Source organism: Pueribacillus sp. YX66, assembly GCF_041725775.1.
In the GTDB taxonomy this organism is placed as follows: Bacteria; Bacillota; Bacilli; order Bacillales; family UBA6769; genus Pueribacillus.
This window is the reverse complement of sequence record NZ_JBEUEL010000015.1, coordinates 1-56963: the sequence shown is the minus strand read 5'-3', so window position 1 is coordinate 56963 and position 56963 is coordinate 1. Positions and strand designations below refer to the sequence as shown.

The 56963-nt window shown below is 40.8% G+C and carries 72 protein-coding genes, 1 pseudogene and 2 other annotated features (1 of these 75 running past the window's edge); of the genes and pseudogenes, 67 read left to right on the top strand and 6 right to left on the bottom strand.

What is annotated here, in order from left to right; all coding sequences use genetic code 11:
- From disA to ABU914_RS08540, 19 genes are all read left to right on the top strand, one after another.
- Positions 1-525, top strand: partial view of a DNA integrity scanning diadenylate cyclase DisA gene (gene disA, locus ABU914_RS08630; protein ID WP_379669335.1) — the 3' portion only. The gene continues 555 nt to the left of window position 1, outside the view; only the last 525 of its 1080 coding nucleotides appear in the window; the start codon falls outside the window, past its left edge; it ends in the stop codon at positions 523-525.
- A gap of 120 nt (positions 526-645) precedes the next feature.
- On the top strand, positions 646-1752 hold the full coding sequence (locus tag ABU914_RS08625; RefSeq protein WP_379669334.1) for a PIN/TRAM domain-containing protein: 1107 nt from the start codon (positions 646-648) through the stop codon (positions 1750-1752).
- A 54-nt stretch (positions 1753-1806) separates the two neighbouring features.
- Positions 1807-2505 carry a 2-C-methyl-D-erythritol 4-phosphate cytidylyltransferase gene (gene ispD / locus ABU914_RS08620; RefSeq protein WP_379669333.1) on the top strand — a complete coding sequence of 233 codons (699 nt, stop codon included), beginning with the start codon at positions 1807-1809 and terminating at the stop codon, positions 2503-2505.
- Positions 2502-2987 (top strand): 2-C-methyl-D-erythritol 2,4-cyclodiphosphate synthase, encoded by a 486-nt coding sequence (gene ispF / locus ABU914_RS08615; protein WP_379669332.1) that lies wholly within the window; start codon positions 2502-2504, stop codon positions 2985-2987. The genes ispD and ispF overlap by 4 nt, the downstream gene beginning before the upstream one ends.
- Positions 2988-3016: 29 nt before the next feature.
- Positions 3017-4486 (top strand): glutamate--tRNA ligase, encoded by a 1470-nt coding sequence (gltX, locus tag ABU914_RS08610; RefSeq protein ID WP_379669331.1) that lies wholly within the window; start codon positions 3017-3019, stop codon positions 4484-4486.
- Positions 4487-4721, top strand: a binding site (T-box leader).
- A 95-nt stretch (positions 4722-4816) separates the two neighbouring features.
- Complete coding sequence (gene cysE, locus ABU914_RS08605) at positions 4817-5506, top strand: serine O-acetyltransferase (protein WP_379669330.1); 690 nt, start codon at positions 4817-4819, stop codon at positions 5504-5506.
- Positions 5448-6851 carry a cysteine--tRNA ligase gene (gene cysS / locus ABU914_RS08600; protein ID WP_379669329.1) on the top strand — a complete coding sequence of 468 codons (1404 nt, stop codon included), beginning with the start codon at positions 5448-5450 and terminating at the stop codon, positions 6849-6851. The genes cysE and cysS overlap by 59 nt, the downstream gene beginning before the upstream one ends.
- A gap of 1 nt (position 6852) precedes the next feature.
- Positions 6853-7266, top strand: coding sequence for a Mini-ribonuclease 3 (locus ABU914_RS08595; protein WP_379669328.1), 414 nt, complete (start codon positions 6853-6855; stop codon positions 7264-7266).
- Between the two features lie 2 nt (positions 7267-7268).
- Positions 7269-8015 (top strand): 23S rRNA (guanosine(2251)-2'-O)-methyltransferase RlmB, encoded by a 747-nt coding sequence (rlmB, locus tag ABU914_RS08590; RefSeq protein ID WP_379669327.1) that lies wholly within the window; start codon positions 7269-7271, stop codon positions 8013-8015.
- A gap of 4 nt (positions 8016-8019) precedes the next feature.
- Positions 8020-8529 carry an NYN domain-containing protein gene (locus ABU914_RS08585; protein ID WP_379669326.1) on the top strand — a complete coding sequence of 170 codons (510 nt, stop codon included), beginning with the start codon at positions 8020-8022 and terminating at the stop codon, positions 8527-8529.
- 154 nt (positions 8530-8683) lie between these two features.
- Positions 8684-9325 carry an RNA polymerase sporulation sigma factor SigH gene (gene sigH / locus ABU914_RS08580; RefSeq protein ID WP_379669344.1) on the top strand — a complete coding sequence of 214 codons (642 nt, stop codon included), beginning with the start codon at positions 8684-8686 and terminating at the stop codon, positions 9323-9325.
- A 561-nt stretch (positions 9326-9886) separates the two neighbouring features.
- Entirely contained in the window at positions 9887-10036 is a 150-nt protein-coding gene (gene rpmG / locus ABU914_RS08575; protein ID WP_379669325.1) for a 50S ribosomal protein L33, read from the top strand.
- Positions 10037-10077: 41 nt separating this feature from the next.
- Positions 10078-10263: a preprotein translocase subunit SecE gene (secE, locus tag ABU914_RS08570; RefSeq protein WP_379669324.1), complete on the top strand. Its 186-nt coding sequence runs from the start codon at positions 10078-10080 to the stop codon at positions 10261-10263.
- Between the two features lie 200 nt (positions 10264-10463).
- Positions 10464-10997, top strand: coding sequence for a transcription termination/antitermination protein NusG (gene nusG, locus ABU914_RS08565; RefSeq protein ID WP_379669343.1), 534 nt, complete (start codon positions 10464-10466; stop codon positions 10995-10997).
- A gap of 193 nt (positions 10998-11190) precedes the next feature.
- A complete protein-coding gene (gene rplK, locus ABU914_RS08560) occupies positions 11191-11616 on the top strand; it encodes a 50S ribosomal protein L11 (protein ID WP_379669323.1) in 426 nt (141 codons plus the stop codon).
- 76 nt (positions 11617-11692) lie between these two features.
- Positions 11693-12385: a 50S ribosomal protein L1 gene (gene rplA, locus ABU914_RS08555; RefSeq protein ID WP_379669322.1), complete on the top strand. Its 693-nt coding sequence runs from the start codon at positions 11693-11695 to the stop codon at positions 12383-12385.
- Between the two features lie 46 nt (positions 12386-12431).
- Positions 12432-12576 (top strand) — a sequence feature (ribosomal protein L10 leader region).
- Positions 12577-12663: 87 nt separating this feature from the next.
- Positions 12664-13167 (top strand): 50S ribosomal protein L10, encoded by a 504-nt coding sequence (gene rplJ / locus ABU914_RS08550; RefSeq protein WP_379669321.1) that lies wholly within the window; start codon positions 12664-12666, stop codon positions 13165-13167.
- A gap of 58 nt (positions 13168-13225) precedes the next feature.
- Positions 13226-13591, top strand: coding sequence for a 50S ribosomal protein L7/L12 (gene rplL, locus ABU914_RS08545; RefSeq protein ID WP_379669320.1), 366 nt, complete (start codon positions 13226-13228; stop codon positions 13589-13591).
- Between the two features lie 78 nt (positions 13592-13669).
- Positions 13670-14272 (top strand): class I SAM-dependent methyltransferase, encoded by a 603-nt coding sequence (locus ABU914_RS08540; protein ID WP_379669319.1) that lies wholly within the window; start codon positions 13670-13672, stop codon positions 14270-14272.
- Between the two features lie 2 nt (positions 14273-14274).
- On the opposite strand, the gene ABU914_RS08535 is transcribed toward ABU914_RS08540, so the two are convergent.
- Positions 14275-15729 carry an amidase gene (locus ABU914_RS08535; RefSeq protein ID WP_379669318.1) on the bottom strand — a complete coding sequence of 485 codons (1455 nt, stop codon included), beginning with the start codon at positions 15727-15729 and terminating at the stop codon, positions 14275-14277.
- Positions 15730-16323: 594 nt separating this feature from the next.
- Here ABU914_RS08535 and rpoB point away from each other — a divergent pair.
- The 44 genes from rpoB to rpsI all read left to right on the top strand — a co-directional run bounded on the left by rpoB (position 16324) and on the right by rpsI (position 48890).
- The gene (gene rpoB / locus ABU914_RS08530) at positions 16324-19866 is read left to right on the top strand and encodes a DNA-directed RNA polymerase subunit beta (protein ID WP_379669317.1); all 3543 of its coding nucleotides are present in this window, start codon (positions 16324-16326) and stop codon (positions 19864-19866) included.
- A 51-nt stretch (positions 19867-19917) separates the two neighbouring features.
- Entirely contained in the window at positions 19918-23538 is a 3621-nt protein-coding gene (gene rpoC / locus ABU914_RS08525; protein ID WP_379669316.1) for a DNA-directed RNA polymerase subunit beta', read from the top strand.
- A gap of 130 nt (positions 23539-23668) precedes the next feature.
- The gene (locus ABU914_RS08520) at positions 23669-23917 is read left to right on the top strand and encodes a 50S ribosomal protein L7ae-like protein (RefSeq protein WP_379669315.1); all 249 of its coding nucleotides are present in this window, start codon (positions 23669-23671) and stop codon (positions 23915-23917) included.
- Positions 23918-24084: 167 nt separating this feature from the next.
- Entirely contained in the window at positions 24085-24498 is a 414-nt protein-coding gene (gene rpsL, locus ABU914_RS08515; RefSeq protein ID WP_379669314.1) for a 30S ribosomal protein S12, read from the top strand.
- Between the two features lie 37 nt (positions 24499-24535).
- Positions 24536-25006, top strand: coding sequence for a 30S ribosomal protein S7 (gene rpsG / locus ABU914_RS08510; protein WP_379669313.1), 471 nt, complete (start codon positions 24536-24538; stop codon positions 25004-25006).
- 42 nt (positions 25007-25048) lie between these two features.
- The gene (fusA, locus tag ABU914_RS08505; protein ID WP_379669312.1) at positions 25049-27127 is read left to right on the top strand and encodes an elongation factor G; all 2079 of its coding nucleotides are present in this window, start codon (positions 25049-25051) and stop codon (positions 27125-27127) included.
- A gap of 111 nt (positions 27128-27238) precedes the next feature.
- A complete protein-coding gene (gene tuf, locus ABU914_RS08500; protein ID WP_379669311.1) occupies positions 27239-28429 on the top strand; it encodes an elongation factor Tu in 1191 nt (396 codons plus the stop codon).
- Between the two features lie 422 nt (positions 28430-28851).
- Positions 28852-29160 (top strand): 30S ribosomal protein S10, encoded by a 309-nt coding sequence (gene rpsJ / locus ABU914_RS08495; protein WP_379669310.1) that lies wholly within the window; start codon positions 28852-28854, stop codon positions 29158-29160.
- Between the two features lie 24 nt (positions 29161-29184).
- Positions 29185-29823: a 50S ribosomal protein L3 gene (gene rplC / locus ABU914_RS08490; protein WP_379669309.1), complete on the top strand. Its 639-nt coding sequence runs from the start codon at positions 29185-29187 to the stop codon at positions 29821-29823.
- 17 nt (positions 29824-29840) lie between these two features.
- Positions 29841-30464, top strand: a complete 624-nt coding sequence (gene rplD / locus ABU914_RS08485) for a 50S ribosomal protein L4 (protein ID WP_379669308.1) — start codon at positions 29841-29843, stop codon at positions 30462-30464.
- A complete protein-coding gene (gene rplW, locus ABU914_RS08480) occupies positions 30464-30751 on the top strand; it encodes a 50S ribosomal protein L23 (protein ID WP_379669307.1) in 288 nt (95 codons plus the stop codon). The genes rplD and rplW overlap by 1 nt, the downstream gene beginning before the upstream one ends.
- 27 nt (positions 30752-30778) lie before the next feature.
- A complete protein-coding gene (gene rplB / locus ABU914_RS08475; RefSeq protein ID WP_379669306.1) occupies positions 30779-31609 on the top strand; it encodes a 50S ribosomal protein L2 in 831 nt (276 codons plus the stop codon).
- Between the two features lie 57 nt (positions 31610-31666).
- A complete protein-coding gene (gene rpsS / locus ABU914_RS08470) occupies positions 31667-31945 on the top strand; it encodes a 30S ribosomal protein S19 (protein ID WP_379669305.1) in 279 nt (92 codons plus the stop codon).
- A gap of 21 nt (positions 31946-31966) precedes the next feature.
- The gene (gene rplV, locus ABU914_RS08465; protein ID WP_379669304.1) at positions 31967-32308 is read left to right on the top strand and encodes a 50S ribosomal protein L22; all 342 of its coding nucleotides are present in this window, start codon (positions 31967-31969) and stop codon (positions 32306-32308) included.
- Positions 32309-32311: 3 nt separating this feature from the next.
- Complete coding sequence (rpsC, locus tag ABU914_RS08460; RefSeq protein WP_379669303.1) at positions 32312-32971, top strand: 30S ribosomal protein S3; 660 nt, start codon at positions 32312-32314, stop codon at positions 32969-32971.
- A 2-nt stretch (positions 32972-32973) separates the two neighbouring features.
- Positions 32974-33402, top strand: coding sequence for a 50S ribosomal protein L16 (gene rplP, locus ABU914_RS08455; protein ID WP_379669302.1), 429 nt, complete (start codon positions 32974-32976; stop codon positions 33400-33402).
- Entirely contained in the window at positions 33399-33602 is a 204-nt protein-coding gene (gene rpmC, locus ABU914_RS08450; RefSeq protein ID WP_379669301.1) for a 50S ribosomal protein L29, read from the top strand. Before rplP ends, rpmC begins: the two co-directional genes overlap by 4 nt.
- Positions 33603-33623: 21 nt before the next feature.
- Entirely contained in the window at positions 33624-33887 is a 264-nt protein-coding gene (rpsQ, locus tag ABU914_RS08445; protein ID WP_379669300.1) for a 30S ribosomal protein S17, read from the top strand.
- 28 nt (positions 33888-33915) lie between these two features.
- On the top strand, positions 33916-34284 hold the full coding sequence (gene rplN / locus ABU914_RS08440) for a 50S ribosomal protein L14 (protein WP_379669299.1): 369 nt from the start codon (positions 33916-33918) through the stop codon (positions 34282-34284).
- Positions 34285-34356: 72 nt separating this feature from the next.
- The gene (gene rplX / locus ABU914_RS08435) at positions 34357-34665 is read left to right on the top strand and encodes a 50S ribosomal protein L24 (RefSeq protein ID WP_379669298.1); all 309 of its coding nucleotides are present in this window, start codon (positions 34357-34359) and stop codon (positions 34663-34665) included.
- A 29-nt stretch (positions 34666-34694) separates the two neighbouring features.
- Positions 34695-35234: a 50S ribosomal protein L5 gene (gene rplE / locus ABU914_RS08430; RefSeq protein ID WP_379669297.1), complete on the top strand. Its 540-nt coding sequence runs from the start codon at positions 34695-34697 to the stop codon at positions 35232-35234.
- Positions 35235-35254: 20 nt separating this feature from the next.
- A complete protein-coding gene (locus ABU914_RS08425) occupies positions 35255-35440 on the top strand; it encodes a type Z 30S ribosomal protein S14 (protein WP_379669296.1) in 186 nt (61 codons plus the stop codon).
- A gap of 29 nt (positions 35441-35469) precedes the next feature.
- Positions 35470-35868 carry a 30S ribosomal protein S8 gene (gene rpsH, locus ABU914_RS08420; RefSeq protein WP_379669295.1) on the top strand — a complete coding sequence of 133 codons (399 nt, stop codon included), beginning with the start codon at positions 35470-35472 and terminating at the stop codon, positions 35866-35868.
- A gap of 26 nt (positions 35869-35894) precedes the next feature.
- Complete coding sequence (gene rplF / locus ABU914_RS08415) at positions 35895-36431, top strand: 50S ribosomal protein L6 (protein ID WP_379669294.1); 537 nt, start codon at positions 35895-35897, stop codon at positions 36429-36431.
- A 248-nt stretch (positions 36432-36679) separates the two neighbouring features.
- Positions 36680-37042 carry a 50S ribosomal protein L18 gene (gene rplR, locus ABU914_RS08410; RefSeq protein WP_379669293.1) on the top strand — a complete coding sequence of 121 codons (363 nt, stop codon included), beginning with the start codon at positions 36680-36682 and terminating at the stop codon, positions 37040-37042.
- Between the two features lie 25 nt (positions 37043-37067).
- Complete coding sequence (gene rpsE, locus ABU914_RS08405) at positions 37068-37565, top strand: 30S ribosomal protein S5 (RefSeq protein ID WP_379669292.1); 498 nt, start codon at positions 37068-37070, stop codon at positions 37563-37565.
- Positions 37566-37578: 13 nt separating this feature from the next.
- Positions 37579-37761: a 50S ribosomal protein L30 gene (gene rpmD, locus ABU914_RS08400; protein ID WP_379669291.1), complete on the top strand. Its 183-nt coding sequence runs from the start codon at positions 37579-37581 to the stop codon at positions 37759-37761.
- A gap of 38 nt (positions 37762-37799) precedes the next feature.
- A complete protein-coding gene (gene rplO / locus ABU914_RS08395) occupies positions 37800-38240 on the top strand; it encodes a 50S ribosomal protein L15 (protein WP_379669290.1) in 441 nt (146 codons plus the stop codon).
- Positions 38240-39529: a preprotein translocase subunit SecY gene (gene secY / locus ABU914_RS08390; RefSeq protein WP_379669289.1), complete on the top strand. Its 1290-nt coding sequence runs from the start codon at positions 38240-38242 to the stop codon at positions 39527-39529. Before rplO ends, secY begins: the two co-directional genes overlap by 1 nt.
- Before the next feature lie 15 nt (positions 39530-39544).
- A complete protein-coding gene (locus ABU914_RS08385) occupies positions 39545-40198 on the top strand; it encodes an adenylate kinase (RefSeq protein WP_379669288.1) in 654 nt (217 codons plus the stop codon).
- Positions 40195-40941 (top strand): type I methionyl aminopeptidase, encoded by a 747-nt coding sequence (gene map, locus ABU914_RS08380; RefSeq protein WP_379669287.1) that lies wholly within the window; start codon positions 40195-40197, stop codon positions 40939-40941. The genes ABU914_RS08385 and map overlap by 4 nt, the downstream gene beginning before the upstream one ends.
- A 15-nt stretch (positions 40942-40956) precedes the next feature.
- A complete protein-coding gene (locus tag ABU914_RS08375) occupies positions 40957-41277 on the top strand; it encodes an RNA-binding protein (protein WP_379669286.1) in 321 nt (106 codons plus the stop codon).
- Positions 41270-41488, top strand: coding sequence for a translation initiation factor IF-1 (infA, locus tag ABU914_RS08370; RefSeq protein ID WP_379669285.1), 219 nt, complete (start codon positions 41270-41272; stop codon positions 41486-41488). The genes ABU914_RS08375 and infA overlap by 8 nt, the downstream gene beginning before the upstream one ends.
- A gap of 94 nt (positions 41489-41582) precedes the next feature.
- Positions 41583-41696 carry a 50S ribosomal protein L36 gene (rpmJ, locus tag ABU914_RS08365; protein ID WP_379669284.1) on the top strand — a complete coding sequence of 38 codons (114 nt, stop codon included), beginning with the start codon at positions 41583-41585 and terminating at the stop codon, positions 41694-41696.
- Between the two features lie 14 nt (positions 41697-41710).
- Positions 41711-42076 carry a 30S ribosomal protein S13 gene (gene rpsM, locus ABU914_RS08360; protein ID WP_379669283.1) on the top strand — a complete coding sequence of 122 codons (366 nt, stop codon included), beginning with the start codon at positions 41711-41713 and terminating at the stop codon, positions 42074-42076.
- A 15-nt stretch (positions 42077-42091) separates the two neighbouring features.
- On the top strand, positions 42092-42487 hold the full coding sequence (gene rpsK, locus ABU914_RS08355) for a 30S ribosomal protein S11 (protein ID WP_379669282.1): 396 nt from the start codon (positions 42092-42094) through the stop codon (positions 42485-42487).
- A gap of 185 nt (positions 42488-42672) precedes the next feature.
- Positions 42673-43617, top strand: coding sequence for a DNA-directed RNA polymerase subunit alpha (locus ABU914_RS08350; RefSeq protein ID WP_379669281.1), 945 nt, complete (start codon positions 42673-42675; stop codon positions 43615-43617).
- 50 nt (positions 43618-43667) lie between these two features.
- Positions 43668-44033: a 50S ribosomal protein L17 gene (gene rplQ / locus ABU914_RS08345; protein ID WP_379669280.1), complete on the top strand. Its 366-nt coding sequence runs from the start codon at positions 43668-43670 to the stop codon at positions 44031-44033.
- Positions 44034-44493: 460 nt separating this feature from the next.
- The gene (locus ABU914_RS08340; RefSeq protein ID WP_379669279.1) at positions 44494-45336 is read left to right on the top strand and encodes an energy-coupling factor ABC transporter ATP-binding protein; all 843 of its coding nucleotides are present in this window, start codon (positions 44494-44496) and stop codon (positions 45334-45336) included.
- Positions 45312-46181 (top strand): energy-coupling factor ABC transporter ATP-binding protein, encoded by an 870-nt coding sequence (locus ABU914_RS08335; protein WP_379669278.1) that lies wholly within the window; start codon positions 45312-45314, stop codon positions 46179-46181. Before ABU914_RS08340 ends, ABU914_RS08335 begins: the two co-directional genes overlap by 25 nt.
- Positions 46178-46978, top strand: coding sequence for an energy-coupling factor transporter transmembrane component T family protein (locus ABU914_RS08330; protein WP_379669342.1), 801 nt, complete (start codon positions 46178-46180; stop codon positions 46976-46978). The genes ABU914_RS08335 and ABU914_RS08330 overlap by 4 nt, the downstream gene beginning before the upstream one ends.
- Before the next feature lie 56 nt (positions 46979-47034).
- Complete coding sequence (gene truA / locus ABU914_RS08325) at positions 47035-47775, top strand: tRNA pseudouridine(38-40) synthase TruA (RefSeq protein WP_379669277.1); 741 nt, start codon at positions 47035-47037, stop codon at positions 47773-47775.
- Positions 47776-48039: 264 nt separating this feature from the next.
- Positions 48040-48477, top strand: coding sequence for a 50S ribosomal protein L13 (rplM, locus tag ABU914_RS08320; protein ID WP_379669276.1), 438 nt, complete (start codon positions 48040-48042; stop codon positions 48475-48477).
- Positions 48478-48497: 20 nt separating this feature from the next.
- Positions 48498-48890 carry a 30S ribosomal protein S9 gene (rpsI, locus tag ABU914_RS08315; RefSeq protein ID WP_379669275.1) on the top strand — a complete coding sequence of 131 codons (393 nt, stop codon included), beginning with the start codon at positions 48498-48500 and terminating at the stop codon, positions 48888-48890.
- 729 nt (positions 48891-49619) lie between these two features.
- On the opposite strand, the gene ABU914_RS08310 is transcribed toward rpsI, so the two are convergent.
- The 3 genes and pseudogenes from ABU914_RS08310 to ABU914_RS08300 form a co-directional block, all read right to left on the bottom strand.
- Positions 49620-50279 (bottom strand): DUF443 family protein, encoded by a 660-nt coding sequence (locus tag ABU914_RS08310; RefSeq protein ID WP_379669274.1) that lies wholly within the window; start codon positions 50277-50279, stop codon positions 49620-49622.
- A gap of 294 nt (positions 50280-50573) precedes the next feature.
- The gene (locus tag ABU914_RS08305) at positions 50574-50660 is read right to left on the bottom strand and encodes a hypothetical protein (RefSeq protein WP_379669341.1); all 87 of its coding nucleotides are present in this window, start codon (positions 50658-50660) and stop codon (positions 50574-50576) included.
- A gap of 230 nt (positions 50661-50890) precedes the next feature.
- Positions 50891-51073 (bottom strand): annotated as a pseudogene (locus ABU914_RS08300) (ATP-binding protein); the annotation flags it as partial.
- Positions 51074-51300: 227 nt separating this feature from the next.
- Between ABU914_RS08300 and ABU914_RS08295 the strand changes: the two are divergent.
- The 4 genes from ABU914_RS08295 to tatC all read left to right on the top strand — a co-directional run bounded on the left by ABU914_RS08295 (position 51301) and on the right by tatC (position 54894).
- Positions 51301-52050: a gluconate 2-dehydrogenase subunit 3 family protein gene (locus ABU914_RS08295; protein ID WP_379669273.1), complete on the top strand. Its 750-nt coding sequence runs from the start codon at positions 51301-51303 to the stop codon at positions 52048-52050.
- Positions 52051-52066: 16 nt separating this feature from the next.
- On the top strand, positions 52067-53776 hold the full coding sequence (locus tag ABU914_RS08290; protein WP_379669272.1) for a GMC family oxidoreductase: 1710 nt from the start codon (positions 52067-52069) through the stop codon (positions 53774-53776).
- An 83-nt stretch (positions 53777-53859) separates the two neighbouring features.
- Positions 53860-54057 (top strand): twin-arginine translocase TatA/TatE family subunit, encoded by a 198-nt coding sequence (gene tatA / locus ABU914_RS08285; protein WP_379669271.1) that lies wholly within the window; start codon positions 53860-53862, stop codon positions 54055-54057.
- A gap of 12 nt (positions 54058-54069) precedes the next feature.
- Positions 54070-54894, top strand: a complete 825-nt coding sequence (gene tatC, locus ABU914_RS08280; protein WP_379669270.1) for a twin-arginine translocase subunit TatC — start codon at positions 54070-54072, stop codon at positions 54892-54894.
- A gap of 89 nt (positions 54895-54983) precedes the next feature.
- On the opposite strand, the gene ABU914_RS08275 is transcribed toward tatC, so the two are convergent.
- Positions 54984-55670 carry a YczE/YyaS/YitT family protein gene (locus tag ABU914_RS08275; protein WP_379669269.1) on the bottom strand — a complete coding sequence of 229 codons (687 nt, stop codon included), beginning with the start codon at positions 55668-55670 and terminating at the stop codon, positions 54984-54986.
- Positions 55671-55999: 329 nt separating this feature from the next.
- Entirely contained in the window at positions 56000-56755 is a 756-nt protein-coding gene (locus ABU914_RS08270; protein WP_379669268.1) for a hypothetical protein, read from the bottom strand.
- Between the last annotated feature and the right edge of the window lie 208 nt (positions 56756-56963).

The window sequence follows — 56963 nt, the reverse complement described above, 5'->3', positions numbered from 1 at the left end:
GTTCAAGATGTTGCTCAAGTACTTCATCGGATTGAACTTGTGCTTCGTATCCAGAGAGAGATCGTAAACTATGTAAACGAGCTTGGAACTGAAGGTCGGTTAATTCAGATGCAACTTGAAGAGCTTATTGGAAACCTTGAGCATGATGCCATTTTATTAATTCGAGACTATTTAAAAGATACCTCCATTGAACCTCATAATGTAATGAAACAACTTCGAACTTTATCAAATGAAGAATTACTAGAAGAAGGAGTTGTCGTGAAGTTTTTAGGTTTTTCATCAAGTGCAGTCCGAAACGATGAAGCGATCAGTCCAAGAGGCTATCGCTTGTTGCACAAAATTCCGCGACTTCCATCTCTCGTTATTGAAAATTTAGTGCAAGTTTTTAAAAATTTGAGTGCGATTACGAAAGCCTCGATTAGTGAACTAGATGAAGTAGAAGGGATTGGTGAAGTGAGAGCACGAGCCATTCAAGCTGGATTAGGACGAATTCAGGAACAAGTATTTATTGATCGACATATTTAGCGTTCATTTGACGAACTTGTACAATTATTCATGTCAGCTTTGTTAATAGTGTGTAAATAATTTGAAAAAGAGGTTTCAAAATATAGAAACTGTTTATAATGATAGAAGGAGGTGAAAGTGTTGAACGAGAATTTACTGAAGCGATTTGTGCAATTATTTTTTGTCTTTACTGGAGCTACGCTTGGCTGGTTATTTATTCCTGATTTATTCACATACTTTAACATTAATTCCATTCCGTTAGTTATTTCCCCATACATTGGAGCACTTGTTGGCGGCCTTATTTTATTTTTAGTCACATACTGGTTATCTGATTATATCGTTGGTTTAATTAAACGAGTTGAAGAAGCATTAGTGAAAGTTCCTATCGCCGATTTAATGTTTGGTACAATTGGTCTTGTTCTTGGATTAATGGTTGCTTTTCTTATTACCGTCTCATTGAGCGGTATGGAAATTTTAATCGTGAGTGATGTTTTACCGATTTTTATTACTGTATTAGCAGGGTACTGGGGATTCCAAGTTGGTTTTAAAAAACGTGATGAACTTATTTCATTGTTTTCCATTAATAAAGTAAAAGATAAAAAGAAAGATATAGATGGTGGATCACAAACAGAAGAACTGAATAAATTAAAAATATTAGATACAAGTGTAATTATTGATGGTAGAATTGCAGACATTTGTCAAACAGGCTTTTTAGAAGGAACGCTTGTCATCCCATACTTCGTACTTGAAGAACTTCAACATATCGCCGACTCTTCGGACGCGTTAAAGCGAAACCGAGGTCGGCGTGGACTCGATATATTAAATAAAATCCAAAAAGAGCTAGATGTCAATGTTGAAATTTACGAAGGTGATTTTGAAGAGATTCACGAAGTTGATAGCAAACTTGTCAAATTAGCGAAGCTAACAGATGGCATCGTCGTCACGAACGACTTTAACTTAAATAAAGTGTGTGAACTTCAAAATGTGTCTGTGTTAAATATTAATGACTTAGCCAATGCTGTGAAGCCTGTTGTGCTTCCTGGAGAGGAATTAAACGTTCAAGTAATCAAAGATGGGAAAGAACATAACCAAGGAATTGGTTATCTTGACGATGGCACGATGATCGTTGTTGAAGAAGGACGGAATTATATCGGCAAAACGATTGACGTCATCGTTACGAGTGTGTTACAAACATCTGCAGGGCGAATGATTTTTGCGAAGCCGAAACTGATGGAAAAAGCGTTATAGAATAGATATAATTATACGATAGCTTCATAAAAGGAGAGGGAGTTTATCAATAAAGTGGAGTATCGAGTGATTATTCCTGCAGCAGGACAAGGGAAGCGGATGCAAGCAGGAAAAAACAAACAATTTATTCAGTTAGAAGATAAACCTGTTATCGTTCATACGTTATCTACTTTTCAAAATGATCCGAATTGTAAACAGATCGTGCTCGTGATCAATAAAAAAGAAAAAAATGAATTTCAAGCATTGATTGAAACATATCATCTTACAAAAGTGGTTCGTCTAGTAAGTGGTGGAACGGAACGGCAACATAGCGTGTTTGCAGGTTTGAAAGCTCTTCCGCAAGAAAATGCAGATGCCCTCGTGCTTGTGCATGACGGTGCACGTCCATTTGTTACGATTGATATGATTTCGCGTGTAGCGAAAAAAGCGGCTGCAACTGGTGCAGCCGTTTTAGCTGTTCCGATTAAAGACACACTTAAACGGAGCGACGGATCTGTTATTATAGAGACAGTCGATCGGTCTGAGCTTTGGGCAGTGCAAACACCGCAAGCATTTCACTACTCACTTTTGTTTGAAGCGAATGTGCATGCCGAACAAAAGCAAATCGAGGCAACTGATGATGCTTCACTCGTTGAAGCGTTTGGTCGAGACGTTTCGATTGTCATGAGTGATGAAACGAATATAAAGCTGACGACACCGGAAGATTTAATTTTTGCAAATGTGATTTTAAAATGGAGGAAGGGAACACTTTGATACGAATTGGACAAGGTTTTGATATTCACCAGCTTCAAGCAGGAAGAAAGCTGATTATCGGTGGCATCGACATTCCGCACGAAAAAGGACTTCTTGGACATTCGGATGCCGACGTATTACTGCACGCGATTAGCGATGCGTGCCTTGGGGCGCTTGCGTTAGGAGATATAGGCAAACATTTCCCTGATACAGATGTAACGTATAAAGATGCAGATTCACGAGAATTGTTAAAGGAAATTTGGACAATGATTAAAGCAAGAGATTATTGCCTTGGAAATCTTGACTGTACAATTATCGCCCAGCGTCCGAAAATAGCACCGTATATTACAGCGATACGAAAATCGATCGCATCGTTAGTTGAGGCGGATGTGTCACAAATTAATGTGAAAGCGACGACAGGTGAAAAACTAGGCTTTATCGGAAGGGAAGAAGGGATTGCTGCACAAGCGGTTGTCCTGTTGCAAAAGGTTGAGAGTCAATAAGATGACTGAAGGGAATGGAAAGGAAAACGATGGGAAACGAAATTAGAGTAAGGTATGCACCGAGTCCGACAGGACATTTACATATTGGAAATGCAAGGACAGCATTATTTAACTATTTATTTGCACGCTCGCAAAACGGGACATTCATTATTCGCATCGAAGATACGGATGCAAGCCGAAATATTGAAGGTGGTGAACAAAGTCAGCTTCACTACTTAACGTGGCTTGGTATTGACTGGGATGAAAGCATTGATAAAGATGGTGGTTACGGACCGTATCGTCAGTCTGAACGGCTGCATTTGTATCGAGAACATGCAGATAAACTGATAGAGCGAGGAATGGCTTACAAATGTTACTGTACAGAAGAAGAGCTAGAAGCTGAACGGGAAGCACAGCGTGCACGGCATGAGATGCCGCGCTATTCTGGAAAATGCCGAAACTTAACAGAGGAAGAGCGGACAAAGCTTGAAGCGGAAGGTCGTAAACCGAGCATCCGCTTTAAAGTGCCAGATGGAAAAGTATATACGTTTGATGATATGGTGAAAGAAAAAGTATCGTTTGAATCAGATGGCATCGGAGATTTCGTCATCATTAAAAAAGACGGGGTTGCAACGTACAATTTTGCAGTCGTTATTGACGATCACTTTATGAAAATATCTCACGTGCTTCGTGGGGATGATCACATCTCCAATACACCGCGGCAATTGATGATTTATGAAGCCTTTGATTGGGAACCGCCGACGTTTGGTCATATGACGCTCATAGTGAATGAAAACCGAAAAAAATTGAGTAAACGTGATGAAACGATTATTCAATTTATCGAGCAGTATGAAGAGCGTGGGTATTTGCCGGAAGCTTTGTTTAACTTTATTACGTTGCTCGGTTGGTCTCCTGTCGGTGAGGAAGAAATTTTTTCTAAAGAACAATTTATCGAGATGTTTGATCCGAAACGGCTTTCTAAAGCACCTGCTGTTTTTGATACACAAAAGCTTGCCTGGATGAATAATCAGTATATAAAAAACAGTCCGCTTGAGCGAATTATTCATTTGACGCTTCCTTATTTAGTTGAAGCGGGACGGTTGCCAGACCAAATGTCAGAAGAACAAAGAAAATGGGCAGAAGATTTAATCGCTTTATATCAAGAACAACTCACATACGGGGCTGAAATTGTAGAATTAACAAACTTGTTTTTTCAAACAAATCTCTCGTATAATGAAGAAGCAGAGAAAGTACTGCAAGAAGAGCAAGTCCAAGAAGTGCTTTCAACGTTTCTAGATGAAATTTCGGCTATTGAAGATTTTACTCCTGAAGCAGTAAAAGCAGCGACAAAAGCAGTTCAGAAACGAACAGGACAAAAAGGGAAGCGTCTATTTATGCCGATTCGCGTTGCAACAACAGGACAAACGAAAGGACCAGAATTACCTGTTGCGATCTCGTTAATTGGTAAAGACGTAATTGAAACGAGATTAAAAGCTTTTCTTGAACATAACGATGAATAAATGAAAGCTATGATGAGGAGAAGTAAAGATTGAGTGTTTCATTCAGAGAGAACCACCTTGAGCTGTGAGTGGTTTATGAAACACAATCTTGAAATGCACCTCAGAGTCTTTTGTTGAAATGCTAAAAACTAGGCAAAAGCGGGTGTCTCCGTTAACGGACATTAAGTACAATGCTTGAAAGTTTAATAAGCGTTGTAAAACAGAGTGGGACCGCGCTAATGAGAGCGTCTCTGTGTCGTTTGACACGGAGACGCTCTTTATACTATACAAGCGTATGATTTATTTTATAGAGCAGTAAAGAAATGACGAACAGGATTGGAGGGGTCTATAGTGTTTAAAAGACTTCGCGAAGACATACATGTTGTATTTAAACACGATCCGGCGGCGAGAAGCATGTTCGAAGTCATTCTTACGTATTCGGGTCTTCATGCAATTTGGGCACATCGGATTGCTCATTGGTTTTGGAAAAAACGATTGTTTTTTCTAGCACGCTTTACATCGCAAGCGAGTCGATTTTTGACAGGCGTTGAAATACATCCTGGTGCAAGGATTGGAAGACGATTGTTTATCGACCATGGAATGGGGATTGTCATAGGCGAAACGTGTGAAATCGGCGATGATGTCGTTTTATTTCAAGGTGTAACGCTCGGCGGTACCGGAAAAGAAAAAGGGAAGCGTCACCCTACGGTTGAAGACAATGTTATGGTTTCAACAGGTGCAAAAGTTATTGGAGCAATTACGCTTGGTAAAAACTCAAAAATTGGTGCTGGTTCCGTCGTATTAAAAGACGTTCCAGCGAATTCAACAGTCGTTGGAGTTCCTGGAAAAGTTGTCGTTCAAAATGGAGTTCGTGTGAATCGAAGTTCAGAGGAAGAACTTGTGAATAAAGTAAATGCATTGGAGAAACAAGTGGCCATGCTTGAACATAAATTAAATATGATAGAAAAAAGGAGCGGGGAAAGTGACAATCAAAATTTACAATACGCTAACGAGAAAAAAAGAGACGTTCATTCCAATTGAAGAAAATAAAGTAAAAATGTACGTTTGTGGACCAACTGTATACCATTACATTCATATTGGTAATGCACGGCCGCCGATCGTATTTGATACGGTTCGTCGCTATTTCGAATACAGAGGTTATGACGTTCATTACGTTTCAAATTTTACAGATGTTGACGACAAAATTATTAAAGCTGCTCAAGAAACGAAAGAAGACGTACCCGAACTCGCGGAACGGTTTATCCAAGCATATTTTGCGGACGTCGAAGCCCTCGGTGTCAAAAAAGCAGACGTTCACCCGCGTGTACTTGAAAATATGCAAGAAATCATTGCGTTCATCGAAGCACTAATAGGAAAAGGATATGCCTATGAAGCAGATGGCGATGTTTATTTTAAAACGCGTAAATTTAAAGATTACGGAAAACTGTCGCATCAATCTATTGATGATTTGCAAATCGGCGCCCGCATTCAAGTTGGTGAAAAAAAGCACGATCCGCTTGATTTTACGTTATGGAAAGTAGCGAAGGAAGGTGAGATTGCGTGGGATAGCCCATGGGGAAAAGGACGTCCAGGCTGGCACATCGAATGTTCCGCGATGGCAAAAAAATATTTGGGTGAGACGATCGATATTCATGCTGGTGGGCAAGATCTAGCTTTTCCTCACCATGAAAACGAAATTGCGCAAACAGAAGCATTGACCGGAAAGCCATTTGCAAACTATTGGATGCATAATGGTTACATTCAAATTAACGATGAAAAAATGTCAAAATCACTTGGAAACGTCGTACTCGTCCATGAGTTAATCAAACAGCACGATCCAGAAGTGATCCGTTTCTTTATGCTTTCCGTTCATTATCGAAACCCGATCAATTTTAACGATGAATTGCTAGCAAGTGCAAAAACAGGACTCGAGCGACTGAAAGAAACGGTGCAAAACGTACAGCATCGACTTGAGCATTCGGTCGATCTGGATAAAAATGGAGAAGAAACACTTGCGATCATAAAAGGCTTAAAAGCTCAATTTATCGATGCAATGGACGATGATTTTAATACAGCGAATGCGATTGCAGTTTTATTTGACCTTGCAAAAGAAGCAAACCGTTATTTAACGAACAAAAATTCATCAAAGCAAGTGCTGACAGCAGTTTTAGAACTATTTACAGAAATTTCCAACGTACTCGGTCTATCTTTACAGCAAGAACAAGACTTGCTTGATTCCGACATTGAACAGCTTATCAAGGAGCGGGAAGAAGCGCGAAAAGCACGAGATTTTGCAAAAGCAGATGCCATCCGCGATGAGTTGCTAAGGAAGCAAATTGTTCTGGAAGATACACCGCAAGGGGTTCGCTGGAAGAGGAAAGAGTAGTATGAAAGAACGTGACGTCAAGCAACTGAATGCTTTAGCATTAGCCTATGTCGGTGACGCTGTGCTAGAACTTCATATTCGCGAGCACTTGTTAAAACAAGGTGAAGTACGCCCGCAATTTTTGCATCGGCGTTCAACATCTTATGTGTCGGCCAAAGCACAAGCATCGGTGTTGAACGAGTTAATGGATGCCCAGTTTTTTTCGGAAGAAGAACAAGCGGTGTTAAGAAGAGGACGGAATGCAAAGTCTGGAACGATCCCGAAAAATACTGATATCCATACGTATCGCTACAGCACCGCATTTGAAGCATTGATTGGCTATCATTATTTGCTGAAGCGTGATGAGCGAATACATACGATCATCGAAACATTGATTGAAATTGTCGAAAATCCTTCTTTTAAAAAGGGTGAGTGAACATGGCGAATGAATTAATTGTTGGTAGAAATCCCGTATTAGAAGCACTTCGAGCAGAACGCGAAATGAACAAAATTTGGATCCACGAAGGAGTTCGCAGAGGACAAATGAATGAGCTGATTACACTTGCTAAACAGAGTGGTGCACTCATTCAATTTGTTCCGAAGAAACGGCTCGATAAACTTGCGGAAACACCCCATCACCAAGGTGTTGTTGCATCAGTAGCAGCATATGAATACGCAACGGTGGATGACTTGTTTCAAAAAGCGGAGTCATTAGGCGAAACCCCGTTTTTTCTCCTCCTTGATGAAATTGAAGATCCGCACAATTTAGGTTCAATTTTGCGAACAGCCGATAGTACAGGCGTTCACGGTGTCATCATTCCAAGGCGTCGTTCTGTCGGTTTAACTGCAGCGGTTGCAAAAGCGTCGACAGGCGCGATTGAGCACGTTCCTGTTGTCCGTGTAAATAATCTCGCGCAAACGATGGAAGAATTAAAGGAACGAGGAATGTGGTTTGCAGGAGCAGATATGAAAGGAAAGCAAGATTTTCGCGAAGCCGACTATGATTTGCCGATAACACTTGTGATTGGAAGCGAAGGAAAAGGAATCAGTCGCTTAATCCGACAAAAATGTGACTTTCTCGTTCGTTTGCCGATGAAAGGAAACGTAACATCACTTAACGCTTCAGTTGCTGCTGCTATTTTGATGTACGAAGTGTTTCGGCAACGTAGTCCGGTGGGAGGTTAAGGAGATGGACATTTTACTTGTAGATGGTTACAACATCATTGGGGCATGGCCACAATTGCAACAGTTAAAATCAGATGATTTAGAAGGGGCACGCGATCTTCTAATCGCCAAAATGGCAGAATATCAAGCGTATACGGGATTTAAAGTTATTATTGTGTTCGATGCTCATCTCGTTCCTGGCATACAACAAGTTTTTAATCAACACGATGTGACAATCATATTTACGAACGAAAATGAAACTGCTGATGAAAAAATCGAGCAGCTTGTCGTAGAGCTAAAAGGCGTATTAACACAAATCCACGTTGCAACATCAGATTATGCGGAACAAAAAGCAATTTTTGGACAAGGTGCATTGCGTAAATCTGCCCGCGAACTGCTCATTGAAATGGAGAAGATTGAAAACAACATTGAACAAAACATTGAAACGCATTACACAGAAAAGCGACAATCGAAAATACGGCTCTCACCTGAAATACAAGAAAAATTTGAGAAAATGCGACGTGGTTTAATCTGAAGTTGACGCTTTTGTAAACGCTGTTATATAATGGGAATAATCTCGTTTTTTTAAAATATGTAATTTTTCGACTTTTCATTGAAGCCATGCGTAACCTTTACGTGTGCGGGTGCATTAACGTTTTAACATCAAGTCGGGGGGATTCGAATTGAACATGATAAGGCTCGCAGAACCAGCAAAATTCGAAATACTTGAAGATGAAGAGCTTGTGAAAATGGTCCAAGACGGGAACTCACAAGCGCTAGACTACTTGATCAAAAAATATAAAAACTTTGTAAGAGCCAAGTCTCGTTCGTATTTTTTAATCGGTGCCGATCGGGAAGATATTATCCAAGAAGGTATGATCGGACTGTATAAAGCAATCCGTGACTTTCGCGAAGATAAACTCTCGACGTTTAAAGCATTTGCCGAACTTTGTATTACGCGGCAAATGATTACAGCGATCAAAACGGCGACAAGACAAAAGCATATTCCACTTAATTCTTACATTTCATTGGACAAGCCTATTTATGATGAAGAATCGGAACGAACGTTAATGGATGTGCTTTCAGGAACGAGCAAACTCAATCCGGAATTGCTACTCATTAATCGCGAGCAATTTAACGATATTGAAGATAAAATGACGGAAGTGTTAAGCGATTTGGAGCGACAAGTGTTGATGCATTACTTAGATGGGCGTTCTTATCAAGAAATTTCTGATGATCTAAACCGCCATGTAAAATCGATCGATAATGCTCTTCAGCGTGTGAAAAGGAAGCTTGAACGGTATTTAGAGATTCGAGAATTAACCTTATAACCAGTTGTTTAAAAAGTACGATGACTTACAGGATGTGAATCAGTTTGGCTAGAGCGAATCAACATTGGGGTGTTAAGTTATAGCTGGGAATTTCTTCAGCTTATTTTTCCATTACTCACGTATAGAATGAATTCTACTGCTAAAAACGTGCACATCCTGAGAAGGATATGTAAATGTTCCCACTCTCACACAGCTTGAGTTTTTGAGGTGGCGCACCTCAATAGGCAGAAGTCAGCATATCCTGTGCAAGCGTTTGGTCTAGAGCTGAGTTTCCTTGCTCTTCGGTACCGATGTGCTAGTATCGATGTTACAACAAGATAGCGATTTGAATATAGATCTTTGTAATTTTGCGACGAGTAATTCGGAGTTGATTACGTTACGTATTTAGCCGCCTTTGCCTCTCCTTGTCTTCCCTTTTTAACTTACCTTATTGAAAGGGATTGCACAGTTTTTCATTGTTCAGCCTTTGGATTAGCTATTCGTTTCAAATCACGTTGACATGCTGTTTTTAGCTATGATAAAGTTGGTTAAGTATAGATTTGATAGGATGGAGCGATATGAGTGCGCACAAAAGTGATTTTGGCATGCTCTAATTGTGAAAGTCGAAACTATTCAACGGTGAAAAATAAGCAGTCAGATGCGTCAAGATTATCAATTAAAAAATTTTGTAAAATATGTAACGCCCACACAGTTCATAAAGAAACGAAATGATGTACGAGTGCTGAAGTTGGGAAGGAGAATAGATCAGACCGATGTTCAAGAAGATGAGCCAATTTTTTAAAAACGTTGCTAGCGAGATGAAAAAAGTCCGCTGGCCAACAAAACAAGAACTAGTGAAATATACGATAACAGTTGTCGTTACGGTAGCTTTTGTCACTCTTTTCTTCGTTGTTGTTGACTTTGGCATTTCATCGCTGCTTAAATTGATCACAGGATAGACGTTACAGTATGTGTTCAAACATGAGAATTACGAGAGGCAAGATTGACGAACACGCTATGTTTACGCATAACGTAAACGATCTGACAACGTTGGAGCCTCTAGACTTTTTGAACAAAAACTATTATAGAATTTAGCAGGTCAGGATAAAATGGAAAGTAAACGCATTTGGGGAGGGAAGGACGAAGCGTCCTATTTATGATGGAAAAAAGATGGTACGTTGTTCATACGTATTCAGGCTATGAGAATAAAGTAAAAACAAATTTAGAAAAACGTGTAGAATCGATGGGGATGACAGATAAAATTTTTCGCGTCTTAGTCCCTGTTGAAGAAGAAACGGAAATTAAAAATGGCAAAAAGAAAACAACGATGCGTAAAGTGTTCCCTGGCTACGTATTAACGGAAATGATTATGACGGATGATTCATGGTACGTCGTTCGGAACACACCAGGTGTAACAGGATTCGTCGGTTCGAGTGGTGCAGGCTCAAAACCAACTCCCCTTTTACCAGAAGAAGTGGATTCAATTTTAAAAAGTATGGGTTATGAAACACCGAAGCCTGAAGTTGACTTCCAAATTAATGAAAGTGTGAAAGTGAAAGAAGGTCCATTTGCCGACTTTGTTGGTAAAATTGAAGAAATCGATTTAGATAAACAAAAAGTAAAAGTGCATGTGAATATGTTTGGAAGGGAAACGCCAGTCGAGTTAGAATTTACGCAAATCGAAAGGATTTAATTGATATATTGCTTTTGTTCACTAAAAATGATAGAATTTTAATGTTTCAAAAGTCAACTTATGACTTTTGTTTTTTATGGGTGGGAGAGCTAAAAGCGTTCAAAAGCTAGGACTGATTCATATTTTGCGAACCTCTTTTGAACCATTTTATAAAGCTCAAATACCACATCACGGACTTAAGGAGGTGTGTCACGTGGCTAAAAAAGTATCGAAAGTTGTTAAACTACAAATACCTGCTGGAAAAGCCAACCCAGCACCACCAGTTGGACCGGCGCTCGGTCAAGCTGGAGTAAACATTATGGAATTTTGTAAAGAATTTAACGCGCGTACGCAAGAAAATGCAGGGCTAATTATTCCGGTTGAAATTACTGTTTTTGAAGATCGCTCATTTACGTTTATTACGAAAACACCACCTGCAGCAGTTCTTTTGAAGAAGGAAGCAGGCATTAAATTAGGTTCAGGTGAACCGAACAAGAACAAAGTTGCAACAGTGAAACGTGCAAAAGTACGTGAAATTGCCGAAATGAAAATGCCTGACCTTAATGCTGCAGACGTAGAAGCGGCTATGAAAATGGTAGAAGGAACAGCACGTAGTATGGGAATTACGATTGAAGACTAATGATTAACTAACGACGCTCGTTCTGGTTGACGCGTGGGAGGATAATCCGTTAAACCACAATAGGGAGGAAAAGAAATTGCCAAAGAAAGGTAAAAAGTATCAAGATTCCGTAAAGTTGATTGACAAAACAAAGCTTTACGACGTCAAAGAAGCGCTTGAACTTGTAAAGCAAACAGCGAAAGCGAACTTTGATGAAACAGTAGAAATTGCTGTTCGCCTTGGTGTTGATCCGCGAAAAAATGATCAGCAAATCCGTGGCGCTGTCGTGTTGCCGAACGGAACAGGAAAAACACAGCGTGTACTCGTATTTGCAAAAGGCGATAAAGCAAAAGAAGCGGAAGCGGCTGGCGCTGATTATGTTGGTGAACAAGACTATATCAATAAAATTAATCAAGGCTGGTTTGACTTCGATGTTATCGTTGCAACGCCTGACATGATGGCGGAAGTAGGGAAGCTTGGACGTGTCCTTGGTCCGAAAGGCTTAATGCCGAACCCGAAAACAGGCACAGTTACATTTGAAGTTGAAAAAGCAGTTAAAGAAATTAAAGCAGGAAAAGTCGAGTATCGTGTTGATAAAGCAGGTAATGTCCATACTCCAATCGGAAAAGTTTCATTTGAAACGAATCAGCTCGTTGAAAACTTTGAAACGATTATGGATACGCTTGTCAAAGCGAAACCGTCAGCAGCGAAAGGCACATACCTGAGAAACATTTCCGTCTCTTCCACAATGGGACCTGGAATAAAAATTAATCCTGCTGCTTATTTATAAAAGCGTTGACTTGTATGTCAGTCACGTCTATACTAAGACAAGTGAAAATATGAGAGCAATCATACCGTAGACAGTAGGGGTGCACGTTTGCACTTAATCATCCTACCGAGGTTGTTAACGACGAAACGAATGCTGTTTCTGTCTATATATAACCTTCATGTCGATCGGCATGAAGGTTTTTTAACTTTCGAGTATAGTGATATCGTCGAATGAACTCACATTCGTGTGAGCTTTCGCGGATGCGTACGGTATGAACGACTTTTTAGGAGGTGTTATAAGTGAGCAGCAAACTAGAAAGCAAAAAACAAGTTGTTAATGAGATTTCTGAAAAACTTAAGGCGAGTAAAGCAACGATTCTCGTTGATTATCGTGGTCTAGACGTTGCAGCCGTAACCGAACTTAGGAAACAGCTTCGTGAAGCAGGCGTTGAATTTAAAGTGTACAAAAACACGCTCGTTCGTCGTGCGACTGCAGAAGTTGACATGACTGAGCTTGACGATCAGATTGTCGGTCCTACAGCGATCGCATTTAGCAACGAAGATGTTGTCGCACCTGCAAAAGTGTTAAATAACTTTGCAAAAGAAAATGAAGCACTTGAAATTAAAACAGGTGTTATCGAAGGTAATGTTGTGTCGCTTGATGAAATTAAAGCACTTGCGGATCTTCCTTCACGCGAAGGCCTTCTTTCGATGTTGCTTAGCGTATTACAAGCACCGATGCGTAACTTTGCATTGGCAACGAAAGCGGTTGCGGATCAAAAAGAAGGAGAGGAAGGCGCGTAAGTTTATCTTTGCCTAACAAAGAAACGAAAGTATATCAATTAAGGAGGAACATGTAATCATGAGTAAAGATCAAATTATTGAAGCAATAAAAGAAATGACCGTATTAGAACTTAACGAGCTTGTAAAAGCAATTGAAGAAGAATTCGGTGTAACAGCTGCTGCGCCTGTTGCAGTTGCAGGCGGTGCTGCTGCAGGTGGCGGTGCAGAAGAACAATCAGAATTTGATGTTGTTCTTGAGGATGCTGGTGCAAGCAAAATTAAAGTGATTAAAGTTGTGCGTGAAATAACAGGTCTCGGCTTGAAAGAAGCGAAAGAACTTGTTGATAACGCTCCAAAACCAGTTAAAGAAGGCGTTGAAAAAGAAGAAGCTGAAGAAATTAAAGCGAAGCTTGAAGAAGTCGGCGCTGGTGTCGAACTTAAATAAGGATATTGAAATCAGGGTATACCAAGGGGATTGGTATACCCTGTTGTTTTATACGTTAAGAGAAAGGTAGTGAGTAGCTTGGAACATTATTATTCAGAAAAACCATCAGCAAAGAGTGCGCCTCAACGTATTCATGTCAACATAAATGGCCATGACATGGTATTTACGACCGATGTTGGTGTGTTTTCAAAGCATGCGGTTGACTTCGGAACGAAGCTCTTACTCGAATCGTTTCATTTTCCTATCATAAAAGGTCCGATTCTAGATGTTGGCTGCGGATATGGACCAATAGGGCTGTCATTAGCAAAACAAGCACCTGATCGCGCCATTATTATGATAGACGTTAATGAGCGTGCCATCGAGCTTGCTAAAAAAAATCGGCAAGCGAACGGGGTGAATAATGTTTCAGTGATGAAAAGCGATTTGTTTGAAAACATTCGTGATAAACACTTTGCTGCGATTTTATCAAATCCACCGATTCGAGCTGGTAAAAAAGTGGTTTATGAATTGTTTCGACAAGCATACGAGCATTTAGAACCGGGAGGTGAATTTTGGATCGTTATTCAAAAAAAACAAGGAGCTCCGTCGGCCAAAAAAGAATTAATTTCTTTATTTGGTGACGTTGATGTCGTTAACAAATCAAAGGGCTATTTTATTTTTCGTGCGAAAAAACATCGTTAAACTTATATATGCTTGGCGCGTTTGTAACCGCGAAATTCTTTTTCAAGCAGTGTACCAAAGTGAAACAATGCTTTTTCATTTCCGATTCGGCTGATGAGTTGTAAGCTAATCGGCAATCCGTCTTTATCCTCTGTAATTGGAACGGATAATGCTGGTAAACCGAGGACGTTAGCATAACTCGTATATGGCATTTTTGTTAATACTTGCAAGCGATTCGAAAACACTTCGCCGTCAAGTTTACGGTGTTTTTTAGCTGGTGTCGGGTATGACGGCAAGAGTAAAATGGTTTTGTCTAAAAAACGGTTAGCGTCCGCGATTTTCTCTGCAATTTTTCTTTCTAACCCTCCGATTTTTTTCGAATTCGTACCGAAAAGAACAGTCCCAACTTTCCCGAGAGCCATCGTTTTTAAGAAAAAGTAATCATAATCCGTATTTTTTTTCACTAATTCTTGTACTAACGTTCGGAAAATTGGAAAGCGTTCATCGTTGTCAAATGCGATCGGCCAAACATCCTTTCCCCCATCGATTGATAAAATTTGCAAATGATCAATCGTTAACATCGGGTTTAAATGTGGAACGTCAATATTCGTTTCAACAGAAAAGGATTCTTTTAAATAGGTGCGCACTATATCGAGCGCTACTCTCGTTTCTTCTGAAACCTTATATTTCGGTTCTGGAATGACGATGCGAAATTCATCGACGTTAACTTCTGGTGGCACATTGTTCGCAATAATCGAGTTTATAAGTTCAGCATCTGCGACAGATTTACTTAACGCTCCAATTCCGAGCATTGCTTCTTGCAATGGATAAGCGGCAGGTGATGGAATATGTCCTTCGTTCGACACCTGGTATGCTCCGCATTTAAATGTAATGACACCGTTGAAGTGAGCGGGATTTCGTAGTGAACCGAATATATCAGAGCCGACACTTACAGCTGCACCTCCGCTTGCGACGAGAGCTGCACATCCCCCACTCGAACCTCCAGCTGTTCGTGATTGATCCCACGGGTTGTTCGTCGTTCCATGTATTTTATTCGATGATTCAAAATGTAACCCAAGCACTCCTGTATTCGTTTTTCCGATAATGATAGCACCTTCACGTTTCAATCGTCGAACGACTTCGGAATCTTCTGATTCAAGTGTATTTGCTCTATGGACTAGTCCTGAAGTTGTTCTCATACCTGCCACATTAAACATATCTTTTACAGCAATTGGGACTCCAAACAACTGTCCTTTTACAGCCCCTTCTTTCAGTCCATTGTCACATTTTTTTGCTTCTCGTAACGCTTCATCAAATCGCTCTTCTACTAAGCAATTAATACGTTCGTTCATATGTTTGATATGCTGAATGTATGTTTTCGTTGCTTCATAGGAACTTATGCGACCGGCTCGAATATGTTGTGCAATGGACGAAGCATCCAAATCAAGCAAATCACTTTTTGATCGCTCAGCAATCATAAAATTACACTCCTTCAAATAAAAAATGTTTTTAAATGCTTAAAGATTAATCATAGTTGAATAAAAGCAACAATACAATAAATATTCAGAAAATTAATATAAAAGTTTCAACCCTTAATTTTTTTTGAGGATAAATATATTATTGACTCCTAGTTATAAATGTGATAGCATTATGTAATGCTAACGCTTAAGACCGTCAATTCTATGAAAGACAGACGAAAGATCCTTCACCGTTCCTTAGGCAAATAACGCCTTTCATATTTTAAAAAGGTTATGTGAGAAGGTTCTTTTTGTCATGTATAAATAAAAAGAGATTTGGGAAGACTAACATAATTAGAAATGTAAAGGGGAAATGATGCTTGGATTGCCCTTTTATTTTTTGTTCTATACATAATAGAACGAACGCCCATGTCCTAAAATCTCGTTGGTAGTCTAAGTGTTTGAGGCGCTGTGTCATAGTGGAGCGCGAATTTTTTGATTTAATAGTAAAGAAGTCGCAACGACAATTCTGTCTACGCTTTAGACTTGCCATTTGGTAAAATTTCCATGAGCGAGTCCATGACATTAAAATGCATGATTTAAGGGGTGAATGAGTTGACAGGTCAACTAGTTCAGTATGGACGCCACCGCCAAAGAAGATCGTATGCAAGAATCAATGAAGTATTGGAGCTTCCAAATCTTATCGAGATTCAAACCGCATCGTATCAATGGTTTCTTGATGAGGGTTTGCGCGAGATGTTTCAGGACATTTCTCCGATTGAAGATTTTACGGGGAATCTCGTGCTAGAATTCGTCGATTATAGTCTCGGCGAAGCGAAGTATTCGGTAGAAGAAGCGAAGGAACGTGATGTTACGTATTCAGCACCACTTCGTGTAAAGGTTAGGCTCATAAACAAGGAAACAGGAGAAGTTAAAGAACAAGAAGTGTTTATGGGTGACTTTCCGCTTATGACGGAAAATGGAACGTTTATCATTAATGGAGCTGAACGGGTCATCGTTTCTCAGCTTGTCCGTTCACCAAGTGTGTATTATAGTGAAAAGCTAGATAAAAACGGGAAGCGCGGCTTTACGGCTACCGTTATACCAAACCGTGGAGCATGGCTCGAGTTCGAGACTGATGCAAAAGATATTGTGTACGTCAGAATTGATCGGACTCGGAAGATTCCGATTACAGTATTATTAAGAGCATTAGGGTTTGGCTCTGATCAAGAAATCATCGACCTTCTAGGGGAAGACGAATTTTTAAGAAATACGTTAGAAAAAGATAATACCGACAGCCCGGAAAAAGCGTTGATTGAAATTTACGAGCGTTTGCGTCCAGGCGAGCCGCCAACGATCGATAATGCTAAAAATTTAATTGAATCTCGCTTTTTTGATCCGAAACGATACGATCTAGCGAATGTCGGACGCTACAAGATTAATAAAAAACTTCATATTAAAAACCGTCTATTTAATCAACGGTTAGCCGAAAAATTAATTGATCCTGACACAGGTGAAGTGATTGCAGATGTCGGTGATGTTCTCGATCGTAGATTACTTGACAAAATCTTACCTTTATTGGAAAACAATGTAGGTTTTCGTACGTTCCGACCGTTCGGCGGGGTCGTTGATGACGTTGATGTGAATGTTCAATCCATTAAAATTTTCGCTCCGGATGATACTGACAGTGAAAAAGTAATAAATGTCATTGGTAATGGTGGTATTGAAGAGAGTGTAAAAAACATTACGCCAGAAGATATCATTGCATCTGTTAATTACTTCTTTAATCTACTTCATGATGTTGGCGATACAGATGATATCGATCATTTAGGAAATCGCCGTCTCCGCTCAGTCGGTGAGTTATTGCAAAACCAATTTAGAATTGGTCTTTCTCGTATGGAACGCGTCGTTCGTGAGCGGATGTCGATTCAAGATACGAACGTCATTACGCCACAAGCTCTCATAAACATACGTCCAGTAATTGCATCGATAAAAGAGTTTTTCGGAAGCTCACAGCTGTCTCAATTTATGGACCAGACGAATCCGCTGGCGGAGCTGACGCATAAACGTCGTTTGTCTGCATTAGGTCCAGGTGGATTAACACGTGAGCGTGCTGGTATGGAAGTACGTGACGTACATTACTCTCACTACGGTAGAATGTGTCCAATTGAAACGCCGGAAGGACCGAACATCGGCTTAATTAACTCGTTGTCAACGTATGCAAAGGTAAATAAGTACGGATTTATTGAAACGCCGTATCGCCGTGTTGACCCTGAGACGGGAAAAGTAACGGATCGTATAGATTACTTAACAGCGGATGAAGAAGACAATTATATCGTTGCTCAAGCGAACGAAAAGCTTAACGATGATGGCACATTTGTAGACGAAAGTGTTTATGCTCGTTTTCGTGGTGATAATGCTGTTTTTAAGCGTGATTTAATTGATTATATGGACGTTTCGCCAAAGCAAGTCGTTTCAGCAGCTACAGCGTGCATTCCTTTCTTGGAAAATGACGACTCAAACCGTGCACTCATGGGAGCAAACATGCAGCGTCAGGCTGTACCACTTCTTGTACCAGAAGCGCCGCTTGTCGGAACTGGAATTGAACACGTCTCTGCAAAAGATTCAGGCTCAGCTGTAATTTGTAAGCGTGATGGCATCGTAGAACGTGTGACCGCTTCCGAGATTTGGGTGAGAAGCATCCAAAATGTCGACGGAAAAGAAGTTGAAGGTGACCTTGATAAATATAATCTGCAAAAGTTTTTACGTTCAAACCAAGGCACTAGCTATAACCAACGTCCACTCGTTCAAAAAGGTGAGCGTGTAGAAAAAGGTGAGATTTTGGCTGATGGTCCTTCAATGGAAAAAGGTGAGCTTGCTCTCGGACGTAACGTACTCGTTGCTTTTATGACGTGGGAAGGCTATAACTACGAAGACGCGATTATTATGAGTGAGCGACTCGTGAAAGATGACGTTTATACGTCAATTCACATCGAAGAATACGAATCCGAAGCACGTGATACGAAACTAGGGCCAGAAGAGATTACACGTGATATACCGAACGTAGGAGAGGATGCGCTTCGTAACCTTGACGAACGCGGAATTATTCGCATCGGAGCGGAAGTGCGCGATGGCGACATTCTCGTCGGAAAAGTAACACCGAAAGGTGTGACAGAGTTAACAGCTGAAGAACGTCTCTTGCATGCCATTTTTGGTGAAAAAGCAAGAGAAGTTCGTGATACGTCGTTACGTGTTCCGCACGGTGGGGATGGGATAGTCCTAGATGTCAAAGTGTTTAACCGTGAAGACGGGGATGAACTTCCACCGGGAGTCAATCAGCTCGTACGAGTATATATTGTCCAAAAACGTAAAATTCATGAAGGCGATAAAATGGCAGGTCGTCACGGAAACAAAGGTGTGATTTCAAAAATTTTGCCGGAAGAAGATATGCCTTATTTACCAGACGGTACGCCGATCGATGTCATGCTTAATCCACTTGGGGTACCTTCACGGATGAACATTGGGCAAGTGCTTGAGCTTCATTTAGGAATGGCAGCACGGCACTTAAACATTCACGTAGCCACACCCGTATTTGACGGAGCGAATGAGCAAGATGTCTGGGATACACTTGAAGAAGCAGGCTTGCCTCGTGACGGAAAAACAATTTTATATGACGGTAGAACAGGTGAACCTTTTGATAATCGTGTATCTGTCGGTGTCATGTACATGATTAAGCTAGCGCATATGGTTGATGACAAGCTTCACGCTCGTTCAACAGGGCCATATTCTCTCGTTACGCAACAGCCACTTGGAGGAAAAGCGCAATTTGGCGGACAGCGATTTGGGGAAATGGAAGTTTGGGCACTTGAAGCGTACGGTGCAGCTTATACTCTTCAAGAAATCCTTACCGTAAAATCGGACGACGTTGTCGGACGTGTAAAAACATATGAAGCGATCGTTAAAGGCGAGAATGTCCCTGAACCGGGTGTACCAGAATCGTTTAAAGTATTGATTAAAGAACTGCAAAGTCTCGGAATGGACGTCAAAATTTTATCGGGTGATAATGAAGAAATTGAAATGAAAGAGCTTGACGATGAAGATGACCCAACGAATGACCGGTTAAATTTGCAGGCGGAATCAGTCGGTACGAGTGAGTAGTTTTCTGCGTAAAAAAGTTAAGCAACTGGAATAGAAAGGGAGGTAGCCCCTTTGATAGATGTTAACAATTTTGAGTATATGAAAATTGGTTTAGCTTCACCTAACAAAATTCGCTCATGGTCAAGAGGAGAGGTAAAAAAGCCTGAAACGATTAACTACCGTACGTTAAAACCTGAAAAAGACGGTCTTTTTTGCGAACGGATTTTCGGACCGACAAAAGATTGGGAATGTCATTGCGGAAAGTACAAGCGTGTTAGATACAAAGGTGTCGTCTGTGATCGATGCGGGGTCGAAGTGACGCGGGCAAAAGTAAGAAGAGAACGAATGGGGCACATCGAACTTGCTGCCCCTGTTTCCCATATTTGGTATTTCAAAGGAATACCGAGTAGAATGGGTCTACTTCTTGATATGTCGCCACGTGCTCTGGAGGAGATTATCTATTTTGCATCATACGTCGTAACCGATCCGGGTGACACAGCGCTTGAAAGAAAGCAACTTCTGTCTGAAAAAGAATATCGTGTCTACCGCGAAAAATATGGACAATCGTTTACGGCACAAATGGGTGCAGAAGCGATTAAAAAACTTCTTCAAGATGTTGACCTCGAAAAAGAAGTGGATGAATTAAAAGAAGAATTGAAAACAATTCAAGGTCAAAGACGTACGAGAGCGATTAAGCGCTTAGAAGTGTTAGAGGCGTTCCGCAATTCAAAAAACATGCCTGAATGGATGGTTCTTGACGTATTACCAGTCATCCCACCAGAACTTCGTCCGATGGTACAACTTGACGGCGGACGCTTTGCGACGTCGGATTTAAACGATTTGTATCGACGTGTGATTAACCGGAACAACCGTTTAAAACGTCTTCTTGATTTAGGTGCACCGAACATTATCGTGCAAAACGAGAAGCGGATGTTGCAAGAAGCGGTTGACGCGCTCATTGACAACGGACGCCGTGGTCGTCCTGTAACAGGACCAGGTAACCGTCCGTTAAAATCGCTTTCCCATATGTTAAAAGGAAAGCAAGGTCGCTTTAGACAAAATTTGCTTGGAAAGCGTGTTGACTATTCTGGACGCTCTGTCATAGTTGTCGGACCGAACTTAAAAATGTACCAATGCGGCTTACCGAAAGAAATGGCGCTAGAGCTTTTTAAGCCGTTTGTCATGAAAGAGCTTGTTGCTAAAGGTTTTGCGCACAATATTAAAAGTGCGAAGCGAAAAATAGAAAAACTTCACGCTGAAGTGTGGGACGTTCTTGAAGAAGTGATCAAAGAACACCCTGTTCTCTTGAATCGTGCGCCAACGTTGCACCGATTAGGTATTCAAGCATTTGAGCCAATGCTCGTTGAAGGTCGAGCGATTCGTCTTCACCCGCTCGTTTGTACAGCGTATAATGCTGACTTCGACGGTGACCAAATGGCCGTTCATGTACCTTTATCTGCTGAAGCGCAAGCAGAGGCAAGACTGCTTATGCTTGCAGCACAAAACATTTTAAATCCAAAAGACGGTAAACCTGTTGTGACTCCATCTCAAGATATGGTACTCGGTAATTATTACTTGACGATTGAGAAAAAAGGTGCCACCGGTGAAGGTTCAATTTTCAAAGATGCGAATGAAGCATTAACTGCCTATCAAAATCGGTACGTTGATTTGCACACACGCGTTGCAGTGAGAGCCGATTCACTCGGTAAAACATCATTTACTGAAGAGCAAAAACAAAAGCTCTTGTTGACGACAATCGGGAAACTTATTTTTAACGAAATTATGCCGGAATCGTTCCCTTATATCAATGAACCAACAACCGAAAACTTACAACAGGCAACACCTGATCGTTACTTTGTTGAAAAGGGAGTAGACGTAAAAGAAGAGATTGCAAAGCGTGAACTCGTACCGCCGTTCAAAAAAGGAATACTCGGAAAAATAATAGCCGAAGTGTTCAAGCGTTTTAAAGTAACTGAAACATCAAGAATGCTTGATCTTATGAAAGATCTCGGCTTTAAATACTCAACACAAGCAGGGATTACAGTCGGTATCACTGACGTCGTTGTCCTCCCTGAAAAACAAGAAATTTTAGATGAAGCAGAAGAAAAAGTCGAGAAGGTGTTAAAGCAATTTCGCCGAGGCCTTATTACAGAAGAAGAGCGATATGAACGTGTCATCTCAATTTGGAGTGAAGCAAAAGATACGATTCAAGATCGCCTCATGGCATCGCTTGACAGCTTAAACCCGATCTTTATGATGAGTGACTCTGGCGCGAGAGGAAATCCGTCAAACTTTACGCAACTTGCAGGTATGCGTGGTTTAATGGCCAACCCGGCTGGTCGAATTATTGAGCTACCGATCAAATCGAGTTTCCGTGAAGGCTTAACGGTGTTGGAGTACTTTATATCAACTCACGGTGCGAGAAAAGGGCTTGCGGACACAGCACTAAAAACAGCTGACTCAGGCTACTTAACACGTCGTCTCGTTGACGTAGCGCAAGACGTTATCGTAAGAGAAGATGACTGTGGAACAGACCGTGGTCTTCCGATTACTGCGATTCAGGAAGGAAGCGAAGTGATCGAAAGCTTGTACGATCGCCTCGTCGGCAGAACGGCATTCCGAACAGTGAAGCATCCAGAGACGGGCGAAGTGTTTGTTAAGAAAGATAAGCAAATTACGGAAGACATTGCAATGAAGATAGTTGACTCTGGAATTGAGGAAGTTCATATTCGTTCCGTATTTACATGCGAATCAAGACATGGCGTTTGTAAAAAATGTTACGGTCGTAACTTAGCTACAGGTGCTGATGTTGAAGTCGGTGAAGCTGTCGGAATTATTGCTGCGCAGTCGATCGGAGAACCAGGCACGCAGCTAACAATGAGAACATTCCATACAGGCGGCGTCGCGGGCGACGACATTACACAAGGTTTACCGAGAATTCAAGAATTATTTGAAGCTCGAAATCCGAAAGGGCAAGCAGTTATTAGTGAGCTTGACGGGAAAGTCGTTGATATTACGGATACGAAAGATAAACGGGAAGTTGTTGTTCAAGGCGATATCGAAACACGTAATTACACAATCCCATACGGTGCGAGAATTAAAGTCGCGATCGGGGATGAAGTCATCGGTGGCCAAGAAATTACCGAAGGTTCGATTGATCCGAAAGAATTGATCCGCATTACAGGTGTAGAAGGCGTTCAGTCTTACTTGCTCCGCGAAGTACAAAAAGTATATCGCATGCAAGGGGTTGAAATTGGCGATAAACATATCGAAGTTATGGTTCGTCAAATGATGCGTAAAGTACGTGTAATCGATTCGGGTGACACGGATGTTTTACCAGGAGCATTGCTCGATGTCCATACATTTAAAGACGTGAACAAAGAAGTCTTGCTCAATGGTGGGCGTCCAGCGACAGCACGTCCTGTATTGCTCGGAATAACGAAGGCATCTCTTGAAACAGATTCATTCTTATCAGCAGCGTCTTTCCAAGAAACAACGAGAGTCCTAACCGACGCAGCGATAAAAGGAAAAGTCGATGAGCTTCTCGGATTGAAAGAGAACGTAATTATTGGAAAACTCGTTCCAGCTGGTACAGGTATGTCTCGCTACCGCACAATTCAAGTGAAAAGCGAGGCCGATGATCTAGTAACATCGGACGTAGAAACCGAAGAAGCGTTAATCGTTCAAGAGTAAATAAACTATATTCTATTCAGGAAGCGCTCCGTGCTTCCTGAATAGAATGATTTTTGCTGTTGACAAAAGAACTTCTAAGGTGATATTATTACGAAGTGTGTTCAAAACCTGTGCTTTGGAGGATAGCAATATGTCTTATGAAAAAGTATCACAGGCAGAGCAAGTCATTATTGGGACAAAACAAACGTTGAAAGCTCTTCAAGAAGGTCAAGTGAGCGAGTTAATTATTGCGGATGATGCTGAAATACGTGTTGTGAACAAAGTTAAAGTGTTTGCGACCGAATTAGGGATTCCGATTACAACCGTTGATTCGATGAAAAAACTTGGTGAAGCTTGTGGAATTGAAGTTGGAGCTGCAACGGTTGCGATAAAGAAATAACCTATTTGCACACTTATCCATCGTGCAAATCTTTCTTTTTCCTAATAATGAACCACCTGGATGTGTGGGATTAGAATGACGCGCGAAATCACACTCAAACGAACATCGGAACGTGTTTCTAGTTTTGATTAAAGTTCAGGAAATAATGAAGGAAGGAGGAATCATCCATGCCTACAATTAACCAGTTGATCCGTAAAGGGCGCAAGTCTAAAACGAAACAATCAGACTCCCCAGCGTTGAATAAAAACTACAATAGTTTTAAAAAGACGATGACGGATGTAAATTCTCCACAAAAACGAGGAGTTTGTACACGTGTTGGAACCATGACTCCGAAAAAACCAAACTCGGCACTTCGTAAGTATGCTCGTGTTCGTCTAACGAATGGAATTGAAGTAACAGCATACATCCCGGGGATCGGTCACAACTTGCAAGAGCATAGTGTCGTATTAATTCGTGGCGGTCGTGTGAAAGACTTACCAGGTGTCCGCTATCATATTGTACGTGGTGCTCTTGATACAGCTGGTGTAAACAACCGGATGCAAAGCCGTTCAAAATACGGAACGAAAAAGCCGAAAGAATAAAAGTAAAGCAATTTTCATGTGAAAGGAGGAATACTACATGCCTCGTAAGGGACCCGTTGAGCGCCGTGATGTATTGCCTGACCCGATTTACGATTCGAAACTCGTCACTCGTTTAATTAATCGTATTATGATTGATGGAAAACGTGGGAAGGCGCAAAAAATTTTATATAAAGCTTTTGAAATCGTAAAAGAGCGTACAAATCAAGACCCAATGGAAGTGTTTGAACAAGCGCTAAAAAACATTATGCCTGTCCTAGAAGTAAAAGCACGCCGTGTCGGTGGTGCGAACTATCAAGTTCCAGTTGAAGTTCGTCCTGAACGTAGAACAGCACTTGGACTTCGTTGGTTAGTAAACTATGCACGTCTTCGTAATGAAAAGTCGATGGAAGAAAGACTAGCGAATGAAATTTTGGATGCAGCGAATAATACAGGTGCTGCAGTTAGAAAACGTGAAGACGTACACAAAATGGCAGAAGCGAACAAAGCATTTGCTCATTACCGTTGGTAATACGAAAAACATTTTAATACAGAGAAGGAAGGAGAAAGTAGAATGCCAAGAGAATTCTCCTTAAAGAATACACGAAACATTGGAATTATGGCACATATTGATGCTGGAAAAACGACAACTACTGAACGGATTTTATTCTATACAGGTCGTATTCATAAAGTTGGTGAGACGCATGAAGGTGCGTCACAAATGGACTGGATGGAGCAGGAGCAAGAACGTGGAATTACAATCACGTCTGCAGCAACAACTGCCCAATGGAAGGGACACCGTGTCAATATTATTGATACGCCTGGACACGTAGACTTTACCGTTGAAGTAGAACGTTCTCTTCGTGTATTAGATGGAGCTGTAACAGTTCTCGACGCTCAATCAGGAGTAGAACCTCAAACAGAAACCGTTTGGCGTCAAGCGACGACATACGGAGTGCCGCGAATTGTCTTTGTTAACAAAATGGACAAAATTGGTGCTGACTTTATGTACGCGATTAGCACGCTACATGATAGACTTGGTGCCAATGCTCATCCAGTACAAATTCCAATTGGTGCAGAAGACAATTTTGAAGGTATGGTTGACCTTATCGAGATGAAGGCGTACTATTACGAAGATGATCTTGGGGCTAACTTGGAAGAGCGGGAGATCCCAAGTGACTTAGTTGACCTTGCTGAAGAGCAACGTGCGAAGCTTATTGAAGCGGTTGCGGACTATGATGAAGACTTAATGATGAAATATTTAGAAGGTGAAGAAATTACGAATGAGGAGCTTAAAGCTGCCATTCGCCAAGCGACACTGCAAGTTGAATTTTACCCAGTTCTCTGTGGTTCCGCATTTAAGAACAAAGGAATTCAGCCTGTGATTGATGCCGTCATTGATTACTTGCCTTCGCCACTTGATATTGAAGCAATTAAGGGAGTTTTACCGAAGACTGAAGAAGAGGTAACGCGTGAAGCAGACGACAACGGTCCGTTTTCAGCATTAGCTTTTAAAGTAATGACAGACCCATTCGTCGGTAAACTTACATTCTTCCGTGTTTACTCTGGAAAAGTCGATTCAGGCTCTTATGTTCTAAACTCAACGAAAGGAAAGCGCGAACGTATTGGACGAATTTTGCAGATGCACGCGAATTCCCGGGAAGAGATTTCAACTGTTTATTCAGGAGATATTGCTGCAGCAGTTGGATTAAAAGACACGGCAACAGGCGATACACTTTGCGATGATAAAAATCCTGTTATTCTTGAGTCAATGGAATTTCCAGAGCCGGTTATTTCGGTTGCAATTGAACCGAAAACGAAAAATGACCAAGATAAAATGGGTGTTGCCCTTGCGAAACTTGCAGAAGAAGACCCAACGTTCAAAACAGAAACAAATGAAGAAACAGGTCAAACGATTATCGCCGGAATGGGTGAACTTCATCTCGATGTTATCGTTGACAGGTTGAAACGTGAGTTTAAAGTTGAAGCGAATGTTGGAGCTCCGCAAGTTTCTTACCGTGAGACGATTCGTTCAGCTGGTCAATGTGAAGGGAAGTTCATTCGTCAATCAGGTGGACGTGGACAATATGGACACGTTTGGATTGAATTTGAGCCGCTTGAAGAAGGGGCAGGATTTGAATTTGAAGACGCCATTGTCGGTGGTGTTGTCCCGCGTGAATACATTCCAGCTGTTCAAGCAGGACTTGAAGATGCTCTTCAAAATGGTTTATTAGCAGGCTATCCGTTAATCGATTTGAAAGCGAAGCTTTATGACGGTTCATACCACGATGTCGACTCGAGTGAAATGGCGTTCAAAATCGCAGCGTCCATGGCATTGAAAAAAGCAAAAGATAATTGTAATCCAGTCATTCTCGAGCCAATGATGAAAGTTGAAGTTGTCGTTCCAGAAGAATACATGGGTGACATTATGGGTGATATTACGAGCCGGCGTGGTCGTGTAGAAGGGATGAATGCTCGCGGTAATGCACAAGTCGTTAACGCATTCGTACCACTTGCGGAAATGTTTGGCTATGCAACATCACTTCGTTCCAACACTCAAGGTCGTGGAACTTATACGATGGTCTTTGACCATTATGAAGAAGTACCGAAAGCAATCGCTGAAGAAATTATTAAAAAAGCAACAGGTGAATAATTCACCTCACTTAATTTGAAGGCATTGTTGATAGGCGTCTAACGTCTATCAATGATATACTTAACTTTACTTAAAAAATTATTTTTCTTTATTTAAGGAGGAATTAATCAAATGGCTAAAGAAAAATTTGATCGTTCAAAACCACACGTAAATATTGGGACTCTAGGACACGTTGACCATGGAAAAACAACGTTAACAGCTGCAATTACAACTGTACTTAACAAGACATATGGCAGTGGTGATGCCATGGCTTATGACCAAATCGACGGTGCGCCAGAAGAGCGTGAGCGTGGAATTACAATTGCAACTTCTCACGTAGAGTATGAAACTGACAATCGTCACTATGCACACGTGGACTGCCCAGGTCACGCTGACTATGTTAAAAACATGATTACAGGTGCAGCACAAATGGACGGAGCCATCCTCGTTGTATCTGCAGCTGATGGTCCAATGCCACAAACTCGTGAACACATTCTTCTTTCTCGCCAAGTAGGTGTTCCATATTTCGTCGTATTCTTAAACAAATGTGACATGGTTGACGACGAAGAACTACTTGAACTAGTCGAAATGGAAGTTCGTGATCTTTTAAGTGAATATGAGTATCCTGGTGATGATATTCCTATCGTTAAAGGTTCAGCTCTTAAAGCACTAGAAGGTGACGCAGAGTGGGAGCAAAAAATTATCGAGCTTATGGAAAAAGTTGATGAATACATCCCTACTCCTGAACGTGATGTAGATAAACCGTTCATGATGCCAGTTGAGGACGTCTTCTCAATTACGGGTCGTGGTACAGTTGCGACGGGTCGTGTTGAGCGTGGACAAGTAAAAGTTGGTGACGAGGTTGAAATTCTTGGTCTCGTTGAAAAACCAGAAAAGACTACAGTAACAGGTGTAGAAATGTTCCGTAAGCTTCTTGACTATGCTGAAGCTGGAGATAACATCGGGGCTCTTCTACGCGGAGTATCTCGCGAAGATATACAACGCGGTCAAGTACTCATTCAGCCAGGGACAGTAACAGCTCATACAAAATTTAAAGCAGAAGTTTATGTGCTTTCAAAAGAAGAAGGTGGACGTCATACTCCATTCTTCTCAAACTACCGTCCGCAATTCTACTTCCGTACAACAGACGTAACAGGAACAATCACACTTCCAGAAGGTGTTGAAATGGTGATGCCTGGTGACAACGTAGAAATGACAGTAGAATTAATTGCTCCTATCGCGATCGAACAAGGAACGAAATTCTCCATTCGTGAAGGCGGACGTACAGTAGGTGCTGGCGTCGTTGCTGAAATCGTTGAGTAATTAAAAGTAATACAAAAAACAAAAATTGAGCCCTATTTTTGCGGGCTCAATTTTTTTAATTTAGCCGTCTCGTACATCATAGAGAATATTTCGTTCAAATATAGTTTCAAAGAACAGTGTCTTGCTTTTATTTGTTCACACATCATGCGGGAAACTTCTAGATTCTTCCGTAAGATAAAAGCTTACAAAGATTTTACAAGAAACCTTGCAATCAACGGATAATTTCTATATAATGTTGAATGTTGGTCATTGTATTGGCGATGAAGCGAGAGGTTGCTGACACACCCGGCCCCTTTGCCATGGGCGGTGTGAAGGAAATTTTCGCGGAGAATTGTCTATGATGTTCATTCTTAATCATGTGACCGCAAGCATTAAACGTCGAATTGAATGAACATACAAAAATGGGCGAAGGAGGGAAAATAATGGCAAAGCAAAAAATTCGTATTCGTTTAAAAGCGTATGATCACAGAGTGTTGGATCAATCAGCCGGAAAAATTGTAGAAACAGCGAAACGTTCAGGTGCAAAGGTATCGGGTCCGATCCCATTGCCGACAGAAAGATCTGTTTATACGATTTTGCGTGCCGTACACAAATACAAAGATTCTCGTGAACAATTCGAGATGCGTACTCATAAACGTTTAATCGATATTATCGAGCCGACACCACAAACCGTCGATTCGCTTATGCGTTTAGACTTGCCTTCGGGTGTTGACATTGAAATTAAGCTCTAATGACAGATTTAGGAGGTGGAAAGAATGAATAAAGGAATCTTAGGGAAGAAACTAGGCATGACACAGATTTTCTTAGAAAATGGTGACGTCGTTCCAGTAACCGTCATTGAAGCCATGCCAAATGTTGTTCTTCAAAAGAAAACAGTGGAAACGGACGGTTATGAAGCGATCCAAATTGGCGTTGAAGATAAAAAGGAAGCTCGCACAACAAAGCCAGAAAAAGGTCACGCTGAAAAAGCAGGTACAACACCTAAGCGCTTCGTTAGAGAAATTCGCGGCGTGAACACAGCTGAATATGAAGTTGGCCAAGAAATTAAAGTTGACGTATTCAGCGAAGGCGAAAAAGTAGATGTCACTGGTACTTCAAAAGGGAAAGGATTTCAAGGTGCGATTAAGCGTCATAACCAATCACGCGGACCGATGAGTCATGGTTCACGCTATCACCGTGGTCCAGGATCAATGGGAGCAGTAGATCCAGCTCGTGTATTCAAAGGTAAAGCATTACCTGGACGTATGGGTGGAGAACGCACAACGTTACAAAACCTTGAAATTGTAAAAGTTGATGCCGAACGCAATCTTATTCTTATTAAAGGAAACGTACCTGGTCCGAAAAAAGGTTACGTTACGATTCAATCTGCTTTAAAAGCAGCTAAAGCTCAGTAAGAAAGGAGGCTTATTCGATGCCTAAATTAACTCTAGTAAATCAAGAAGGCTCAAAAGTAGGTGACATAGAACTGTCAGATAGCGTATTTGGAATTGAGCCAAATAACAATGTGCTTTACGACGTTGTTATTATGCAACAAGCAGAAAAAAGACAAGGAACTCATGCAACGAAAAACCGTGCTGCAGTTCGTGGTGGTGGTCGTAAACCGTGGCGACAAAAAGGTACAGGTCGTGCGCGTCAAGGATCGATCCGTTCTCCTCAATGGGTAGGCGGTGGGGTCGTTTTTGGTCCAACTCCACGCAACTATAGCTACAAAATGCCGAAAAAAGTTCGTAGACTTGCGTTGAAATCAGCTTATTCAACAAAAGTAAAAGAAGAGAACTTTATCGTTGTTGATACAATTACGATCGATACACCAAAAACAAAAGATATGGTTGCGATTTTAAACAACTTAGAAGTAGGTAAGAAAGTACTCATCGTTACAAATGAATACGATGATACAGTTACACGTTCAGCTCGTAATATACCTGGCGTCACAGTGAAAGCAGTGACAGAAGTGAAAGTGCTTGATATTTTGGGTCACGATAAGCTGATTATGACGAAGGAAGCAGCTGAAAAGGTAGAGGAGGTGCTAGCGTAATGGACGCACGTGAAGTGATTAAGCGCCCCGTAGTTACAGAACGTTCAATGGAAACGATGGATGAAAAAAAGTATACATTCGAAGTCGACCCGCGCGCGAACAAAACAGAAATTAAAAGTGCAGTCGAAGAAATTTTCGGTGTGAAAGTTCAAAAAGTAAACACGATGAATTATAAAGGAAAATTTAGACGCTTTGGTCAATATTCTGGGTATCGACCAAAACGCAAAAAAGCAATTATTCAACTGACTCCAGATAGCAAAGAAATTGACTTTTTTGATGGAGTATAAACATTTTAGAGAAGGAGGGAAAATGAGATGGCAATCAAAACATTTAAACCAACGTCGAATGCTCGTCGTGGCATGACAGGATTAGATTTTAGCGAAATAACAACTGATAAACCAGAGAAGTCACTACTTGCACCAATTAATAAAAAAGCAGGTCGCAACAATCAAGGACGGATTACGACTCGTCATAAAGGCGGTGGCCATAAACGTCAATATCGAATTATCGATTTTAAACGGAACAAAGATGGCATACCTGGTCGCGTTGCCTCGATTGAATACGATCCGAACCGAACAGCAAATATTGCACTCATTCATTATGCTGACGGTGAAAAACGTTATATTCTCGCTCCAAAAGGCTTGAAAGTTGGCATGGAAGTAATGTCTGGACCAGACGCAGATATCAAAGTCGGGAACGCATTACCGCTTGAAAATATCCCAATCGGTCAAACCGTTCATAATATCGAATTGAAACCGGGACGTGGAGGACAACTTGTACGCTCAGCAGGAGCAGAAGCGCAGTTGCTCGGAAAAGAAGGAAAATATGTGCTCGTAAAACTTGCATCAGGAGAAACGAGGATGATTCTAGCAACTTGTCGTGCAACGATTGGTCAAGTTGGAAACGTGGAGCATGAGCTCATTAATGTAGGGAAAGCTGGACGTTCACGCTGGCTCGGAAAACGCCCTGCAGTTCGTGGTTCTGTCATGAACCCAGTCGATCACCCACACGGTGGTGGGGAAGGTCGTTCGCCAATTGGTTTGAAATCACCAGTGAGCCCATGGGGTAAACCGACACTTGGCTACAAAACGCGTAAAAAGAATAAACCAACTGACAAATATATCGTACGTCGTCGTAAAAAATAGCAAGGTTGATCTACGGTTCACGAGAACCGTAGTGCAATCGCGAAGGGAGGAAAAGAAGTGGGTCGTAGTTTAAAAAAGGGGCCTTTTGTAGACGATCACTTGATGAAAAAGGTCGAAGCATTGAATGAAAAGAACGAAAAAAGAGTCATCAAAACATGGTCGCGTCGCTCAACCATTTTTCCTGAATTTATAGGGCATACCATTGCCGTTTATGACGGAAGAAAACATGTTCCAGTTTATATTTCTGAAGATATGGTCGGTCACAAGTTAGGTGAATTTGCGCCAACGCGGACGTACCGAGGTCACGCAGCTGATGACAAAAAAACTAAACGTTAATTTGAGAGGAGGTTCAGGCCAATGCAAGCAAAAGCTGTTGCAAAACAAGTCCGCATTGCTCCTCGTAAAGCTCGCCTCGTCGTTGATTTAATTCGAGGGAAAGAAGTCGGTGAAGCAATTGCGATTTTACGTCATACACCAAAAGCAGCTTCTCCTATTGTGGAAAAAGTGCTAAACTCGGCGATTGCCAATGCTGAACATAACTACGAAATGGAAGCAGACGATCTCGTAGTAAGTGAAGCTTATGTTGACGAAGGTGTTACATTAAAACGTTTCCGTCCACGCGCACAAGGACGTGCAAGTAGAATTAATAAAAGAACGAGCCACATTACGGTCGTTGTATCAGAAAAGAAGGAGGGATAATGCGTGGGTCAAAAAGTTAACCCAATTGGGCTGCGAATTGGAGTCAATCGTGATTGGGAATCAAGATGGTATGCAGACAAGGATTATGCAGACCTTTTACACGAAGACATTAAAATTCGCGAATACATTGAAAAACGTCTTAAAGATGCAGCGGTTGCAGGCATTGAAATTGAACGAGCTGCAAACCGTGTAAACATTACAATTCGTACGGCAAAACCCGGCATGGTTATCGGTAAAGGTGGTTCTGAAGTTGAATCACTACGAAAATCGTTAAATGAACTAACTGGAAAACGGGTGCACGTTAATATTTTTGAAATTAAAACACCTGACTTAAATGCGAAACTTGTTGCTGAAAATATTGCAACACAACTTGAAAATCGTGTCGCATTTAGACGTGCGATGAAACAAGCAATTCAACGTGCAGTTCGCGCTGGTGCAAAAGGAATTCGTACAGAAGTGTCAGGTCGTTTAAACGGAGCAGACATTGCTCGTTCGGAATCGTATAGCGAAGGAACAGTGCCACTTCATACGTTGCGTGCCGACATTGACTATGGCACAGCAGAAGCGGACACAACTTACGGTAAACTCGGAGTGAAAATTTGGATTTATCGTGGTGAAATCCTTCCAACAAAAGGTGCAAAAAAAGAGGAAGGAGGCAAATAAACATGTTAATGCCAAGACGTGTAAAACACCGTAAAGAATTTCGCGGTAGAATGAAAGGTAATGCAAAAGGCGGAACAGAAATCACTTTTGGTGATTACGGATTGCAAGCACTAGAATCTGCTTGGATTACGAACCGTCAAATCGAAGCAGCAAGAATTGCGATGACACGCTTTATGAAACGTGGTGGGAAAGTATGGATTAAAATTTTTCCATCAAAACCATATACAGCTAAACCATTAGAGGTACGGATGGGTTCTGGTAAAGGTGCACCTGAAGGATGGGTTGCCGTCGTAAAACCAGGAAAAATCATGTTTGAAGTAGGCGGTGTTTCCGAAGAAGTAGCTCGTGAAGCATTGCGACTCGCCTCTCATAAGCTTCCGATTAAAACGAAGTTTGTAAGACGAGATGAATGGGGTGGTGACTCAGAATGAAAACAAGTGAAATCCGTAATTTAACAAACGCGGAAATTGAACAACAACTTAAAAATTTAAAAGAAGAGTTGTTCAACTTACGTTTTCAACTCGCAACAGGCCAACTAGAAAATCCAGCCCGCATTCGTGACGTCCGGAAATCAATTGCACGTACGAAAACGGTGTTACGTGAAAGAGAACTCGGAATAAATAACGGATAATAATGAGGGGAGGTCAGTACAATGAGTGAACGAAATCAACGCAAAGTATACACGGGTCGTGTAACGTCTGACAAAATGGACAAAACGATTACCGTCGTTGTTGAAACATATAAAAAAGATCGACTTTACGGCAAACGTGTCAAATACTCAAAGAAGTATAAAGTTCATGATGAGAATAATAGCGCAAAAGTTGGCGATATCGTGAAAATTATGGAAACTCGCCCACTTTCAAAAGATAAATATTTTCGCCTCGTCGAAATTGTAGAAGAATCCGTCATCGTGTAACGGAGAAGACCGGAAGGAGGTTCGGCAAATGATTCAACAAGAAAGTCGTCTCAAAGTAGCAGACAACTCGGGTGCTCGTGAAGTCCAGTGCATCAAAGTGCTCGGAGGGTCTGGACGTAAGTTTGCAAATATCGGAGATGTGATCGTCTGCTCAGTTAAACAAGCAACACCCGGAGGCGTTGTTAAAAAAGGTGACGTCGTCCGTGCTGTCGTTGTTCGTTCAAAAAGCGGTGTTCGCCGTAATGATGGCTCATACATTCGCTTTGACGAAAATGCAGCTGTCATCATTCGTGAAGACAATAGCCCTCGTGGCACACGTATTTTCGGACCAGTTGCACGTGAACTTCGTGACCATCAATATATGAAAATTATTTCATTAGCACCAGAAGTGTTATAGGCAAATGTAACTTTTTGAACATAGAAGAGTTATAAAGAAGCAGTTTCTCGACTTAAGGAGGTGCAGAGCGTTATGCACGTAAAAAAAGGAGATAAAGTTCAAGTTATCTCTGGTAAGGATAAAGGCAAACAAGGCGTTATCCTTCAAGCAGACCCGAAACAAGAGCGCGTCATTGTAGAAGGTATTAATCTTGTAAAAAAACATTCGAAGCCTTCACAAATGAATCCGCAAGGTGGCATTGTTGAAATGGAAGCACCGATTCACGTATCAAACGTCATGCCACTTGATCCAGACTCAAATGAACCAACCCGGGTCGGATATCGAATCGAAGATGGAAAAAAAATTCGGATTGCGAAAAAATCCGGACAACCGCTAGACTAGTAACAGCGTAAGGAAAGGAGGTACTCTCGTTGAACCGTCTGAAAGAGAGATATACAAATGAGATCGTTAAATCTTTAATGCAAAAATTTAATTACTCATCCGTCATGGAAGTACCCAAAATTGAAAAAATCGTTGTAAACATGGGTGTCGGTGATGCTGTACAAAACCCGAAAGTGCTTGACAGTGCTGTCGAAGAACTTGCGGCAATTACAGGTCAAAAGCCTTTAATTACGAAAGCAAAAAAATCAATTGCGGGTTTTAAACTTCGTGATGGGATGCCAATTGGAGCGAAAGTAACGCTACGCGGTGAACGCATGTATGACTTTTTAGATAAATTAATTTCGGTTTCACTTCCACGTGTACGTGACTTCCGTGGCGTATCGAAAAAAGCATTTGACGGAAGAGGAAACTACACGCTTGGAATTAAAGAACAACTGATCTTCCCAGAAATCGACTACGACAAAGTAAACAAAGTTCGTGGAATGGATGTTGTTATCGTAACAACAGCAAAGACAGATGAAGAAGCTCGTGAACTATTAGCAGAACTCGGAATGCCGTTTCAAAAATAATTAATTAAGGAGGTTACAGCGTGGCGAAAAAATCGATGATCGCTAAACAGCGTCGCTCACAAAAGTTTAAAGTGCGCGAATATACGCGTTGCGAACGATGTGGACGTCCTCATTCAGTCATTCGCAAGTTTAAATTGTGCCGTATATGTTTCCGTGAACTCGCATATAAAGGTCAAATTCCTGGTGTGAAAAAAGCCAGTTGGTAATCCCGCTAGGGGAAGGAGGTAATGAAGAAATGGTCATGACAGATCCAATCGCAGATATGCTTACGCGAATTCGTAACGCAAATACAGTTCGTCTTGATAAATTAGAAATCCCTGCTTCAAAAATGAAAAAAGAAATCGCAGAAATTTTGAAGCGTGAAGGGTTTATTCGTGACGTTGAATACATTGAAGATAACAAACAAGGAATTCTTCGCCTTTTCTTAAAATACGGAAAAGCGAATGAACGTGTCATTACAGGATTGAAACGAATTAGTAAGCCAGGTCTACGCGTTTACGCACAAGCACATGAAGTACCCCGTGTCCTTGGTGGTTTAGGTATTGCGATCGTTTCAACATCAAAAGGTGTATTAACAGATAAAGAAGCTCGCAGCCAACAAGTCGGTGGCGAAGTATTAGCATACGTTTGGTAAGAATGTGAACGAATGGAGGTGTACGTATGTCTCGTATAGGATTAAAGCCAATTGAAATCCCAAATGGCGTAACGGTAACGAAAGAAGGAAATACCGTAACAGTGAAAGGTCCGAAAGGTGAACTTACACGCACGTTACATGATGAAATGGTCATCGACATTCAAGAGAAAGAAGTGATTGTCTCCCGTCCATCGGAGCAAAAAGAACATCGCTCTTTACACGGTACGACTAGAAGCTTAATTCAAAATATGATTCAAGGTGTGACGAACGGATTTGAGCGACGTCTTGAACTCGTCGGTGTCGGTTATCGTGCAAACAAACAAGGACAAAAGCTCGTCCTAAACGTTGGGTACTCACACCCAGTTGAATTCGATCCAGAGAAGGGTATCGAAATTGACGTACCTGAAAACACAAAAGTGGTCGTAAAAGGAATTGACAAAGAACGTGTTGGTGAACTTGCAGCAAATATTCGCGCAGTAAGACCTCCTGAACCTTACAAAGGAAAAGGAATTCGTTACGAAGGTGAATATGTACGTCGCAAGGAAGGTAAAACTGGTAAGTAATCATTGAAATAGTTCAACAAGATTATAAAATTTGTTAGTTCAAATAGGAGGACAAAAAGACGGAGGTCGACGAATAAACACTCACCTGAAAAAGATGAGTTACAACGTCGACACAAGCAGATCTGTGTGCATTCGAAGTTCGAGAAAGCAAGTTTAAAGATTACTTTAGGCACACTATCAAAAAACCTCATATTTTGTAAACCTCCGGAGTTTTGAACAACATCTGAAAGAGAAAGGAGTGGCCCCGATTGATTACGAAAGTAGATCGTAAAAAAACGCGTAAAAAGCGCCATCTTCGTGTCCGTCGTCATTTGCAAGGAACAGCAGAATGTCCACGCTTGAACGTATATCGTTCTTCTAAGCATATTTATGCGCAACTTATCGATGATGAACAAGGTGTCACGTTAGCACACGCATCATCCCTCGATAAAGATTTTGATGGAAAAACAGGCGGAAATATCGAAGCCGCAACAAAAGTCGGAGAGCTCATTGCAAAACGTGCAGTTGAAAAAGGATATAAAGAAGTTGTATTTGACCGCGGTGGAAACCTTTACCACGGACGTGTCAAGGCATTAGCAGAAGCAGCTAGAGAAGCTGGCTTGGAATTTTAATTAAAAGGAGGGGAATTCAAAACCTATGGCTATTGACGCAAACAAACTTGAATTAGAAGAACGTGTAGTAACAGTTAATCGTGTAGCAAAAGTTGTGAAAGGTGGACGCCGTTTTCGTTTTGCTGCAGTTGTCGTTGTCGGAGATAAAAACGGTCATGTTGGATTTGGAACAGGTAAAGCACAAGAAGTTCCAGAAGCCATTCGTAAAGCGGTTGAAGATGCGAAGAAAAATTTAATTTCAGTACCACGTGTCAACACAACAATTCCTCATGAAGTAGTTGGTCGTTTCGGTGCTGGTCGCGTCCTGTTAAAACCTGCTGCTGAAGGTACAGGAGTTATCGCAGGCGGACCTGTTCGTGCTGTACTCGAGCTCGGCGGAATTGGCGACATTCTTTCAAAATCACACGGTTCAAATAACCCGATTAACATGGTACGTGCAACGATCGAAGGCATTAAAAGCTTAAAGCGCGCCGAAGACGTAGCAAAATTACGCGGCAAGACAACGGAAGAATTGTTAGGATAAGGAGGGAAACTCGATGGCTAAGCAATTAGAAATCACCCTCACTCGTAGTCTCATTGGTCGTCCGGAAGATCAACGTGTGACGGTTAACACACTCGGATTGAAAAAAACGAATCAAACCGTCGTTCATAAAGACAATCCAGCGATTCGTGGCATGATTAAAAAGGTGTCACATCTCGTAACAGTAAAGGAAATTTAAGACGAATGGTGAATAGTCAATAACAAGGAGGTGCCAAAATGAAACTTCATGAGTTAAAACCATCAGAAGGTTCGCGTCACGCTAGAAAACGTGTCGGACGTGGAATCGGATCAGGCTTTGGAAAAACGTCTGGTCGAGGGCATAAAGGTCAAAATGCACGTTCTGGCGGGGGTGTGCGTCCTGGGTTCGAAGGTGGTCAAACCCCACTTTTCCAACGTCTTCCGAAACGTGGCTTTACGAATATTAATCGTAAAGAATATGTGATTGTGAATCTTGACAAGTTAAATCAATTTGATGAGGGCACAGAAGTAACACCTGAACTATTGTTAGAAACTCGCGTCATCCGCAAGCTTAACAACGGTGTGAAAATTCTCGGTAACGGATCACTTGAGAAAAAGTTAACGGTAAAAGCTCATAAGTTTTCCGAATCTGCAAAACAAGCGATTGAATCGGCAGGCGGAAACGTTGAGGTGATTTAATGTTCGGGACAATTGCCAACATTTTTAAAGTTTCTGATTTACGCCAAAAAGTGATGTTTACGTTATTGATGCTCGTCGTATTCCGGATCGGGGCATTTATCCCGGTTCCAGGAGTCGATAAAGATGTTTTGCAATTTAGTGGAGATGCGAGTTTGTTCGGTGTCATGAACATGTTTGGTGGCGGAGCGTTAGAGCGTTTTTCCATTTTTGCAATGGGAATCATGCCTTACATCACTGCATCGATCATCGTTCAGCTATTACAAATGGATGTCGTTCCTAAGTTTGCAGAATGGGCGAAACAAGGTGAAGTCGGGAGACGGAAGCTTGCTCAATTTACACGGTACGGGACGATCGTGCTCGGTTTTATTCAAGCGCTAGCCTTGTCACTTGGGTTTAACAACCTGTTTCCAGGTCTCATTCCAAACCCAAGCGTAACGACGTATTTAACGATTGCCATCGTGCTTACAGCGGGAACAGCATTTTTAATGTGGCTCGGTGAACAAATTACAGCACATGGTGTAGGGAATGGAATATCGATTATCATTTTTGCTGGAATCGTTGCAGCCATCCCTACGAGCGTGCAACAAGTGTATTTATCTCAGTTCCAAAATCAAGACCAACTGTTTTTAACAATCGTAAAAGCACTCGGTCTCATTCTTGCAATTCTCGTTCTCGTTGTTGCAATTATTTTTGTACAACAAGGTGTACGAAAAATTCCGATTCAATATGCACAGCGGGTAACTGTTGGACGCCAAACGATTAGTAGGCAAACGACGCATTTGCCGATTAAAGTAAACGCAGCTGGTGTAATTCCTGTTATTTTTGCGGTCGCGGTTTTCTATACACCACGAACTATCGCTGGTTTCTTTAGCGATAGCAAAGTAGCGAATTGGCTCGTCCAAACGGTTGATTACACACATCCAATTGGAGCGACCATTTATGCATTATTAATTATTGCGTTTACGTATTTTTACACATTTATTCAGGTGAATCCTGAGCAAATGGCAGACAACTTGAAAAAACAAGGCGGATACATCCCTGGTACACGACCTGGGAAGGCGACACAGGAACGAATTACGAGCATTTTGTATCGTCTCACGTTTGTTGGCGCACTTTTCTTAGCGTTTGTCGCAATCATTCCTGTCTTTTTTACGACATTTGCAAATTTGCCTCCAACTGTACAAATTGGAGGAACGAGTCTGCTCATCGTCGTAGGGGTTGCGTTAGATACGATGAAGCAAATTGATAGCCAACTTATAAAACGTCACTATAAAGGATTCATCAAGTAGGATGGAGGGATAATGGTGGATCTCGTATTAATGGGGTTACCAGGTGCAGGAAAAGGTACGCAAGCGGAAATGATTATTGATCGATACGGTATCCCTCACATATCAACTGGAGATATGTTCCGAGCCGCAATGAAAGAAGGAACAGAGCTTGGTATGCAAGCAAAAAAGTTTATGGATGCCGGGGAATTAGTCCCAGACGAAGTGACGATTGGAATCGTTCGCGAACGTCTAGCAAAATCGGATTGTAACAAAGGGTTTTTGCTTGACGGTTTTCCAAGAACCGTTCCGCAAGCTGAGGCTCTTGATAACATTTTGCAAGAGATGGACCGCAGCATTGATTACGTCATTCATATCGATGTTGACCGGAACAAATTACTTGCACGACTAACTGGTCGCAGAATTTGCCGTAACTGCGGTGCAACGTATCACATGGTGTTTAACCGACCACAACAAGACGGTGCTTGTGATAAATGTGGCGGAGAACTTTACCAACGTGAAGATGACAACGAAGATACTGTTGCGAACCGTTTAGAAGTGAATATTGCTCAACAAGAGCCACTGCTCGAGTATTATTCAAACAACGGCGTGTTACAAACCATTGATGGAAATCGTGACATAGGAGTTGTTTTCCAAGATGTCGATGAACTCATTGGGAGCCTTTCTGAATGATCATTTTAAAAACAGAACGTGAAATCGACATCATGCGTGAAGCTGGAAAGATCGTGGCACTGACACACGAGGAATTACAGAAACACATTCACCCGGGGATGACGACAGAAGAACTTGACCGTATCGCTGAAAAGTTCATTAAGTCGCAAGGTGCAATCCCTTCTTTTAAAGGCTATAATGGGTTTACTGGAAGCATTTGCACATCAGTGAACGAAGAACTTGTGCATGGCATTCCTGGAAAACGCATGTTACATGAAGGGGATATCATTAGCATTGATATCGGAGCTTACTATAATGGCTATCACGGTGATTCCGCTTGGACGTATCCAGTCGGTGACATCGATGTTCATAGTGAGCGTTTGTTAGAAGTGACAGAGCAGTCCTTATATCGTGGGTTAGACGAAGCCAAACCTGGTGAACGTCTTTCGAATATTTCTCACGCGATTCAAACATACGTAGAAGCGGAAGGCTTCTCAATTGTTCGTGAATACGTTGGCCACGGGATCGGGCAAAACTTACATGAAGACCCACAATTGCCGCATTACGGTCCACCAGGCAAAGGTCCCCGCTTGAAACCTGGGATGGTGTTCTGTGTTGAACCGATGGTAAATGCAGGCAAACGGTATGTGAAAACACTTGCGGATAACTGGACTGTCGTAACAACAGATGGTAAACGTTGTGCTCATTTTGAGCATACGATTGCTATAACTGAAACGGGTTATGAAATTTTAACAAAAGCCTAAAATGAAGGTGATGTCGTGAGTGAATCGGAATCGCTTCCCAAAATAGGTCAAATTGTCCGTGTATTACGAGGGAGAGAAGCCGATCAGTACTGTATCGTGATCGAACAATTGAGTGATCGTTATGTACGAATTGCGGACGGAGAAAAACGAAAGTACGACCGAGCCAAAAAGAAAAATATTACTCATCTTGAGCTCGTTGATTACGTATCTCCGGAAGTCAGACAAAGCATTGAACAAACAGGTCGTGTTTCGAATGGAAAGTTGCGCTTTGCACTTTCTAAATTTATGAATGACCAAGTCCTTGATCTGAAGAAGGGAGAGCAAATCGATGGCTAAAGAAGATGTTATCGAAATGGAAGGCACAGTTATTGAACCATTGCCAAACGCAATGTTTCGTGTTGAACTAGAAAATGGCCACAAAATTTTAGCCCACGTTTCAGGTAAAATCCGCATGCACTACATCCGTATTTTACCTGGAGATAAAGTGACAGTTGAAATGTCACCATACGATTTAACACGTGGACGCATTACGTATCGTTTTAAATAACAGTTTTAACAGTAAGGATCTGCGTTTAATATGGGACGAATGCACTCGCCCCATATAAAAGCGTGAAACTCCGCATCTTCAAGGAGGGTAAACAATGAAAGTTAGACCATCGGTAAAACCGATTTGTGAAAAATGTAAAGTCATTCGCCGTAAAGGCGCAGTTATGATCATTTGTGAAAATCCAAAGCATAAGCAACGTCAAGGTTAATAGGAGGTGTAAGCATGGCGCGTATAGCTGGTATTGACATTCCCCGTGAAAAGCGAATTGTCATTGCGTTAACATATATTTACGGAATCGGTGTGTCTAGAGCGAAAGAAATTTTGGCAAAGGCAAATGTATCGGAAGATACGAGAGTTCGTGATTTAACAGACGATGAATTAAACAAAATTCGTGAAGTTGTTGACACGTACAAAATCGAAGGTGACCTTCGCCGTGAAGTTTCTCTTAACGTGAAACGCCTTATCGAAATTGGCTCATATCGTGGAATTCGCCACCGTCGTGGTCTTCCAGTACGTGGACAAAATACGAAAAACAACTCTCGTACTCGTAAAGGACCTCGCCGTACGATAGCAAATAAGAAACAGTAAAGGAGGTATGATGAAATGGCAGCACAACGAAAAACAACAACTCGCAAACGTCGTGTAAAAAAGAATGTTGAAAACGGAATCGCTCATATTAAATCGACGTTTAACAATACAATCGTAACGATTACAGATATGCACGGTAATGCTGTTTCTTGGGCAAGTGCAGGTAACCTTGGATTTAAAGGCTCACGTAAATCTACACCGTTCGCAGCACAAATGGCAGCTGAAACAGCAGGAAAAACAGCGATTGAAAACGGTATGAAAACTGTTGAAGTATCCGTAAAAGGACCGGGTTCAGGACGTGAGGCAGCAATCCGTGCGCTTCAAGCAGTCGGACTTGATGTAACAGCGATTCGTGACGTTACACCCGTGCCACATAACGGATGCCGTCCGCCAAAACGTCGTCGCGTGTAATTACGCTAACTTAGAATAGGGTTGGAACGTAGTATAGTTTTTTAGACTATGTCTATACTGTTGATGTATAAAAGACGAGAAAACGGGCATATGCTATAAAGTTACTGCTGCTAAGAACCGCCTAAGAAAGGAATTTCGGTTTTTATAAAACCGGAAGCCGACGTTTTGAAGGAGGGTTTTGTTGGATGATAGAGATCGAAAAACCAAAGATTATGACGCTAGATAGCAATAAAGAAGAAAATTACGGGAAGTTTGTTGTCGAGCCACTCGAAAGAGGGTACGGGACAACACTCGGGAACTCCCTTCGCAGAATTTTATTGTCATCCCTACCTGGCGCTGCTGTGACAACGGTTCAAATTGATCAAGTGTTACATGAGTTTTCGACAATTAAAGGTGTAGTTGAAGACGTAACGATGATCATTTTGAACTTAAAAAAGCTTGCATTGAAAATTTATTCCGATGAAGAAAAAACGATGGAAATTGATTTTCAAGGTGAAGGAGTTGTAACAGCGGCGGACATTCTTCATGATAGTGACGTTGAAATATTAAATCCAGACCTTCCGATTGCAACACTAGCTGAAGATGGTGCACTTCGAATGAGAATGACCGCTAAGCGCGGCAGAGGGTACGTACAAGCAGAAGGAAATAAATCCGAAGAATTAGCAATTGGTGTCATTCCGGTCGATTCAATTTACACACCAGTTGAACGTGTAAACTATCAAGTTGAAAATACGAGAGTCGGACAAGTTACAAACTACGATAAGCTCACACTTGAAGTTTGGACGAACGGAAGCTTAGGTCCTGAAGAAGCTGTGTCCCTAGGTGCAAAGATTTTGACGGAGCACTTAAACATTTTCGTAGGTTTAACGGATCAAGCACAACAAGCAGAAATTATGGTCGAAAAAGAAGAAGACCAAAAAGAAAAAGTGCTTGAAATGACGATCGAAGAGCTCGATCTGTCTGTTCGTTCTTATAACTGTCTCAAGCGAGCGGGGATTAATACGGTTCACGAACTTACCCAAAAAACAGAAGAAGATATGATGAAAGTTCGTAACCTCGGGCGTAAATCTCTTCAAGAAGTTCAAGAGAAACTTGCCGAACTAAATTTAGCTTTACGTAAGGAAGAGTAAACGTTGAGCGGTTTACACATCGAAAAACAGTGTAAAGGAGGGACACTCATATGGCTTATAAAAAACTTGGCAAAGATACGGCCCATCGTAAAGCGATGTTTCGCGATCTTGTCACCGATTTAATCATTAATGAACGAATTGAAACGACTGAAGCGAAGGCGAAAGAATTGCGCTCTTTTGTTGAAAAAATGGTCACACTCGGTAAACGTGGAGATCTACATGCACGACGCCAAGCAGCAGCATTTGTGCGTAAAGAAACAGCGGAGACAGAAGAGACGGAACAAGATGCGGTGCAAAAGCTATTTAGTGACATTGCAGGACGTTATGAGGATCGCCAAGGTGGTTACACAAGAATTCGTAAAATCGGTCCTCGCCGTGGTGACAACGCTCCGATGGTCATTATCGAATTCGTGTAATGAATTAAACAGTGAAAGCGACGATCTTGCTTCGAGAAGTGACGTGCTCTCGTCTGTGAGCACAATCAAATAGTTGCATATGAGAAAAAGGCGGGACAGGATCACTTTACGATTAAGAGTTTGATTCTGTGCCCTTTTTTTTACCTTTTTTCGATTTATGTGGATATTCCGCGCATAGTTGCAATGCAGGAGTAACGTCAAAAGATTTATGAAAACTCTCCGAAAATTGAAGGCTTGGTATTGAGCCTCCACGAGCATGACTCTTTACGCAAAGACGCAGCAATCCTTGTTGCGTAAGGCTTTATAGCCTATCATTCTCGTCACTCAATGTAAAGCCTCAGTATCTCCTCTCATAAAGGGGGGAGAACACTTTTTACCCTTAAGTTCATTAATACCAAGGGTTTTACAGTTTTTCATTAAAAAACTTTTGACAGTACGAATGCAGGTGGGGGGAGCAACGATGAAAGAACTTATTAAAGTGAATGACGTATTTTTTCGCTATTCTGAAGACGCTAATGATGCGGTAAAAGGTGTAAGCTTTTCTGTGTTTGAAGGGGAATGGCTTGCGATTGTTGGGCATAACGGGTCAGGGAAATCAACACTCGCGAAACTATTAAACGGACTTTTGCAGCCCTATTCTGGACAGATTACCGTTGCAAGTTTTCAAACAGATGATGAAGAACACATTTGGGACGTTCGTCGCCGAGTAGGTATCGTCTTTCAAAACCCGGATAACCAGTTCGTCGGCACGACCGTTATGGATGACATTGCGTTCGGACTTGAAAATAATGGAGTACCGCGTGAAGAAATGCTAAAACGAATTGATGAAAGCATGGCGAAAGTGAACGTATCAAAGTTTCTCGAATATGAACCTCATCGGCTGTCAGGGGGTCAAAAACAGCGCGTGGCGATTGCGGGTGTCATTGCATTAAAACCCGAAATCATTATTTTAGATGAAGCGACGTCAATGCTTGATCCGAGAGGGCGCAAAGAAGTAATCGACGTTGTCAAAGAGTTGAATGAGAAAGAAAACATCACCGTTATTTCAATTACGCATGACTTAGAAGAAGCAATGCTTGCCGACCGAATGATCGTTATGAATCGAGGCGAAAAAGTACTCGAAGGTGAACCTGCAACCATTTTTGTAAACGATGGAGAGCGTCTAAAAGCATACAACCTTGACCTCCCTTTTTCCATTCAGTTAAAAGAAAAACTTTTAGAAAAAGGATTAGCGTTAAGCGGACAATCCTTTACACATGAAGAATTGGTGGATGAGCTATGGAGATTAACGTTAAAAACTTAGAACATCGCTATATGCCAGACTCTCCTTTTGAACGGTTAGCCCTCGTTGATATGACACTCACAATTCCTACGAATACGTACATGGCGGTCATTGGTCATACAGGTTCAGGGAAGTCGACATTCATTCAACATTTAAATGGGTTGTTAAAACCGACAAAAGGGGAAATTACGATCGGAGATCGAACGATTCGGGCGGATGAGAAAGCGAAAAATTTAAAACCATTGCGTAAAAAAGTCGGTATCGTGTTTCAATACCCGGAGCATCAGTTATTCGAAGAAACGGTCGAAAAAGATATTTGTTTTGGACCGATGAACTTCGGAGTAGACGAAGAAACAGCGAAACGAAAAGCACGAGAATTGTTGCCACTCATTGGCTTGGACAATGACGTTCTTGAAAAATCTCCGTTTGATTTAAGCGGTGGACAAATGCGCCGTGTTGCGATTGCTGGTGTTCTCGCTATGGAGCCAGAAGTTTTAGTTTTAGACGAACCAACGGCAGGTCTTGATCCACGAGGACAAAAGGAAATCATGGATATGTTTTATAAGTTGCACAAAGAGAAAGAATTGACGACGATTCTCGTCACTCATAGTATGGAAGATGCAGCACGCTACGCTGATGAAATTGTTGTCATGGACGAAGGTACAATATTTATGCACGGAAAGCCAGATGACATTTTTAGCAAGCCAGAAGCGATTCGAAGTGTTGGTTTAGACGTTCCAGAAACGATCGAATTTCTAATGAAGCTTGAAGAAAAATTTGGTGTCAAGCTGTCTCGTAATGCCTATACACTCGACGCACTCGTAGATGAAATTATCACGATGCTAGAAAAGGAGGGCTTAGCATAATGCCTCCGATTATTATTGGACAATATGTACCGGGTGATTCAATTATTCATCGTCTTGATCCGCGTTCAAAGCTTGTCTCAGTCTTTTTATTCATTATGATTATTTTTTTAGCCAATAGTTTCATCGGTTATGGGGTGCTCGGTCTTTTTATTTTAGTAGCCGTGCTGTTAAGTCGTGTGCCACTTTCATTTATTATTCGAGGGATGAAACCGATTTTATTTATTGTCATTCTTACGTTTGTTCTGCATCTTTTTTTAACGAAAGAAGGAGATGTTGTTTTCCAGATTGGTTCTGTCAAATTTTACTCGGAAGGGCTAATTCAAGGAACTTTTATTTCTTTGCGACTTTTATTTTTAGTTGTTTTTACATCGTTGTTAACGTTAACGACGACGCCGATTGAAATTACCGATGGGTTAGAAACACTAATGAATCCTCTGAAGCGGTTTCGACTTCCTGTCCATGAATTTGCACTTATGATGTCGATTGCACTACGATTTATTCCAACATTACTTGAAGAGGCAGAAAAAATTATTAAAGCTCAGTCTGCAAGAGGTGTTGAATTTACGAGTGGTCCGATTAAAGAGAGAATGAAAGCGATCGTTCCTCTACTCATTCCACTTTTCGTAAGTTCGTTTAAGCGTGCAGAAGATCTTGCATTGGCGATGGAAGCACGTGGCTATCGAGGCGGTGAAGGAAGAACGAAGCTGCGAGTTTTAACGTGGAGTTTGCGTGATAATCTGTTATTGCTATTGCTAGCCTTTTTAACCGCAATTCTCGTTTGGCTACGGTGGTTTTAAATTTACACAAGTAAGACGTTACTCGTGCGAGCCTCTATTTGGAAAAGGTGATTTGCATGTCAAGGTTAAAAGCAGTCATCGCATATGATGGAACTGCATTTGCAGGGTATCAAATTCAACCGAATATGCGTACGGTTCAAGGTGAACTTGAAATGGCTCTCACAAAGATTCACAAAGGGGAGTACGTTCGAACGTACGCATCAGGTCGGACAGATGCTGGTGTTCATGCAAGAGCTCAAGTCGTTCATTTTGACTCCAATCTGTCGATTCCAGAGCAAAATTGGGCTAAGGCGATGCAAGCGTTACTTCCAGACGACATCGTCGTTCGTTCTGTTGAGAAGACTAACGATGATTTTCATGCTCGCTATGATGCGATAAAGAAAGAATATCGCTATCGGATTGTCACGAGTGATGTGTTAGATGTATTTCGTCGCCATTATACATTGCATATCCCGCAACCGCTTAACATTACTGCAATGAGGGCTGCATTAGTTGCTGTCAAAGGTACCTATGATTTCACTTCTTTCTGTTCACTAAAAACAGATATAGAAGAAAAAACGCGTACCATTTATGAAGCGGAACTCGTCGAAGTGCAAGACGAATTAGTTTTTCGCTTTGTGGGAAACGGTTTTTTATATCATATGGTCAGAATTCTTGTTGGCACAATTCTTGAAGTTGGTCGTGGTGAACGTACTCCGCACGAAATGGAGACGATTTTAGCTGCTCGCTCACGTGAACAGGCGGGAAAAACAGCTCCACCTCAAGGATTAGTCCTTTGGTCAGTCGGTTATCATTAAATCGTTTCAAAAAAATGTAAGACTGGTAGTAAAATCAACTTGACATAGCTTTTTTTGTGATATAATATATTCTTTGGTATTTCTATCTCCACTAGCCCCGGATATAGAAAAGTATTGGAACAATTTGTAACTTTTTAAATATGAAACTTGAAATGATTGAATCGAAGTGGTGTCGAGTTGAACACACTGTTAATCCGTTGGTAAACGGATTCGAAACTTCATTTAATTTCATAGACATTGAACAGTTTATTAGGAGGTAAACTCATGCGCACGACATATATGGCAAAAGCGAGCGAAGTTGAACGTAAATGGTTTGTTGTCGATGCAGCGGGTCAAACACTCGGTCGTTTGGCAAGTGAAGTTGCAACGATTTTGCGTGGCAAACATAAACCAATCTATACTCCACATGTCGATACTGGCGACCATGTGATTATCGTAAACGCAGATCAAATTGAACTAACAGGTAAAAAATTAACTGACAAAATTTATTACCGTCACACTGGACACGTTGGTGGCATTAAACAAAGAACAGCACTCGAAATGCGTACAGAACGTCCAGAGAAAATGCTTGAACTTGCAATTAAAGGCATGCTCCCAAAAAACAGACTCGGACGCCAAATGTTTAAAAAACTTCACGTTTATCGTGGATCGGAGCACCCGCATCAAGCACAACAACCCGAAACGTACGAATTACGCGGATAAGAAAAAAGGAGGAAACAATTTTGGCTCAAGTACAATATTACGGTACAGGACGCCGTAAAAACTCAGTTGCACGGGTGCGCCTCGTTCCAGGCAGTGGTCGCATCATCGTCAACAAACGTGACTTAGATGACTATTTTGGACTTGAAACATTAAAACTAATCGTAAAACAACCACTCGTTGAAACAGAAACAGTAGGCACATATGACGTGCTTGTCAACGTGAAAGGCGGAGGCTATACGGGTCAAGCTGGTGCAATTCGTCATGGCATTGCGCGGGCGCTCCTTCAAGCAGACCCTGATTTCCGTCCAACATTGAAATCAGCCGGCTTCCTTACACGTGACGCAAGAATGAAAGAACGTCATAAATACGGTCTTAAATCTGCACGTCGTGCACCACAATTCTCAAAACGTTAATTTATTTAGAATTAGTAAACTCTCAATCATTGCGGTTGAGAGTTTTTTCTATTTTATAAAGCCTTTTTAAGTATTACAAAATAACGTGGGGTACAAAAATCACCATCTGTTTCATCGTAATATATTGTGTAAAGATCTGATCTCTATAAAGTCGTACTAAGCTAGGTCTCATAACTTATCCTGCCCTTTTCCACGCTTATTCAAAGGTAGTATCTAATTCGCTAACTAAGAAATAGCTCGCCTATGGTGTTTTTGCACCATCCACTATTTTCTCTATTTTGATATAGCATTTTAAATTTATCATCAGCTCATGTGAAGGATTAGAATGCTGAAGATATCTTGAGTTATGTTTGTAAATTTTTATTTTAAATAATTCGGGGAGATTTTTTAGTCAAGTCCATGATCTTGTGTAAAATAGTGAGAAATAAAACAACATAGACGATATACGTCTTTCTACGGTGGGGGAATTTTACGAGTTTTCGATCCCGTACATCATAAAAAAAAGCAGTATTCCATTCCTTATTTCGATACAGTGGTATGAGATGTTGCAACCTTTTCACATTTTTAATTCCTTATACATTCTTTTACGAAAACTGCTACGAACCAGAACGATAGAACAAAGACCCGTTTCATACGTAAGAAAGCTAATAAAGAGCGTTCATTGTCGAAATGAACGCGTCTTCAACAAAACAAACCTTACTAGTGGTACAACGATCCATGACTATTTTCTTATTCGTAAAACTCACACTTATAAACGTAGTTCGGATGGATGAACAATCGAAATGCAATTGCTACAAAAGACAAAAACGCCCAAAACCCGACCAGTCCAAGCAATAAGTTCAACTGTAAAAAGATGCCGAGACTAAGGTATGTAAACCCGAGAAAAAACAACCACATTATCAAGCCAAAAACGTAGCTCATCTTGTTTACTGGATAAAATTTAACATATTGCCGGTTTAGAGTACTTAAATCGACTAGCTGATGCATTTTTATATACGTTTTTCGATGTTGTACAAACCGAAAATAAATAATTGCGGCGACCGTAAGAAGCAAAAACAACCATTGAACAAATGTATTGTTCAAAAAAGGTATATAGGCTATTCCAGAGGAAACAACAGTTTTTCCTAAAACAAGACCAATACCAACAATCAAGAAATAATATGCAGAGAAAGCTTCTATCCCGGTAGTTCCCTTTGTCTCATTATACGCAAAGATCCTACGGGCCTGTTCTTCTTCCAATTCGTATAAGGTATAAATATGCACCCATGTTATGAAAGGAAGGAAAAAGAAACGAGGACTTTCTTCGATATCAACAACGTAATACTTATTATTTATTTGCACCATGCGATATCTAGCTATACTTTTAATGATCGACACGTAAGCTTGCAAGCGATTCATCCCCCTAGACGATGTTAATTAATAGTTCGTACTACGAATACTTATCAACTTTTCAACTCGTATTTAATCCATGGAAAGACGAACAGATAAATCTATCAAAATATACTTTTTCTTCAACTATTCACTAGTTGTATTCGTCATTTTTCATCTTCATAGAGAACCTTTCTTTTCTTTAACCAAACGTTCATACAACTGTTGCCACCGCTCTTATTGTTCATCACGGTGTCCTTCAAAAACAACTTGATCAACATTCTTTTTATTAAAATATTAAATATCATCCGGTGTTTAACCTTGGAGATAAGCACACCCGGAGTAATCAAAAATATATTGCCCATTGTCCATTTCAACAACGGGACCTCTATTCAATATCATGATCTTTTGTGTACTTTCTTTGTGAAAATAGGACAGATCCTATCGGTAACAACATATCATACATCGCCATCCTTTCATATTTATCTTCAATCAAAATCCAATATAAATGTCAAGATAACAATATACACTTTCGATTGTTTAACGATGTACAAATTTGTTTATTAGGTATGGATGCCGCCATACCTAATAAATTTTGGTTAAGCTTACGACTTTTTCTCCGTTTGAATATGTTCATCTTCATCAATCGGAAGATAGCCGATTTCATCAATGATTAGTAATTTATATTTTGTATAATGTTTTAAGCGTGTTTCTAATCGATTTTCAAGCTTCGCTTTCTTTAAATTTAAAATTAAATCATGACACTTAATAAAGTACGTACTAGTTCTCTTTTTCGCAGCTGCTATACCTATGCTTTATTGAGCTTAAAAACAAAAGGAATATCCATCTAATCACTATGCTATGCCCCAAATGTTTTAATTTAAAGCAGGAAAGATGATGTCGTTACAGGCTGTCAGAGAAAGACATTCTCTGACAGCCTTTTTTGTCTTCCAAAAAACACCAACGTACATAGTTAATGATTAATCCGCCTTTATAAGGAAATATTAAAAAAAGGAAACACATTAAGGAGGGATTATTTAGTATGGCTAAAAATGATAAAGGCTTGTCTCGCCGTGATTTCTTAAAGACTTCTGGAATTGCTGCAGGGACGTTAGTCGGCGGTGGGCTCATAGGTGGAGCGATCGGGTATAACGTTCGCAAAGATTCTGGAACCAGAAAGCCTAGAGAAGATGGAAGAGAGGGCAACATAGCAAGCCCGAAAGGTAGAAAATTTTTCAAAAACAATCGTGATTTTGACATATTATCACAGGCAACAGAGCGTATTTTTCCGGAAGACGACCTTGGTCCGGGCGCGATTGGTTTAGGAGTTCCTTATTTTATTGATAACCAGCTGGCAGGTAGCTACGGAGTGAACGCCAGGGAATATATGCAAGGACCGTTTGATGTGGGTGAGCCTACGCAAGGGTATCAAACGCCACTTATTCGGCAAGAAGTGTTTTTGCGCGGCATTCGAAAATTAGAGCAAGAAGCGCAACGTCGATTTAATGAAAGCTTTGTCAAATTAGAAGGTGAGCAAATGGATGAAATTTTGACAGACTTTCAAAAAGGAGAAGTAAAAATGGACGGGCTCACATCCGATTTCTTTTTCCAATTGCTTCGTTCCGCTACGTTGGAGGGGGCATATGCCGATCCGATTTATAGCGGCAATAATAATATGGATGGCTGGCGAATGAAAAATTATCCTGGTAACCAAATGGCATATATTAACGATATCGAAAGTGAAGAGTTTAAGAAAATTGAGCCACAATCATTGGCGAGTATGGATCATTAAGGAGTGAGTCATACAAATGGCAAAAAAATTGGATAAAGTAGATGTCGTCACAGTCGGAGTTGGATGGACAGGAGGAATCATTGCTGCTGAATGTGCAAAAGCGGGCTTGAAAGTTGTCGGTCTCGAACGTGGGGAAGAAAGGGGCACGGAGGATTACCAAAGAATTCATGATGAGTATCGCTATGCTATTCGTTATGAATTAATGCAAGATTTATCGAAAGAAACAGTTACATTTCGAAACAGACGTGATCAAAAGTCACTGCCGATGAGACAAATGGGATCATTTTTATTAGGAGAAGGTCTTGGCGGTTCGGGTACCCACTGGAACGGATGGACATTCAGATTTCTTCCGTATGATTTTGAAATTAAGACGATGACTGAGAAAAAGTATGGAAAAAATAAAATAAAACGAGACCTTCAGCTTCAAGATTGGGGAATCACTTACGATGAATTAGAGCCGTATTTTGATAAATTTGAAAAAGTCGCTGGCATTTCAGGGGAGAATAATCCACTAGGAGGCAAGCGATCAGATGATTATCCGACACCCCCGATGAAAAAAACGCCGATTCTGAAAAAGTTTGAAAAAGCTGCAAAAGACAAAGGGTATACACCTTATATGATACCGTCCGGCAATTTGTCAGAGACATTTGAAAATCCGGATGGCGAAACAATTTATGCATGTCAATATTGCGGATTTTGTGAGCGGTTCGGGTGTGAGTATGGCGCAAAGTCTGCACCGGAAGTTACAGTCATTCCGACTGCAAAAAAGACGGGTAATTATGAATATCGGGTTCATTCCAACGTCGTGGAAATATTAAAAAAAGGCGATAAAGTCACAGGTGTTCGATACGTTGATACCATTACAAGAGAAGAATTTATTCAGCCAGCCGAAGTCGTTGTACTTACAAGCTATGTTTTAAACAATGCGAAGCTGCTGATGGTTTCTGACATTGGAGAACAATATGATCCTGAGACAGGACGAGGAACACTTGGGAAAAATTACTGTTATCAAGTGAATACAGGGACAACTGGATTTTTTGAACATCAAATGAATACATTCATGGGGGCTGGAGCACTTGGAATGTATATGGATGACTTTAATGGTGATAATTTTGACCATAGCGATTTAGACTTTTTGCATGGCGGAGGGATATGGATTGTGCAATCGGGGAATCGACCGATTAACAGTAACCCAGTACCGCAAGATGTTCCTTTATGGGGAGCTGAATTTAAGAAAGCGTCGATTCATAACTTTACCCGTTCCCTCTATGTAGGTGGTCAAGGCGCTTCATTGCCACATAAAGAAAATTATTTATCGTTAGATCCGACTTACAAAGATGCGTACGGTTTGCCTTTATTGCAAATGACGTATAATTTCACCGATCAGGATCGGGCACTCCATCAATTTATTTCGGATAAAACGGCTGAAATCATGAAAGAAATGAAACCTAAGGAAATGGTCGAAGCGAATGCATTAACAGATTATGACATTGTTCCATATCAGACTACACATAATACGGGAGGAACGATTATGGGAGGTGATCCCGATACGAGTGTGGTAAACAATTATTTACAGCATTGGGATGCAGACAACTTGTTTGTCGTAGGGGCTGGAAACTTTCCGCATAATAGTGGATACAACCCGACCGGTACGGTTGGAGCGTTAGCTTACCGGTGTGCCGAAGGAATTATCAAATACAGTCAAGATGGTGGAAGTTTAGTTTGATCGACGTTAAGACGGGATCAACTTCATCGTTATATGACTTTACCATTTAGTGAACAAGTAGATTACCGAAGGAGGCCACACTTATGGGATTAGCACAAATTGGAATACCGGGTTTAATTATTATTCTCGTTATCGTGTTAATCGTATTCGGACCGAAAAAACTCCCGGAAATTGGAGGAGCGGTAGGAAAAACATTAGCAGAATTCAAAAGATCAACAAAGGAAATTATGGAGGATGATGAACCAGTCGCTGAAAAAACTAAAAAAACAGATGTAACATAGTAGGTGTTATGAATGGAATCGATGCAGAGATCTAACAGAAAAATTTTAAGCCCTCTTGATAAAAAGCCCGAAAAAGTAAAAGTCGAAGAAATGGAAGAAGAAAAACTTCATGAAGTGAGCAATGAAACGCTTACCGACCATCTTTCTGACCTTCGAAAACAATTGATTAAAAGTGCCCTAGTTTTTCTATTTTTCTTAATCGTCGTATTTTCAACGATGAACAAATGGTTTCCAATCGTGACAAAAGGAAATGATTTAGTCGTATTCGGACCGTTTCAAATCGTAAAATTTTATACATCGATTTCTGTTACATTGGCACTCGGGCTTTCTTTGCCATTTCTCATCCACTTCATGTGGCAGTTCGTAAAACCGGGATTGAAAAAAAATGAAGTTCGGTACATTGGACTTTATTCTCCTATCATGTTTTTATTATTTGTGATAGGTGTTGCTTTCGGGTATTTCGTCGTCAATCCGTTGAGTTATCACTTTTTAATGAATTTTGGTGCAATGAATTTTGATATTATTGTTTCTGCACAAGAATATGTACATTTTTTGCTCATAACGACGATCCCACTTGGCTTTTTATTTGAACTTCCGATTATCGCTATGTTTTTAGCTTCTATCGGGGTATTGACATCTGAAACGATGAAAAACATCCGGAAGTGGTCCTATCTCGTCATAGCCATTTTTTCAGCACTCATTACGCCTCCGGATTTTATTAGTCAACTCATCGTATTAATTCCGATGGTGTTATTGTACGAAGTAAGTATTTTTATCGTAAAAAAAATAGAAAGCAGACAAGTTGCTCCCGAACAAGCTAAAGTTGTACCGGAATAGAATATGAATGAGCTTATGAGCTACACCTCCAAATGTTGACATTTAGAGGTGTAGTGGCTAAGTTCGGACACAGGTTCTACAGGATGTCACTAAACGACATTAGTTTTTTCATCACTAGATTTTTGTTCGTAAACCCACTGATAAAGAGGCTTGTAGAAATATACTTTCATCAAGCCAATAATTTTTCCGATACAATAGGCGGCAATGATTGTTCCGATTCCAACTGAGCCAAGTGATTGAACGAAAGTCAAACAAATGGTGGCAGACACAAATACATTGATTCCATCACTCGCCATTTTTGCTTTACTAAACTCTAGTTTAAATCGATCACGAATAACGAACGTTAATGCATCGTAAGGCATTAAAGGCAACTTCGCTGTAGAATAACAGAGCAAACCCGCTGCTATAATAAATAAACTAATAATTAAATAAAACAAACGTATAATAATATTCTCCGGAGTTGGGAACAGTTGGACAATGAACAATGTGGAATCCATAAAGAACCCAAATAAAAACAAAATAATAAACTGAACAGCAAACTCTCGCATATCGATACGTTTATTTAAAATGATTTGAACAATCACATATAAAACATTTGAAAGTACAGTTGTAATACCAATTGATAAACCTGCCGATAACGTGAGGGCATAAGCTAAAGAAGATACGGGGGATACACCAAGATCTGCTTCAATTGAGAAACTAACTCCCAAAGACAAAAAAAATAAACCGAACACGTACAGGACGAGCCGCTTTGTTGTTACTTTCTTATGGTTCATAATTACCTTCGCTTTCTATATAGCAATCTAAAGATAATCATAACACAGATTTCGATATGGGTGTTTTTTGCTTTCACAAAACATCCTGAAGGGCTATTACGCATAAGACTGTTCTATGTCTTAGTTAGGGAGATGCTTTATAAGTTAATGTTTTCCTATATATAGCAAACACTTTATTTTTATGGTCTTGAAATTTCTCCCATTACAGTCGCCTTTACCCTATACGATCCGGGAATTAGTGTAAATATGCTTGTATTACGTCATAAGGGATATTACTTAGTGACTTTACCGCATCTAAACGGAATGAATTCATCAATGTGAAAGCAATCTTAATATTTATGGTACTCCTTTATGACATCCATTGTTGTTTCTTCTGTCGAGACGTACTTCAGATTAATTTTGTATAAAAAGACCAAATCAGCATCACGATTATCATGCTCCTTTCCCCAGACAGCAACCTCAAATGATCCGATCTGATTTTCACGTATTCCATCGTTGATTAGCATCTGTTTGAATGCAATCAATTTCTTCGCTTCTTTTCTCCAGTTCTCCTCACTTTCTTTCTTTTTATCAATCGTTACAACAAATCGGACAGTCATCATTTCTTCATCTAGCAAGTCGCGATAATACGGAAATGGCTCAGAGTCCAAATCGCTATATTTGGAATACACAGCGACAAAAGATTTTACTCCTTCAAAAGTTTTTTCAAAAGGCTCCTTAAATTCACCTTCTACCTGATTCTCCCAATAGGATGTAGAATAATTATCATATAACTCTTTTGTTTTTGTATCGTAAGTAACTTGAAAAGTAATTTCGGGTGTTTTGTTCGGATAAACATAAGCATATACATGATTGGCACAATCGGATCCAAGCCCTGTGCAACCTCTTTCAGATTTTGTAATTGTAAATTCCTTTTCATATTTTTCGTTTAAATAGGTTTGGATTGACTTTTCTGCTTCTTCATAATCAATCTTTGGAAGTAGAACTTTTTCTTGGAAATCATTGAATGAACAACCTGATAGAATCATGGAAGCGAACAATAGAAAGAACGTTTTTTTAAAGAGCACATCGTTTGGAAATGACACATTCTCAACTCCATATCAAAAATAATTAAGGGTGGTAACTGCAGTGGTCTTTTAAATTGTCACAATTTTTCACTGTCCTTCTCATTCGATTACCAGATTTACCCATCATATTCCCTTATTCTTATATAAAAATATGTGTAATATTTTACTCGGGGGATATTTTCACCTTATTTACTAGCCAAAAAAGAGAAGGCACTCTATCATAAAA

Bases quoted from the DNA above. Each gene is read 5' to 3' on its own strand.
- gltX (WP_379669331.1), top strand. From the start codon at position 3,017: ATGGGAAACGAAATTAGAGTAAGGTATGCACCGAGTCCGACAGGACAT.
- ABU914_RS08595 (WP_379669328.1), top strand. From the start codon at position 6,853: ATGAAAGAACGTGACGTCAAGCAACTGAATGCTTTAGCATTAGCCTAT.
- rlmB (WP_379669327.1), top strand. From the start codon at position 7,269: ATGGCGAATGAATTAATTGTTGGTAGAAATCCCGTATTAGAAGCACTT.
- ABU914_RS08585 (WP_379669326.1), top strand. From the start codon at position 8,020: ATGGACATTTTACTTGTAGATGGTTACAACATCATTGGGGCATGGCCA.
- sigH (WP_379669344.1), top strand. From the start codon at position 8,684: ATGATAAGGCTCGCAGAACCAGCAAAATTCGAAATACTTGAAGATGAA.
- secE (WP_379669324.1), top strand. From the start codon at position 10,078: ATGTTCAAGAAGATGAGCCAATTTTTTAAAAACGTTGCTAGCGAGATG.
- nusG (WP_379669343.1), top strand. From the start codon at position 10,464: ATGGAAAAAAGATGGTACGTTGTTCATACGTATTCAGGCTATGAGAAT.
- rplL (WP_379669320.1), top strand. From the start codon at position 13,226: ATGAGTAAAGATCAAATTATTGAAGCAATAAAAGAAATGACCGTATTA.
- ABU914_RS08535 (WP_379669318.1), bottom strand. From the start codon at position 15,729: ATGATTGCTGAGCGATCAAAAAGTGATTTGCTTGATTTGGATGCTTCG.
- ABU914_RS08520 (WP_379669315.1), top strand. From the start codon at position 23,669: ATGTCTTATGAAAAAGTATCACAGGCAGAGCAAGTCATTATTGGGACA.
- rpsL (WP_379669314.1), top strand. From the start codon at position 24,085: ATGCCTACAATTAACCAGTTGATCCGTAAAGGGCGCAAGTCTAAAACG.
- rpsG (WP_379669313.1), top strand. From the start codon at position 24,536: ATGCCTCGTAAGGGACCCGTTGAGCGCCGTGATGTATTGCCTGACCCG.
- fusA (WP_379669312.1), top strand. From the start codon at position 25,049: ATGCCAAGAGAATTCTCCTTAAAGAATACACGAAACATTGGAATTATG.
- tuf (WP_379669311.1), top strand. From the start codon at position 27,239: ATGGCTAAAGAAAAATTTGATCGTTCAAAACCACACGTAAATATTGGG.
- rpsJ (WP_379669310.1), top strand. From the start codon at position 28,852: ATGGCAAAGCAAAAAATTCGTATTCGTTTAAAAGCGTATGATCACAGA.
- rplC (WP_379669309.1), top strand. From the start codon at position 29,185: ATGAATAAAGGAATCTTAGGGAAGAAACTAGGCATGACACAGATTTTC.
- rplD (WP_379669308.1), top strand. From the start codon at position 29,841: ATGCCTAAATTAACTCTAGTAAATCAAGAAGGCTCAAAAGTAGGTGAC.
- rplW (WP_379669307.1), top strand. From the start codon at position 30,464: ATGGACGCACGTGAAGTGATTAAGCGCCCCGTAGTTACAGAACGTTCA.
- rplB (WP_379669306.1), top strand. From the start codon at position 30,779: ATGGCAATCAAAACATTTAAACCAACGTCGAATGCTCGTCGTGGCATG.
- rplV (WP_379669304.1), top strand. From the start codon at position 31,967: ATGCAAGCAAAAGCTGTTGCAAAACAAGTCCGCATTGCTCCTCGTAAA.
- rplP (WP_379669302.1), top strand. From the start codon at position 32,974: ATGTTAATGCCAAGACGTGTAAAACACCGTAAAGAATTTCGCGGTAGA.
- rpmC (WP_379669301.1), top strand. From the start codon at position 33,399: ATGAAAACAAGTGAAATCCGTAATTTAACAAACGCGGAAATTGAACAA.
- rpsQ (WP_379669300.1), top strand. From the start codon at position 33,624: ATGAGTGAACGAAATCAACGCAAAGTATACACGGGTCGTGTAACGTCT.
- rplN (WP_379669299.1), top strand. From the start codon at position 33,916: ATGATTCAACAAGAAAGTCGTCTCAAAGTAGCAGACAACTCGGGTGCT.
- rplX (WP_379669298.1), top strand. From the start codon at position 34,357: ATGCACGTAAAAAAAGGAGATAAAGTTCAAGTTATCTCTGGTAAGGAT.
- rpsH (WP_379669295.1), top strand. From the start codon at position 35,470: ATGGTCATGACAGATCCAATCGCAGATATGCTTACGCGAATTCGTAAC.
- rplF (WP_379669294.1), top strand. From the start codon at position 35,895: ATGTCTCGTATAGGATTAAAGCCAATTGAAATCCCAAATGGCGTAACG.
- rpsE (WP_379669292.1), top strand. From the start codon at position 37,068: ATGGCTATTGACGCAAACAAACTTGAATTAGAAGAACGTGTAGTAACA.
- rpmD (WP_379669291.1), top strand. From the start codon at position 37,579: ATGGCTAAGCAATTAGAAATCACCCTCACTCGTAGTCTCATTGGTCGT.
- rplO (WP_379669290.1), top strand. From the start codon at position 37,800: ATGAAACTTCATGAGTTAAAACCATCAGAAGGTTCGCGTCACGCTAGA.
- secY (WP_379669289.1), top strand. From the start codon at position 38,240: ATGTTCGGGACAATTGCCAACATTTTTAAAGTTTCTGATTTACGCCAA.
- map (WP_379669287.1), top strand. From the start codon at position 40,195: ATGATCATTTTAAAAACAGAACGTGAAATCGACATCATGCGTGAAGCT.
- infA (WP_379669285.1), top strand. From the start codon at position 41,270: ATGGCTAAAGAAGATGTTATCGAAATGGAAGGCACAGTTATTGAACCA.
- rpmJ (WP_379669284.1), top strand. From the start codon at position 41,583: ATGAAAGTTAGACCATCGGTAAAACCGATTTGTGAAAAATGTAAAGTC.
- rpsM (WP_379669283.1), top strand. From the start codon at position 41,711: ATGGCGCGTATAGCTGGTATTGACATTCCCCGTGAAAAGCGAATTGTC.
- rpsK (WP_379669282.1), top strand. From the start codon at position 42,092: ATGGCAGCACAACGAAAAACAACAACTCGCAAACGTCGTGTAAAAAAG.
- ABU914_RS08350 (WP_379669281.1), top strand. From the start codon at position 42,673: ATGATAGAGATCGAAAAACCAAAGATTATGACGCTAGATAGCAATAAA.
- rplQ (WP_379669280.1), top strand. From the start codon at position 43,668: ATGGCTTATAAAAAACTTGGCAAAGATACGGCCCATCGTAAAGCGATG.
- ABU914_RS08340 (WP_379669279.1), top strand. From the start codon at position 44,494: ATGAAAGAACTTATTAAAGTGAATGACGTATTTTTTCGCTATTCTGAA.
- ABU914_RS08335 (WP_379669278.1), top strand. From the start codon at position 45,312: ATGGAGATTAACGTTAAAAACTTAGAACATCGCTATATGCCAGACTCT.
- truA (WP_379669277.1), top strand. From the start codon at position 47,035: ATGTCAAGGTTAAAAGCAGTCATCGCATATGATGGAACTGCATTTGCA.
- rplM (WP_379669276.1), top strand. From the start codon at position 48,040: ATGCGCACGACATATATGGCAAAAGCGAGCGAAGTTGAACGTAAATGG.
- ABU914_RS08305 (WP_379669341.1), bottom strand. From the start codon at position 50,660: ATGATATTGAATAGAGGTCCCGTTGTTGAAATGGACAATGGGCAATAT.
- ABU914_RS08295 (WP_379669273.1), top strand. From the start codon at position 51,301: ATGGCTAAAAATGATAAAGGCTTGTCTCGCCGTGATTTCTTAAAGACT.
- ABU914_RS08290 (WP_379669272.1), top strand. From the start codon at position 52,067: ATGGCAAAAAAATTGGATAAAGTAGATGTCGTCACAGTCGGAGTTGGA.
- tatA (WP_379669271.1), top strand. From the start codon at position 53,860: ATGGGATTAGCACAAATTGGAATACCGGGTTTAATTATTATTCTCGTT.
- tatC (WP_379669270.1), top strand. From the start codon at position 54,070: ATGGAATCGATGCAGAGATCTAACAGAAAAATTTTAAGCCCTCTTGAT.
- ABU914_RS08275 (WP_379669269.1), bottom strand. From the start codon at position 55,670: ATGAACCATAAGAAAGTAACAACAAAGCGGCTCGTCCTGTACGTGTTC.